Source organism: Arthrobacter gandavensis, from assembly GCF_039528575.1.
Classification (GTDB): domain Bacteria; phylum Actinomycetota; class Actinomycetes; order Actinomycetales; family Micrococcaceae; genus Arthrobacter_B; species Arthrobacter_B citreus_B.
Genome location: NZ_BAAALV010000008.1, coordinates 1 through 55,969 on the forward strand (window position 1 = coordinate 1; position 55,969 = coordinate 55,969).

At 66.8% G+C, this 55,969-nt stretch carries 51 protein-coding genes; 24 read left to right on the forward strand and 27 right to left on the reverse strand.

The window, feature by feature from the left end; all coding sequences use genetic code 11:
* On the forward strand, positions 1 to 1,052 hold a 1,052-nt coding region (locus ABFX29_RS15725; RefSeq protein WP_346038504.1), incomplete at its 5' end, for an HNH endonuclease.
* A gap of 64 nt (positions 1,053 to 1,116) precedes the next feature.
* Here ABFX29_RS15725 and ABFX29_RS15730 read toward each other — a convergent pair.
* From ABFX29_RS15730 to ABFX29_RS15745, 4 genes are all read right to left on the reverse strand, one after another.
* Positions 1,117 to 2,151 (reverse strand): L-idonate 5-dehydrogenase, encoded by a 1,035-nt coding sequence (locus ABFX29_RS15730; protein WP_152229577.1) that lies wholly within the window; start codon positions 2,149 to 2,151, stop codon positions 1,117 to 1,119.
* Between the two features lie 11 nt (positions 2,152 to 2,162).
* Positions 2,163 to 2,924, reverse strand: coding sequence for an SDR family oxidoreductase (locus ABFX29_RS15735; RefSeq protein WP_152229596.1), 762 nt, complete (start codon positions 2,922 to 2,924; stop codon positions 2,163 to 2,165).
* A gap of 96 nt (positions 2,925 to 3,020) precedes the next feature.
* A complete protein-coding gene (locus ABFX29_RS15740; RefSeq protein ID WP_152229576.1) occupies positions 3,021 to 4,424 on the reverse strand; it encodes a GntP family permease in 1,404 nt (467 codons plus the stop codon).
* Positions 4,425 to 4,458: 34 nt separating this feature from the next.
* Complete coding sequence (locus ABFX29_RS15745; RefSeq protein WP_246167765.1) at positions 4,459 to 4,986, reverse strand: gluconokinase; 528 nt, start codon at positions 4,984 to 4,986, stop codon at positions 4,459 to 4,461.
* 243 nt (positions 4,987 to 5,229) lie between these two features.
* On the opposite strand from ABFX29_RS15745, the gene ABFX29_RS15750 reads away from it, so the two are divergent.
* On the forward strand, positions 5,230 to 6,621 hold the full coding sequence (locus ABFX29_RS15750; RefSeq protein ID WP_152229575.1) for an MBL fold metallo-hydrolase: 1,392 nt from the start codon (positions 5,230 to 5,232) through the stop codon (positions 6,619 to 6,621).
* 61 nt (positions 6,622 to 6,682) lie between these two features.
* Here ABFX29_RS15750 and ABFX29_RS15755 read toward each other — a convergent pair whose 3' ends face one another.
* Together ABFX29_RS15755 and ABFX29_RS15760 are read right to left on the reverse strand one after the other, a co-directional pair.
* Positions 6,683 to 7,444 carry a sulfite exporter TauE/SafE family protein gene (locus ABFX29_RS15755; RefSeq protein ID WP_152229574.1) on the reverse strand — a complete coding sequence of 254 codons (762 nt, stop codon included), beginning with the start codon at positions 7,442 to 7,444 and terminating at the stop codon, positions 6,683 to 6,685.
* The gene (locus ABFX29_RS15760; RefSeq protein ID WP_152229573.1) at positions 7,441 to 8,049 is read right to left on the reverse strand and encodes a rhodanese-like domain-containing protein; all 609 of its coding nucleotides are present in this window, start codon (positions 8,047 to 8,049) and stop codon (positions 7,441 to 7,443) included. The genes ABFX29_RS15755 and ABFX29_RS15760 overlap by 4 nt, the downstream gene beginning before the upstream one ends.
* A 128-nt stretch (positions 8,050 to 8,177) precedes the next feature.
* Between ABFX29_RS15760 and ABFX29_RS15765 the strand changes: the two genes are divergently transcribed.
* From ABFX29_RS15765 to ABFX29_RS15790, 6 genes are all read left to right on the forward strand, one after another.
* Positions 8,178 to 9,737 (forward strand): sulfite exporter TauE/SafE family protein, encoded by a 1,560-nt coding sequence (locus tag ABFX29_RS15765; protein WP_152229572.1) that lies wholly within the window; start codon positions 8,178 to 8,180, stop codon positions 9,735 to 9,737.
* A gap of 180 nt (positions 9,738 to 9,917) precedes the next feature.
* Positions 9,918 to 13,208 (forward strand): DEAD/DEAH box helicase, encoded by a 3,291-nt coding sequence (locus ABFX29_RS15770; protein ID WP_152229571.1) that lies wholly within the window; start codon positions 9,918 to 9,920, stop codon positions 13,206 to 13,208.
* Between the two features lie 147 nt (positions 13,209 to 13,355).
* Positions 13,356 to 13,607, forward strand: a complete 252-nt coding sequence (locus tag ABFX29_RS15775; protein ID WP_152229570.1) for a hypothetical protein — start codon at positions 13,356 to 13,358, stop codon at positions 13,605 to 13,607.
* Positions 13,608 to 13,649: 42 nt separating this feature from the next.
* Entirely contained in the window at positions 13,650 to 14,102 is a 453-nt protein-coding gene (locus tag ABFX29_RS15780; protein WP_152229569.1) for a MarR family winged helix-turn-helix transcriptional regulator, read from the forward strand.
* Between the two features lie 47 nt (positions 14,103 to 14,149).
* Positions 14,150 to 14,869: a hypothetical protein gene (locus ABFX29_RS15785; protein WP_152229568.1), complete on the forward strand. Its 720-nt coding sequence runs from the start codon at positions 14,150 to 14,152 to the stop codon at positions 14,867 to 14,869.
* Positions 14,866 to 15,570, forward strand: a complete 705-nt coding sequence (locus ABFX29_RS15790; protein ID WP_152229567.1) for a DUF4166 domain-containing protein — start codon at positions 14,866 to 14,868, stop codon at positions 15,568 to 15,570. Before ABFX29_RS15785 ends, ABFX29_RS15790 begins: the two co-directional genes overlap by 4 nt.
* Here ABFX29_RS15790 and ABFX29_RS15795 read toward each other — a convergent pair.
* Positions 15,567 to 17,240: a thiamine pyrophosphate-binding protein gene (locus ABFX29_RS15795; protein ID WP_246167764.1), complete on the reverse strand. Its 1,674-nt coding sequence runs from the start codon at positions 17,238 to 17,240 to the stop codon at positions 15,567 to 15,569. The two genes, ABFX29_RS15790 and ABFX29_RS15795, sit on opposite strands and share 4 nt — an antisense overlap.
* A 166-nt stretch (positions 17,241 to 17,406) precedes the next feature.
* Here ABFX29_RS15795 and ABFX29_RS15800 point away from each other — a divergent pair, with 166 nt between their 5' ends.
* Positions 17,407 to 18,201 carry a cyclase family protein gene (locus ABFX29_RS15800; RefSeq protein WP_152229566.1) on the forward strand — a complete coding sequence of 265 codons (795 nt, stop codon included), beginning with the start codon at positions 17,407 to 17,409 and terminating at the stop codon, positions 18,199 to 18,201.
* Here ABFX29_RS15800 and ABFX29_RS15805 read toward each other — a convergent pair.
* Positions 18,198 to 19,127, reverse strand: coding sequence for a D-isomer specific 2-hydroxyacid dehydrogenase family protein (locus ABFX29_RS15805; RefSeq protein ID WP_152229565.1), 930 nt, complete (start codon positions 19,125 to 19,127; stop codon positions 18,198 to 18,200). The two genes, ABFX29_RS15800 and ABFX29_RS15805, sit on opposite strands and share 4 nt — an antisense overlap.
* Positions 19,128 to 19,254: 127 nt before the next feature.
* Positions 19,255 to 19,884 carry an FMN reductase gene (locus tag ABFX29_RS15810; RefSeq protein WP_152229564.1) on the reverse strand — a complete coding sequence of 210 codons (630 nt, stop codon included), beginning with the start codon at positions 19,882 to 19,884 and terminating at the stop codon, positions 19,255 to 19,257.
* A 102-nt stretch (positions 19,885 to 19,986) separates the two neighbouring features.
* On the opposite strand from ABFX29_RS15810, the gene ABFX29_RS15815 reads away from it, so the two are divergent.
* Positions 19,987 to 20,586 (forward strand): GNAT family N-acetyltransferase, encoded by a 600-nt coding sequence (locus ABFX29_RS15815; protein WP_152229563.1) that lies wholly within the window; start codon positions 19,987 to 19,989, stop codon positions 20,584 to 20,586.
* Here ABFX29_RS15815 and ABFX29_RS15820 read toward each other — a convergent pair.
* The gene (locus ABFX29_RS15820; RefSeq protein WP_275124652.1) at positions 20,583 to 21,041 is read right to left on the reverse strand and encodes a class F sortase; all 459 of its coding nucleotides are present in this window, start codon (positions 21,039 to 21,041) and stop codon (positions 20,583 to 20,585) included. The genes ABFX29_RS15815 and ABFX29_RS15820 overlap by 4 nt on opposite strands.
* Positions 21,042 to 21,266: 225 nt before the next feature.
* A complete protein-coding gene (locus ABFX29_RS15825; RefSeq protein WP_152229561.1) occupies positions 21,267 to 22,049 on the reverse strand; it encodes a hypothetical protein in 783 nt (260 codons plus the stop codon).
* Positions 22,050 to 22,275: 226 nt separating this feature from the next.
* Between ABFX29_RS15825 and ABFX29_RS15830 the strand changes: the two genes are divergently transcribed.
* The 3 genes from ABFX29_RS15830 to ABFX29_RS15840 all read left to right on the forward strand — a co-directional run bounded on the left by ABFX29_RS15830 (position 22,276) and on the right by ABFX29_RS15840 (position 24,378).
* Positions 22,276 to 22,881 (forward strand): sigma-70 family RNA polymerase sigma factor, encoded by a 606-nt coding sequence (locus ABFX29_RS15830; RefSeq protein ID WP_152229560.1) that lies wholly within the window; start codon positions 22,276 to 22,278, stop codon positions 22,879 to 22,881.
* Entirely contained in the window at positions 22,878 to 23,639 is a 762-nt protein-coding gene (locus ABFX29_RS15835; protein WP_152229559.1) for an anti-sigma factor, read from the forward strand. The genes ABFX29_RS15830 and ABFX29_RS15835 overlap by 4 nt, the downstream gene beginning before the upstream one ends.
* A 181-nt stretch (positions 23,640 to 23,820) precedes the next feature.
* Positions 23,821 to 24,378, forward strand: a complete 558-nt coding sequence (locus tag ABFX29_RS15840; RefSeq protein WP_152229558.1) for a hypothetical protein — start codon at positions 23,821 to 23,823, stop codon at positions 24,376 to 24,378.
* A 64-nt stretch (positions 24,379 to 24,442) separates the two neighbouring features.
* Here ABFX29_RS15840 and ABFX29_RS15845 read toward each other — a convergent pair whose 3' ends face one another.
* Positions 24,443 to 26,110: an FAD-binding dehydrogenase gene (locus ABFX29_RS15845; RefSeq protein WP_152229557.1), complete on the reverse strand. Its 1,668-nt coding sequence runs from the start codon at positions 26,108 to 26,110 to the stop codon at positions 24,443 to 24,445.
* A gap of 128 nt (positions 26,111 to 26,238) precedes the next feature.
* Between ABFX29_RS15845 and ABFX29_RS15850 the strand changes: the two genes are divergently transcribed.
* Positions 26,239 to 26,370, forward strand: coding sequence for a hypothetical protein (locus ABFX29_RS15850; protein ID WP_275124651.1), 132 nt, complete (start codon positions 26,239 to 26,241; stop codon positions 26,368 to 26,370).
* 81 nt (positions 26,371 to 26,451) lie between these two features.
* Here the strand turns inward: ABFX29_RS15850 and ABFX29_RS15855 are convergent, their stop codons facing one another.
* Together ABFX29_RS15855 and ABFX29_RS15860 are read right to left on the reverse strand one after the other, a co-directional pair.
* On the reverse strand, positions 26,452 to 26,688 hold the full coding sequence (locus ABFX29_RS15855) for a YegP family protein (RefSeq protein ID WP_152229556.1): 237 nt from the start codon (positions 26,686 to 26,688) through the stop codon (positions 26,452 to 26,454).
* Between the two features lie 125 nt (positions 26,689 to 26,813).
* Positions 26,814 to 27,791, reverse strand: coding sequence for an asparaginase (locus ABFX29_RS15860; RefSeq protein WP_152229555.1), 978 nt, complete (start codon positions 27,789 to 27,791; stop codon positions 26,814 to 26,816).
* Positions 27,792 to 27,917: 126 nt separating this feature from the next.
* On the opposite strand from ABFX29_RS15860, the gene ABFX29_RS15865 reads away from it, so the two are divergent.
* The 3 genes from ABFX29_RS15865 to ABFX29_RS15875 are packed head-to-tail and all read left to right on the forward strand — an operon-like array spanning position 27,918 to position 29,328.
* Positions 27,918 to 28,409: a very short patch repair endonuclease gene (locus tag ABFX29_RS15865; protein ID WP_152229554.1), complete on the forward strand. Its 492-nt coding sequence runs from the start codon at positions 27,918 to 27,920 to the stop codon at positions 28,407 to 28,409.
* Positions 28,402 to 29,091 carry an HAD family hydrolase gene (locus ABFX29_RS15870; RefSeq protein WP_152229553.1) on the forward strand — a complete coding sequence of 230 codons (690 nt, stop codon included), beginning with the start codon at positions 28,402 to 28,404 and terminating at the stop codon, positions 29,089 to 29,091. Before ABFX29_RS15865 ends, ABFX29_RS15870 begins: the two co-directional genes overlap by 8 nt.
* 39 nt (positions 29,092 to 29,130) lie before the next feature.
* Complete coding sequence (locus ABFX29_RS15875) at positions 29,131 to 29,328, forward strand: hypothetical protein (RefSeq protein WP_152229552.1); 198 nt, start codon at positions 29,131 to 29,133, stop codon at positions 29,326 to 29,328.
* A gap of 33 nt (positions 29,329 to 29,361) precedes the next feature.
* On the opposite strand, the gene ABFX29_RS15880 is transcribed toward ABFX29_RS15875, so the two are convergent.
* Positions 29,362 to 31,896, reverse strand: a complete 2,535-nt coding sequence (locus ABFX29_RS15880) for a Tex family protein (protein ID WP_152229593.1) — start codon at positions 31,894 to 31,896, stop codon at positions 29,362 to 29,364.
* Between the two features lie 97 nt (positions 31,897 to 31,993).
* On the opposite strand from ABFX29_RS15880, the gene ABFX29_RS15885 reads away from it, so the two are divergent.
* Complete coding sequence (locus ABFX29_RS15885; protein ID WP_152229551.1) at positions 31,994 to 33,670, forward strand: thiamine pyrophosphate-dependent enzyme; 1,677 nt, start codon at positions 31,994 to 31,996, stop codon at positions 33,668 to 33,670.
* Between the two features lie 159 nt (positions 33,671 to 33,829).
* Here ABFX29_RS15885 and ABFX29_RS15890 read toward each other — a convergent pair whose 3' ends face one another.
* Positions 33,830 to 34,231 (reverse strand): hypothetical protein, encoded by a 402-nt coding sequence (locus tag ABFX29_RS15890; protein ID WP_152229550.1) that lies wholly within the window; start codon positions 34,229 to 34,231, stop codon positions 33,830 to 33,832.
* Positions 34,232 to 34,262: 31 nt separating this feature from the next.
* Positions 34,263 to 34,559, reverse strand: a complete 297-nt coding sequence (locus ABFX29_RS15895) for a DUF503 domain-containing protein (protein WP_152229549.1) — start codon at positions 34,557 to 34,559, stop codon at positions 34,263 to 34,265.
* A gap of 142 nt (positions 34,560 to 34,701) precedes the next feature.
* On the opposite strand from ABFX29_RS15895, the gene ABFX29_RS15900 reads away from it, so the two are divergent.
* Positions 34,702 to 35,448 carry a cytochrome c oxidase assembly protein gene (locus tag ABFX29_RS15900; RefSeq protein ID WP_152229548.1) on the forward strand — a complete coding sequence of 249 codons (747 nt, stop codon included), beginning with the start codon at positions 34,702 to 34,704 and terminating at the stop codon, positions 35,446 to 35,448.
* 4 nt (positions 35,449 to 35,452) lie between these two features.
* Here ABFX29_RS15900 and ABFX29_RS15905 read toward each other — a convergent pair whose 3' ends face one another.
* Both ABFX29_RS15905 and mmsB read right to left on the reverse strand, forming a co-directional pair.
* A complete protein-coding gene (locus tag ABFX29_RS15905) occupies positions 35,453 to 36,937 on the reverse strand; it encodes a CoA-acylating methylmalonate-semialdehyde dehydrogenase (RefSeq protein WP_152229547.1) in 1,485 nt (494 codons plus the stop codon).
* A 28-nt stretch (positions 36,938 to 36,965) separates the two neighbouring features.
* Entirely contained in the window at positions 36,966 to 38,018 is a 1,053-nt protein-coding gene (gene mmsB, locus ABFX29_RS15910) for a 3-hydroxyisobutyrate dehydrogenase (RefSeq protein WP_152229546.1), read from the reverse strand.
* A gap of 50 nt (positions 38,019 to 38,068) precedes the next feature.
* On the opposite strand from mmsB, the gene ABFX29_RS15915 reads away from it, so the two are divergent.
* Positions 38,069 to 39,013: a LysR family transcriptional regulator gene (locus ABFX29_RS15915; protein ID WP_246167761.1), complete on the forward strand. Its 945-nt coding sequence runs from the start codon at positions 38,069 to 38,071 to the stop codon at positions 39,011 to 39,013.
* A gap of 28 nt (positions 39,014 to 39,041) precedes the next feature.
* On the opposite strand, the gene ABFX29_RS15920 is transcribed toward ABFX29_RS15915, so the two are convergent.
* Complete coding sequence (locus tag ABFX29_RS15920) at positions 39,042 to 40,457, reverse strand: MFS transporter (protein ID WP_152229545.1); 1,416 nt, start codon at positions 40,455 to 40,457, stop codon at positions 39,042 to 39,044.
* A 247-nt stretch (positions 40,458 to 40,704) separates the two neighbouring features.
* Here ABFX29_RS15920 and ABFX29_RS15925 point away from each other — a divergent pair, with 247 nt between their 5' ends.
* Genes ABFX29_RS15925 through ABFX29_RS15935 form a run of 3 tightly spaced genes read left to right on the forward strand, consistent with a single transcriptional unit; the run spans position 40,705 to position 43,791 of the window.
* Positions 40,705 to 41,895 (forward strand): type III polyketide synthase, encoded by a 1,191-nt coding sequence (locus ABFX29_RS15925; protein WP_152229544.1) that lies wholly within the window; start codon positions 40,705 to 40,707, stop codon positions 41,893 to 41,895.
* Positions 41,896 to 41,899: 4 nt separating this feature from the next.
* Positions 41,900 to 42,649, forward strand: a complete 750-nt coding sequence (locus ABFX29_RS15930; protein ID WP_338079137.1) for a class I SAM-dependent methyltransferase — start codon at positions 41,900 to 41,902, stop codon at positions 42,647 to 42,649.
* The gene (locus ABFX29_RS15935; protein WP_246167759.1) at positions 42,595 to 43,791 is read left to right on the forward strand and encodes an FAD-dependent oxidoreductase; all 1,197 of its coding nucleotides are present in this window, start codon (positions 42,595 to 42,597) and stop codon (positions 43,789 to 43,791) included. The genes ABFX29_RS15930 and ABFX29_RS15935 overlap by 55 nt, the downstream gene beginning before the upstream one ends.
* 3 nt (positions 43,792 to 43,794) lie before the next feature.
* Here ABFX29_RS15935 and ABFX29_RS15940 read toward each other — a convergent pair whose 3' ends face one another.
* From ABFX29_RS15940 to speB, 3 genes are all read right to left on the reverse strand, one after another.
* The gene (locus ABFX29_RS15940; protein ID WP_152229543.1) at positions 43,795 to 45,375 is read right to left on the reverse strand and encodes a Na+/H+ antiporter; all 1,581 of its coding nucleotides are present in this window, start codon (positions 45,373 to 45,375) and stop codon (positions 43,795 to 43,797) included.
* A 113-nt stretch (positions 45,376 to 45,488) separates the two neighbouring features.
* On the reverse strand, positions 45,489 to 47,141 hold the full coding sequence (locus tag ABFX29_RS15945) for a thiamine pyrophosphate-binding protein (RefSeq protein WP_152229542.1): 1,653 nt from the start codon (positions 47,139 to 47,141) through the stop codon (positions 45,489 to 45,491).
* Positions 47,138 to 48,109, reverse strand: a complete 972-nt coding sequence (gene speB / locus ABFX29_RS15950; protein WP_152229541.1) for an agmatinase — start codon at positions 48,107 to 48,109, stop codon at positions 47,138 to 47,140. Before speB ends, ABFX29_RS15945 begins: the two co-directional genes overlap by 4 nt.
* Before the next feature lie 148 nt (positions 48,110 to 48,257).
* Between speB and ABFX29_RS15955 the strand changes: the two genes are divergently transcribed.
* Positions 48,258 to 49,958, forward strand: coding sequence for an FAD-dependent monooxygenase (locus ABFX29_RS15955; RefSeq protein ID WP_211372438.1), 1,701 nt, complete (start codon positions 48,258 to 48,260; stop codon positions 49,956 to 49,958).
* Here ABFX29_RS15955 and ABFX29_RS15960 read toward each other — a convergent pair.
* The 4 genes from ABFX29_RS15960 to ABFX29_RS15975 all read right to left on the reverse strand — a co-directional run.
* Complete coding sequence (locus ABFX29_RS15960; protein ID WP_152229540.1) at positions 49,918 to 52,917, reverse strand: alpha-mannosidase; 3,000 nt, start codon at positions 52,915 to 52,917, stop codon at positions 49,918 to 49,920. The two genes, ABFX29_RS15955 and ABFX29_RS15960, sit on opposite strands and share 41 nt — an antisense overlap.
* A 41-nt stretch (positions 52,918 to 52,958) precedes the next feature.
* Positions 52,959 to 53,537, reverse strand: a complete 579-nt coding sequence (locus ABFX29_RS15965) for a helix-turn-helix domain-containing protein (RefSeq protein ID WP_152229539.1) — start codon at positions 53,535 to 53,537, stop codon at positions 52,959 to 52,961.
* Positions 53,538 to 53,753: 216 nt separating this feature from the next.
* Entirely contained in the window at positions 53,754 to 54,944 is a 1,191-nt protein-coding gene (locus ABFX29_RS15970) for an AI-2E family transporter (RefSeq protein ID WP_152229538.1), read from the reverse strand.
* Positions 54,945 to 54,956: 12 nt separating this feature from the next.
* Positions 54,957 to 55,969, reverse strand: a 1,013-nt coding sequence (locus ABFX29_RS15975; RefSeq protein WP_346038505.1) for an AMP-binding protein, incomplete at its 5' end; no start/stop codon positions are given.

Consider the following 55,969-nt stretch of genomic DNA (forward strand, 5'->3'; position numbering starts at 1 on the left):
CGGATTCGCTGCGTGCGTCAGGGGACGAGCGTGGCCGGGGCCAGATCATGGCCGACACCCTCGTAGAACGCGTCACCGGGCAGGCAACAGCTGACCGGGTTCCGGTTGAGGTGCAGCTGGTCATTACCGATCGGACCCTGCTCACCGGAATCCTGCACCCGGAACCCATAACCGCCTCGGGCGGGTCACCCGAAACGCCCGGAGCGCCCGGAGTACCCGGAACGCCGGGAGTACCGGGAGTGCCAGGAGCGCCCGGAGCGCCCGGAGTGTCGGGAGTGCTCGTAGCGCCGGGCATGTCGGGAGCAACGGGGACACCGGGAGCACCTGGAATACCCGGAGCAACAGGAGCATCGGGAGCTATGGGCTCGTCCCTAGCGACGACAGCACACAGGGACACCCCCGCGTACTTCCCCGGTTACGGCATCGTTCCCGGCGTCTGGGGGCGGGAGCTGGTCCGCTCCGCGCTGGATACCGGTAAATGCCGGGAGGCATCGTCGGACACGGAAAGCTCTAGACGGGACGCTCCAGTACGGCCCGGACCGGAACCGGAACCGGAACCGTCGGTGGGACCAGAACCGGCCCCCGACCCAACCGTGGAGCCAGCGCAGGAGCATGCGTCTTTGGTGAGTCTGCGCCGCCTGTACCTGGACCCGCTGTCCGGGGAACTGACCGCGATGGAATCCAAGGCCCGCGCGTTCCCCGCCGGGCTGGCACGGCTGATCCGCACACGGGACCAAACCTGCCGCACACCGTGGTGCGACGCACCGATCCGGCACATCGACCACATCCAGCCACATGCAGAAGGCGGGCCCACCAGCTACACCAACGGTCAGGGACTCTGCGAAGCCTGCAATCAGGCCAAGGAAGCACCTGGCTGGAGCGCAGCAACCATAAGAGCTCCAGGTTCTTCGGCCCGGATTGACGCAGCAGAGATTGCGGCCGCACCCCGGTCCGCACCACACGGACCGGCAACCCGGCACACCGTCCGAACAACGACGCCCACCGGGCACACCCACATCTCGACGGCACCATCCCTGCCGGGCAACCCGTGAGCTGGACGCGGTCCCCGGCCGATGTAATCCCCGCCAACGGACTACATCGGCCGTCAAGCCAGCCTCAGTCGCCGAAACGCAGCAGAACCTTGCTGCTGACCGATGCATCCCTCGCAACCTCGAACGCTTCCAGCGCATCCTCCACGGCAAATTCGTGGGTGATCACGGGATCCGCCTGCAGGGTTCCGTCAGCAAGAGCCGCGATCACCTCGTCGATCTCGTCGTTGAACCGGAAGGACCCAACCAGCTCGAGTTCCCGTGTAATCGCCAGGGAGATCAGCGCAGGCTGTTCGCCCGAGGGCAACAGACCCACCATGACCACGCGTCCGCCACGCGTCGCACCCTGAACGGCAGACATCAGGCCCCGGTAGCTTCCCGACGACTCAAAGCAGATGTCGGCATCCACTGCAGCGATACCGTCGGCATCAGTCGCCAGGAGGCTGCGCGTGGCACCCACGGCCCGCGCAGTCTGAAGCGGGAACTCGTGCATGTCCGTCGTGATGATTTCGCCGGCGCCCTTCGCCCGGAGCACCGCGGTGATGAGCGCACCAATCGGACCCGAACCGGTCACCAGCACCCGCTTGCCCCGCACGTCACCGGCACGCGAAACCGCATGCCAGGCCACGGCGGCAGGCTCAATCAATGCGGCACGGCGCATCGGAAGCGTCTCCGGCAGCACCCGCAGCATCCTGGTCGGAAGGTTCACGAAGCGCGCAAAGGCACCCTCGGTATGAGGGAACCGGGCTGCGCTGCCCAGATAGGTGCAACCGGGAGAAAGGTTCGGCCGGTCCTCGGGATACCGGGACCCGTCACCGGGACCGGGGGTCGCCGGATGAACCGCCACAGCGGCACCCTCAGCAGGCCCGGATCCGTCAGCTGCAGCACGGACAACCCGCCCCACAACCTCATGGCCCAGCAGCATCGGAGCCTTCAGAATCGACTCACCGGCAGCGCCGTGCTGCCAGTAGTGCAGGTCGGACCCGCACACTCCGCCGTACGCGATCTCCACAACAGCCTCATCGGCGGCCGGGGCATCCATCTCAACGGGTTCAACCCGCAGGTCACCGGCTCCGTGCGCTACTACTCCAAGAATCTCCATGGTCCTGCCTTTCACACCACTGTGGTCATGCCGCCGTCAATGAAGACGATCTGACCGTTGACGAAGTTCGACGCATCCGATGCCAGCCAGATCGCCGGACCGACGATGTCCTCCACGCTCCCCCACCGCCGGGCCGGAGTGCGGCCCAGGATCCAGGAGTTGAAGGCCTCGTCATCGACCAGGTTCTGGGTCATCTCGGTGTGGATGTATCCCGGAGCGATCGCGTTGATCTGCAATCCCTCTGCCGCCCATTCGGCGGTCATGGCACGCGTCAGGTTCCGGATTCCGCCCTTGGATGCCGTGTACGGAGCGATGGTAGGCCGTGCCAGATCCGCCTGCACCGAGGCGATGTTGATGATCTTGCCCCGTCCACGCGGAATCATGTGCCGGGCAGCTTCACGCCCCACCAGGAAGGCGCTGGTCAGGTTGGTACGCATCACGCGTTCCCAGTCCTCGACGTCGAGCTCCAGCATCGGCACGCGGTGCTGCACACCGGCGTTGTTGACCAGGATCTCAAGCGGGCCGATCTCCCGCTCAACCCAGGCCACGCCGTCGGCCGCTGCAGCAGCGTCGGTGACATCGAACCGACGTGCGAAGATGCGGTCCTCCCCGAACTCCGCGGCCAGCGCAGCCCGCGCTCCTTCCAGCCGGTCAGCGTCCAGCCCGTTCAGGACGACGACGGCGCCGGCACCGGCGAGCCCGCGGGCAATCGCGTTGCCGATGCCCCGGCTGGACCCGGTGACCAGGGCAATCCGCCCGGAAATATCAAACATGTTGGCAGTCAAAACAACAGCTCCTCTCAGGCACCCGGGAAAAATCCGGGTACCAAAACGGCCGGGAGCAATACTGCTCCCGGCCGGATGGATGTACTAGAACCCCGAGGCGACCAGGTAGATCGCCAGGGCCAGGATGAAGCCGACGACGCCGATCAGCGCCTGGCCAACGGTCCAGGTCTTCAGCGTGGTCTTGGTGTCCATCTGGAAGAACCGGCTGACCAGCCAGAAGCCTGAGTCGTTGACGTGGCCGGCGAAGACGGAACCGGCAGCGAGTGCCAGCACGATCGCCACGGTCTGTACCGCGTTGAAGTCGGGGTTGTCCAGGACCACGGGCTGCACCAGGGCAGCCGCCGTGGTCAGGGCAACGGTGGCCGAACCCTGCGCCACACGGACGATCGCAGCGATCACGAAGCCGGCCACGATGACCGGCAGGCCGACAGCGTCCAGCGAATCAGCGATCGCGTTGCCGATGCCGCTGGCGCGCAGGACGCCGCCGAACATTCCACCGGCACCGGTGATGAGGATGATGGAGCAGACAGGGCCGAGTGCGGAGTCAACCACGGTCTCGATCAGGGTGCCCTTCTTGCCCTGGCGGCGCCCGAGCAGCCACATGGCCAGGAAGACGGTGATCAGCAGGGCGACCGGGGTTTCACCGAGCATGCGCAGGATCTGCACCCAGGTGTCGTCAAGGGAAACGAGGTCGGCGGCGGCAGCCATGTTCAGGCCGGTGTTGAGGAAGATCAGCACGAACGGGAGCAGCAGCAGTGTGATGATGGTGCCCAGGCTGGGCGAGGAGCGGAACTCGGACTCGACCGAACCCTTGGGCGCATCCAGGATGGACGGCACGGGGATGTTGAACTTGCGGCCCAGGAAGTGGCCGAACAGGTAACCGGCGAGGTACCAGGTGGGAATTGCAACGATCAGGCCGAAGATCAGGACCAGTCCGACGTCGGCGCCCAGCAGGCCGGTAGCGGCCACGGGACCGGGATGCGGCGGCACGAAGATGTGCATCGCGGAGAAAGCCGCAGCAGCCGGGAAGGCGTAGGTCAGCAGCGAGCCGCCCATGCGGCGGGCAACGGTAAAGATGATCGGCAGCATGACCACAAGGCCGGCGTCGAAGAAGATCGGGAAACCGAACAGCAGCGAGGCCACCGAAAGGGCCAGCGAAGCACGCTTCTGGCCGAACTTGTTGATCAGGGCATTGGTCAGCACTTCGGCGCCGCCGGAAACCTCCAGCATGCGGCCCAGCATGGCGCCGAGGCCCACCAATAGCGCCACGGTTCCGAGGGTGGAACTGAAGCCGCTGAGCATGGTGGGGACAATGTCCCCGGCCTGCACGCCCGTCGCGACGGCGGTCAGCAGGCTGACCAGGATCAGCGCCAGGAAGGCGTGGATACGGAATTTCATGATCATCACGAGCAGCAGGGCAATTGCTGCGACGGCGATCAGCAGGAGGCCGGGAGTACCCAGCGTCCAGTTGAGCTCAAGATCGGTCATCGTTGTCCTATCAGGATGGGATTCAGTGCCGGGATCAGGATCCGGCAGGGGTGAACGCAGCTGCAGCGGCGGCGGCGATTTCATCTAGGCTCAGCGTGATGCTCAGCCGGATTCCGGCCTCATCCTCGCCGAGGGGTTCAAGGGTGGCAAACTGCGAGTCCAGCAGGGTCGGCGGCATGTACTCGTGGTCGCGCCGGCTGAGCCTTTCGGCAATCAGCTCGCGGGAGCCTTCCAGGTGGATGAATTGTGTGTCCGGCGCGTAGGAGCGGATCAGGTCACGGTACTGGCGCTTCAGCGCCGAGCATGCCACCACGGTGGCGGTTCCGTTCTCCAGCCCGGAGGCCAATTCACGGCCGATGGCGCGCAGCCACGGCTCGCGGTCCTCATCCGTCAGGGGGTGCCCGGAGGCCATCTTCGCCTTGTTGCTGGCCGGGTGCAGATCATCCCCGTCCAGGAACGGCAAGCCCAGGCGAGCAGCCACGGCCTGTCCGGCGGTGGACTTGCCGCAGCCCTGTACTCCCATCACCACAAGCGGGGGATATTGCTCGTTCGCCAACGACATGGCAAAACTCCTCAGACGCGCCATTACATCTGATTTGGTTGTGGCTAGGCCAGTAATAAATCAGATTTATCAGGACCAAGATAGCACCAACCGCGACGGCGGCAAACACACGACGGCAGCACGCGCCCGGCAGTACGGTTCGCCCAGGACTCAAACCTGAACGGCGGATACCCCCGTAGGTATTTGGATTTATACCCCTGGGGGTATTACCGTGGGACTATCCCGACCCCCAAAGGAGTACCCATGCTTATCGAACGCATCTACGACGAGGACCTGGCACAGGCCAGCTACTTCATCGGCTGCCAGCGCCTGGGCGAGGCGATCGTCGTCGACGCCCGCCGCGACGTCGCCCCTTACCTTGAGCTCGCCGCTGCGAACGGCATGAGAATCACCGCGGTGACCGAGACCCACATCCACGCCGACTACCTCTCCGGTACACGTGAACTGGCCGCCGCCACGGGCGCGCAGATCTATGTCTCCGGCGAAGGCGGAGCGGACTGGCAGTACGGTTTCGAGGGCACCCGGATGTACGACGGCGATGCCATCACCATCGGCAACCTCACCATCAAGGCCCTCCACACCCCGGGCCACACCCCCGAGCACCTGTCCTACCTGGTCACGGACGGTGCGTTCACCGACCAGGCCGGCTACCTGCTCTCCGGAGACTTTGTCTTCGCCGGCGACCTCGGCCGCCCCGACCTGCTCGATGAAGCAGCCGGCGGCGTCGACACCCGCTTCGAAGGCGCCAAGCAGATGTTCGCCAGCCTGCGGGACAAGTTCCTCACCCTCCCCGACTACGTTCAGGTGCACCCCGGCCACGGCGCAGGCAGCGCCTGCGGCAAGGCGCTGGGCGCCATCCCCTCCTCCACCGTGGGCTACGAGCGCCTCTACGCCTGGTGGGGGCCCTACCTCGCCGCCAACGATGAGCAGGGCTTCATCAACGAACTCCTCGACGGACAGCCCGAAGCACACGCCTACTTCGCCCGGATGAAGAAGCAGAACAAGCAGGGCCCGGCCATACTGGGCACCCGCGAGCCGCTGGCCGAGCTCCCGGCCGCCGACGTCGTATCCCGGCTCGAGACCCGCGAGGCCACCTTCGTGGACACCCGCAGCGTCCCCGAGCTGCACAAGGGAACCGTCCCCGGTGCCCTGCACATCCCGGCCGGCGGCAAGACCGCCAGCTTCGGCGCCTGGGCCGTGGACCCCGAGTCCGAGCGCACCCGCCCGCTGATCCTGCTCACCGCAGGCCAGGACCAGGCCCACGCCGTGCGGGATTCCCTGGCACGCGTTGGCATTGACGACGTCGCCGGCTTCGTCACCAGCCTGGAAGGACTCCCCCAGGCCGCGCCGGCAACCATCACCGCCGCGGGCCTGGATTCCTTCGACGCAGCAATGGTGCTGGACGTCCGCGCCCGCACCGAGCACGCCGCCGGCAATATCCCCGGCTCGCACCAGCTGCACGGTGGACGCGCGCTGTGGAACCTGGACGAACTGCCGGCCGAAGGCACGATCGTGGCCTACTGCGCCAGCGGCATGCGCAGCTCGATCGTCGGCAACGCCCTGCGCAACGCCGGGTACGACGTCGTTGAGCTCGAAGGCGCCTACCCCGCCTGGGCTGCCGCGCACGCGTCGTAGCACCAGCGAAAGAACCCCGGTCCGCATCTCGCGGGCCGGGGTTTTTCGCTGTCCACTTCGGCTACAGTCCGATGATCTCCTGCACCAGGACAAACGCGCCCATGGCCAGCACGAACCAGCCGAAGGCCTTCCGCAGGGCGGCCTCGGGAATCCGGCCAACCAGTTTGGCTCCGATGAGTGAGCCGACAATCGCCATGGCCGTCACGGCCAGGGTCATGCTCCAGTCGATCTGCACGGTGGTCAGGTATCCGGCCAGTCCGGCGAAGGACTTCATGGCAATGACCACCAGCGAGGTACCCACCGCGATCGCCATCGGCATGCCGCCGAGCAGGGCCAGGGCGGGAACCACCAGGAACCCGCCGCCGGCGCCAACGAGGCCGGTGACCAGGCCAACCACTGCACCGTCAGCGAGGATGCGAAGGATCGGCAGGTCGGAGTAGGCCTTGTCCGGGTCGGCCTTGCGGCGGCCCCGGAGCATGGCGATCGAGGTCGCGATCATCATGAACGAGAACGCGACCATCAGCACCACGGACGGGATGCGGCTGCCCAGCAGGCCTCCCACGAACGCTCCGGCCATGCCTGCGGCACCGAAGATCAGTCCGGTCCGCCAGCGCACCCGGCCGTTGCGGGCATGGCCGATCACGCTGACCGCGGAGGTCACGCCCACCACGAACAGGGAGGACGCGATGGCTTCCTTGGCGCCGAACCCGGCGACGTAGACCAGGATCGGCACCGTCAGAATGGAGCCGCCGCCGCCCAGCAGGCCAAGCGACAGCCCGATCAGCAGGGACAAGCCAAGAACCAGCACCAGCGTGGAGGTCATGACGCCGCCGGTCCGCCCTGCTTGGGGAGCGACTGGATGGCGGACTCACGGGTTGGCTCGGAAGCAGTGCGGTTCCACGGCATCTTGGCCAGCGCCGCGCCCATGGCGCAGGAGTTGGTGGCAGCGGAGTAGGTCAGGCCAGCGCCGATGCCGCCGGCGAGCATCCGCAGCTTCGGGGAAACAAAGCGTCCGCCGGCCAGGCCCAGGACGACGGCGGAACCGGCCACCATACGGACCTGGCGTTCCAGGTCCCAGCGCTTCTGGCCGCGGACCACATCGCCGCCGGCTGCTGCGAAGGCAGGGACTCCGCCGGTGAGCACGTGGGCCGAACCGATGCCGGCACCGCCGAGGCGGGTGCGGGCCTGCTCGGCGCGGGTGCCGGACTGGCAGACGAGCACAACGCGCTTGCCCAGGCGCTCGGCCAGTTCGTCGGTGTGCTCGGAGAGCAGTGGAAGCGGCACGTTGTAGGAGCCGCGGATGTGCATGGCTTCGAACTCGGCGGCGAAACGGACGTCGATGACGATCAGGTCGTCCGGGTCCTTCATCCAGGTGCGGAGGGTCTGCGCATCAACGGAGGTTACGGCCGCGGGGGTGTTCGCAGTCATGGGGATCCTTTCGAAGGAAGTGGGGGAACCTCCACAATCCCATATACCCATGGGGGTATGCAAAACACCCCCGGGGGTATCTAACGCCGCCCCTATCCCTCGCCGCCGCTATCTGGGAATGTTGCTCCATGGAGACGGTGCTGCTCGGATTGGCAGTGGGACTGGCCGTCGGCGCCGTCGTGGGACTGGTCGGTGCCGGCGGCGCCATCATTGCCGTCCCTGCACTGGTTTATGTGGTGGGGCTGGAACCGGAGGAGGCCGTACCCACCTCCTTGATCGTCGTCGGGCTGGCATCGCTGGCCGGCGCAGTGCCGCGGCTTCAGCGGGACGTGAGCTGGCCGCTGGTGCTGATGATCGCCGTGCCGGGCATCCCGGCCTCCTGGGCCGGGGCTGCAGTGGGAGAACTGCTGGACCCTGACTGGCTGATGCTGTGCTTTGCCCTGATCATGATCGTCGCCGGGGTACGGATGCTGGCCAGCGCCCGGAACACCGCTTCCGCAATGCGGTCCGCGGAGCACGGCGGCTGGGGCGGACTGGCGCTGCGCGGCATTCCCGTGGGACTGGTGGTCGGGTTCCTCACGGGGATGCTCGGGGTAGGAGGCGGCTTCCTGATCATTCCGGCCCTGACCCTGCTCCTGGGCGTGCCGATGACCCGCGCCATCGGCACCTCGCTGGTAATCATCGCCGTCAATTCGGCGTCGGGATTCGCAGCGCACCTGGATGGCCTGACCATCGACTGGGCTTTGGCCCTGAGCTTCGCCGCCATGGCGATGGCCGCCTCACTCGCGGCGGCACGGCTGGCGCACCGGCTCAACCAAGCGGTCGTCAGCCGTATTTTCGCGGCGGTCATTTTCACTGTCGCCGCAGGCGTCCTGGTGCAAACCATCCCCAGGTTGCTGCCCACACAAGCTGCCGAGGCGCCGGAAGAACCACCTGCAGCCAGCGCCAGCCTGGCCGCGAGCAGGCTGAGTTTCGGCGAACGGAGCCTGAACGTGCTGGTGGAGAACCTGACCGAGGAGGACCTGGTGATCAGCGCCGCCCAGCTGGAAAGCGCCGCCTACTCCGAACCCGCGCCGTGGACTCCCGCCGACGGCGATGCCACCACCCTGCGTCCCGGCGGCAGGGTGGCGCTTCCCGTGGAACTGCCGGAGGCGGCATGCGGGAATCACGGCCCCGGTTTTGAGTCCTCCGTGCGCCTGGAACTTGGTGCGGCGGGGGAACTCATTATTCCAGCAACAGACCCCTACCGGACGGTGGCTCAGGCACACGGGCAGGACTGTCTGCAGCAGGAGGTCGACGCCGTCGCCTCCTTTGCCCTGGCACCGGAACTGGAGGTTGCAGCGGACGGCCGCACCGCCGTCGTCCGCATTCTGGTGACTCCCAGCGGCGGCTCCGGCATGGTCAATGTGCGGATAGGCCCGACGACGCTGCTCAGCGAGGCACCGGGCGACCCCTGGCCGCGTGAAATCGAAGTGGACGCTGACGATGAGCCATCCGTGCTGAAGCTGGCCGCAGTTCCGGCTCGCTGCGACTCGCATGCGCTGGCCGAAGACAAGGCTGGAACGCGGTTTCCGCTGGAGGTGGGGATCGCCGCCACGCGCAACGGGCAGCTGCGGCTTGAACCGCCGGCAGAATTCACGGCTGCGGTGTACGGTTTTGTTCGCTCGGCCTGTGCCGGCGGAGGGTGATCCCGGGGTTTTCCGGCGGTGATCTAAGCGTTGCACGCAGATCACGCCTTTGTGATCTGCGTTACAGGTGATGCTACCCGTTTAGGGAACCAAAAGGCCAAACGGCAACGCCTCCCCCGCTGCGACCTGCAGGGACGCTCCCGCGTGGGGAGTGTCGGGGGTGCGTGAGACGATAAAACCATGCCTGCAACCATGCCCCTGATCGATGTCACCGACATCATCCGAGTGGTCGGCGGCTCCGCATTCCAGCGGGGGCAGGGCTATGCCAAGGGCGGGGCGGTCGACTCCCTGGACTGGGACGCTGCAGGCGGCGTCCTGCGCGCCCGCGTGCACGGCCATTCCAGCACCCCGTACAACACGATGCTGGTCCTGGAAGCCAAGCGGCAGGGCGACTACCGCTTGGTGGACAACCACTGCAGCTGCCCGGTTGGCTACGACTGCAAGCATGTTGCCGCCGTGGCACTGCACAGCAACACAGAACATCTCATCGGCCGGCAGGAACTGCGCAGCGCGTCCGCGAAACCGGCCGTGCCCGCCTGGCAGGCATCGCTCCAGGGCCTGCTGGAGGGCTCGGCAGGCAGCGAACCCGCCAAGGTCACGCCGCTCGGCCTGCAGTTTGAGCTGCGCCGGCGCGACGGCGGCTCCTCCGGAGTGTGGGGGCCACCCGCCTCCCGCCGAAGTGTCCGCGCACCTGCCTGGCGGCTCGGCGTCCGCCCCGTGGTCCGCAACGCCCGCGGCGCCTGGGTCAAGAATAACCTCGCCTGGACCAACCTTGCCTACCAGACCTACGGCTTGAAACTGGACCCCGAACAACACCGCTGGTTCTCCCAGTTCCCCGCCCTGCACCGGTCCAACGGCGTCAGCTATTTTGGCCAGAACGACTCCTGGCTCTACCTGGACGACTTCGCCAACCCCCTGCTGTGGCAGCTGCTGTCCGAAGCACGGCGGCTGGGCGTTGAATTCGTCGGGACCAAAAAGGACATCAGCGTCCAGGTGGGCTCCGAGGCCGTCCTGGCCCTGGACGTGCGCTCAGCCCAGACCGAGGCTGCGGCCCCGCTGCAGCTGCTGCCCAGCCTGGAAATCGACGGGCACCCCTACCCCCTGGATTCCGCCGGCATTATTGGCAGCCACGGGCTGTATGTGCAGGCGGCCAGCGGCCTGATCCTGCTGGCTCCCAGCCCGCGGACACTCACCGAACAGGACCGTACGCTCCTGGCAGGAAACGCGCCCGTGACCATCCCGGAATCGGACACCGCACTCTTCCTGGAGAAGTTCTATCCCAAGCTCCGGCAGGTCATTCCGGTGACCAGCAGCGACGAGTCGGTCCAGTTCCCCGAGGTTGAGCCGCCCGTCCTGGTGCTCACCGCGGGGTTCCAGCCGGAAGACGAGCTGGCACTGGAATGGGAGTTCGAATACCGGCAGGGCACTTCTTCCACCCGTATGCCGCTGGACAGCAGGCCCTCCCCCGCGGACCCTGCGGCACGGGACATCGGAGCCGAGACGGAACTGCTGGAATCGGCCCGGCAGGTGCTTGGCCGGGCGCCGCACAACACCGTGCTGCACGAGATTGAGACCGCAGAGTTCAGTGAATACACCCTGCCGAAACTGCAGAAGGCAGACGGCATCCGCGTGGATATCCTCGGTGAGCGTCCGGATTACCGCGAGCTCACCTCCGCCCCGCAGCTGAAGATCACCACCGTGGAAACCGAACGCCGGGACTGGTTCGACCTCGCGGTGATGATCACCGTGGAAGGCCGGCAGGTGGCTTTTGCCGACGTCTTCAAGGCCATTGCCAAAGGCAAGACCAAGATCAAGCTGGTGGACAACACCTACCTCTCCCTGGACCGGCCCGAATTTGAGCGGCTGCATGCGCTCATCGAGGAAGCCCAGGCACTGCAGGAGTGGGACACCGGCCAGCTGGGGATCAGCCGGTACCAGGCCGGGCTCTGGGCAGAGCTGGAAGAACTGGCTGAGGAGACCGAACAGGCAGCAGCCTGGCGCAGCGCGGTCAGCGGCCTGCTGGAACTCGAATCCGTGGAAACCGTCCCGCTGCCGGCCGGGCTGCAGGCTGATCTGCGCCCCTACCAGGTGCAGGGCTACAACTGGCTGGCTTTCCTCTGGGAGCACGGGCTTGGCGGCGTCCTGGCTGACGACATGGGCCTGGGCAAGACCCTGCAGACCCTCGCCCTGATCGCCCGTGCCCGCGAACAGCAGGCTGCCGGCAGCGCGGCGGGCCGCCCGTTCCTGGTGGTGGCCCCGACGTCGGTGGTCCCCAACTGGATTTCTGAAGCCGCCCGTTTCACGCCGGACCTGCGGACAGTCTCCATTCCGGACACCAGCAGCAAATCCCGGCGCAAGCTGGGCGATCTGATCGCCGGAGCGGACATCGTGGTGACGTCCTATGCCGTGTTCCGCCTGGATTTCGCGGCCTACCGGGTCCAGGACTGGGACGGGCTGATCCTGGATGAGGCACAGTTCGTGAAGAACCGAACCACGCGCGCCAACCAGTGCGCCCGGGACCTCCCGGCACCATTCAAGCTGGCCATCACCGGCACTCCCATGGAAAACAACCTGATGGAGCTCTGGTCCATGTTCGCGATTGTGGCTCCGGGGCTCTTCCCCTCCGCCCGGAGGTTTGCCGAGGAGTACCAGCGGCGGATCGAAAAGTCCCAGGACATGGCCCAGCTGGGCAAGCTGCGCCGCCGCATTAAGCCCCTCATGCTGCGCCGCACCAAGGAGGCCGTGGCCTCGGACCTGCCTGCCAAGCAGGAGCAGGTTCTGGAAGTGGACCTCACCCCCAAGCACCGCAAGATCTACGAGACCCATCTGCAGCGCGAACGGCAGAAGCTGATGGGCCTGATCGAGGACATGGACCGGAACCGGATGATCGTTTTCCGGTCGCTGACCCTGCTGCGCATGCTGAGCCTGGACGCGTCCCTGGTGGATCCGGAGAACACCGGGGTGCCGTCGGCGAAACTCGACGCTTTGCTGGAGCAGCTTGAGGACGTGACGGCCGAGGGGCACCGCGCCCTGGTCTTCAGCCAGTTCACGTCCTTCCTGAAACTTGCAGCGCAGCGGCTGGATGACGCCGGCATCGCCTACACCTATCTGGACGGTTCCACCCGCAACCGTTCGGACGTCATTTCCGCGTTCAAGGACGGCCAGGCACCGGTCTTCCTGATTAGCCTGAAGGCCGGCGGGTTCGGCCTGAACCTGACCGAGGCAGACTACGTTTTCCTGCTGGACCCCTGGTGGAATCCGGCTACGGAAGCCCAGGCCGTGGACCGCACCCACCGGATCGGACAGAAACGTTCCGTGATGGTCTACCGGATGGTGGCCCGGGGCACGATCGAGGAAAAGGTCATGGCACTCAAGGAGCAGAAAGCTGCCCTGTTTTCCTCGGTGATGGACGACGACGCCGTATTCAGTTCCGCACTCACCGCAGAGGACATCCGCGAACTGCTGCAGTAGGGTCCGGGATCTGCCGCCGGCGCCACAGCTTCCGGTGAATTCGTGCACAGCTTGCGGCCCGGAATCCGCCCCGATCCGCGCGTTTGCAGGCTTTCCCGCCCATACCCCAAAATTCTACATACCGTAGAAGTCGCTAACTTGGGAATCATGAGCGTCAAGGAAGCCGTCCGCCCCGTCCAAGCACCACCGGCGGACAGCGATGAACTGGTGCATGTCTTCTGCACCCCCTGCAAGCGCCGGGCCATGCAGCACGCCCGGCGGCCCAAGCCGTACTGCGGCAAGACCATGCCCAACCGGCCGCTCCGCAGCGACAACGAACACCTGCCGATCTGCGTGGTGTGCGTTGAGCTGGCGCGCTCCGGACCCTGCCCTTCCTGTGGAACGCAGGCCCGCTTCTAGGCTGCCATTCCCAGCACCGGCCACGGTTTGTACAGTGGGTGGATGGCTACCCAGGAACGTCCCATAGGCTTTTGGCTCAAACTGCTGGACCAGCTGGTCGATGAGCAGTTCGGCGCGAGTTTCGAAGAACACGGCGTCACCCGGCGGCAGTGGCAGATGATGAACCTGCTCACCAACGGGCCTGCCAGCGAGAAGGAACTCTCCGACCAGCTCAAACCCTTCTTTCCAGCGGTGGAAGCCGGCACATCCGCAGAGCTCATCGAGGAACTCGCCGAAAGCGGCTGGGTTGCGGTGAGCGACGGCCAGTACTCGCTGACGGACCTCGGGACGCGCAGCCTGGAGAACCTCCGCGGCGCCGTCGAGCGCATCCGGGACCAGCTGACCATTGATGTTTCCGAGGAAGAGTACACCGCACTGGTTTCCGTCATGCAGCGGATGGCCGCCAACCTGGGCTGGAAGGACGGCCCGGACACCCAGGACACGCCCGGCATGTGATCGCATGCCCCGGGGGACGGCACCGCCAGGACGGGTAGTCTCCTGACATGGGGAAACAGGTCTACGTGGAAATACCGGTCCGGGCACCGCTGGAGCGGTTGTGGACGCTGACCCAGGACCCGTCCTGCCATCCCCGATGGGACCTGAGGTTTACCGCGATCATTCCCGGACCGGGCACCGTGCCGCAGGCATTCCGCTACGAGTTCAAGCTCCCGCTGCACACCATCCATGGAACCGGGACTTCCCTCGGAACCCGGACCGGCAAACAGGGCCAGGCCACCTCCATCCTGAAATTCACCACCCGGGACGTGCTCTCTCCGATTGGGCCGGGCGCCGGATACTGGCGGTACATCCCCGACCCGGACGGCATCAGGTTCATCACCGGCTACGACTACGCGCCCGGCTGGGGTCGGCTGGGCCGCTGGGTGGACGAGCCGCTGATCCGCCCGGCGCTCGGCTGGGCCACAGCGTGGAGCTTCGACCGGCTGCGGCTCTGGGCGGAAGACGGAATCCCGCCCGAACGTGCCCGCCGTGCCTGGCTGCTGGACACCGGCCTCCGTGCCGCAGCGCTGGCGGGATCGCTGTGCCTGCTCTTTCGGCGTCCCAGTGCCGGGACCGCGTTTGCGGCAGCCGCTGCCGCAGCCGCCGCCTTTCTGCTGCCGCCCGGCCGGAACGTTCCCCGCGCGGCACGCTGCCTCAGGAGCGCACCGGACAGGCATGCCTCCCGCCCACCCGCGTCCCTCGCTGCGCTGCCGGAGCCGGCATGAACCCGCCCCTGGAAGCCGGCCAGTCCGTCTTCGCCCGTGCCCTGGGGGAGAATTTCGGCCGGCTGCACCCCATGCTCCAGCGGCGCTTTGGCGTGGATCCGGACGCGGGCTATGCCTGCGTGGGCCGCGGCGTTTTCTCCGAAGTCCGCCGCGGTGCTTGGTGGACGGTGCCGTTCCTGAAGTTCGGGGCCTTCCGCAACATCCTCTTTCCCGAGCGCGGCCGCAACGTGCCGTTCACCATCGAAAACTACCCCTACGTGGATGGATTCGGCCGCACCACGGTCACATTCACCCGCACCCTGGAGATGCGGCCCGGGCGGCCGCGGCGGTTCGACGCCAGCATGGTCTACAGCGGCAGGCGGGGAACAGTGGTGGACTACCTTGGCACCCATCAGCATCTGGCAACGGACCTGGACCTGGCTGTGCGCGAAGACGGCTCGCTTCACCTGCGCTCGGAGGCACTGCGGTTCCATGAGGGCCCGGTGAGCTTCACCGTTCCCCGCTGGCTGACCGGCACCGCAGATCTTTACGAGGCGTACGACGACGAGCGGCAGGTCTACACCATCCAGCTGCAGGTGCGAAACCCTGTTTTCGGCTTCCTGTTCGGGTACCGCGGCGAGTTCACCTGCACCTTTCCGGCGGTTACGGGCACCGAGGTTCCGGACCGGCTTCGACCGGTGCGGGAGGAAATCCGGGACTAGTGTCCCTTGAACGCCTCGGCCAGCCACCAGGCACCGCCGTCGGAGGCAATCTTGGCGTCGATGACCAGCGGTGCAGTTCGCGCACCTTCGAGCCAGCGGGTCACTGCGGCCAGGTCAGACGGAGTGCGGACGGTGATGCCATCAGCCCCGTAGCCGCGGGCGATCGCTGCGATGTCGGTGTCCGGGAAGGTGACCGTTTCCATGTCCGCCCCGGCGGCGTCGTCCCCGGCACCAAAGTGGTGCACCTCGGCGCCGTAGGCGGCGTCGTTGTAGACGATCACCACCAGCGGAAGGCCCAGCCGCACGGCGGTCTCAAGCTCCGAAATGCCCATGAGGAATCCGCCGTCCCCAGTGCCCAGCACCGGAAGCCGGTCCGGACGGGCCAGGGCCGCACCAATCGCGGTGCCCAGGCCCAGGCCGATCGACTGGAAGGCCTGGGTAAAGCAGAAACCAAACTCGTCCGGTACGGAGAGGTGGGTGGAGGGGTAGCCCATAAAGTTGCCCGAATCCACGGAGACCAGCCGATCGGCGGGCAGCAGGGCGTCCAGTTCCAGCGTGAGTACCCGCGGGTCGATCCGATGGGACGTGGACAGATCCTCCACCGGCACGTCCTGCCAGCGTGAACCTGCGGCGATGCGGGCTGCGGTTTCGGGGGTACGGTACTTCGCAGCCGGCTCCGGCTCGGCTGCCTGCAGCTCGGCCAGGACGTCGGCGGCCGTGGCAGCACACTCACCGATCACGCCGAGGTGGATCTCCCGGTTGGCGCCCAGTGCCGAATCGTCCAGGTCCACCTGAACCACCACGGCGTCGGGGTTGATCAGGGCGCCGTGCCGCATGGTCCACATGTTCAGCGTGCAGCCCCAGCCGATGACCGCATCGGCCTCGCGGATCAGCGCGGCCGTCTCCGGGGTGGAGAATCCGCCGGAGATGCCCAGGTTGAACTCTTCGCCCTCGAACAATCCGCGCGCCACTGCCGAGGTAGCCAGCAGCGCGCCGGACTGTGCAGCCAGCGCCTTAAGCTCTTCGCCGGCATACCGCGCGCCACGGCCCGCGATGAACACCGGCCGTTTCGCGGTGCTAAGCAGGTCCGCCAGCCCGCGCACCAGGACGGGGCTGGGCCGGACGAATCCAGTGGGCGCCACCGGCGGCACCCGGTCAGGGGTCTCCGCGGGAGCGGGCTGCGCCTGGACGTCGAGCGGAACGCTCAGCACCACGGTGCGGCGTTCATTCTGCGCGGTGCGGAACGCCCGAACGGTGTCGGCGACGGCGCTCTGCGCTGAATGCACCCGTTCCGGCACGGCCCCCAGGCTGCGGGCCAGCCCGTCCTGGTCGATCCGGAAGTTTGACCGCACGGCTGCACCGGCGGCGTCGGCGGTCAGGACAATCATCGGGGTCCGGGACTTGGCGGCTTCACCGATGCCGGTGGCGGCGTTGGTCAGGCCGCAGCCCTGGTGGGTGGTCAGGATCGAAACCAGGCCTGACATGCGGGAATAGGCGTCGGCCATGGTTGCCGCGCCGCCTTCATGCCGTGCGGCGGTAAAAGGCACCCCGTTTTCCCGCAGCGCGTTGGTGAGATGGAAGTTGCCGCTGCCCACCACGCCAAAGGCGTGGGCAGCGCCCAGCTGCGCCAGCGTGCGGCCCACGAGCCCGGCAACTGTCATCTGGTTCATGGTGGGACTCCTGTGCTTGCTCGGGCGCGGTCTACCAGAATCCTAGGACCGCGCGGCTGCCGGGGCACAAACGCCCCTGCGTCATGTTGCGACCCAGTCGGGCCGCCCGGCATGGTTCCCCGGTATTCTCAGGCAAACGTTTTTCGACCTTGGACAGGAAACGAACATGTCTCTTCCCAGCACTGAACCCGGGTTGATCCAGAACCTGATCGGGGCCCTCGACGTCGGCGCCCTGGAGGTCGTGGACCTCACCGCTCCGCTCTCCGCGGGCATTCCCACGCTGAAACTGCCCGATCCCTTCGTGAACCTGATCGACTTCAGCCTGGAGCAGGTCAGCGCCTTCGATGAGCCGGGGCCGTTCTGGAAGCACAACAACATTCACACCGGCGAGCATATTGGCACGCACGTTGACGCGCCGTCGCACTGGATTACCGGCCGCGACGGCGACGACGTCTCCCAGATCCCGGTCCGCCGCCTGGTGGGACCCGCCGTCGTCATGGATTTCAGTGCCGAAGCGGCGACGGACCCGGATTTCCTGGTGGAACCGGAGCACATCCAGGCCTGGGAAGCCGAGCACGGCGCACTGCCCGAGGGCGCCTGGCTGCTGCTGCGCACCGGCTGGGACAAGTTCATTGACGACGCCGATGCGTTCCTGAACTTCGACGACACCGGGTCACATACCCCCGGCATCTCCGCGGCGTGCGCCAAGTGGCTGGCGGAAGAGACACCGATCGCCGGCCTTGGCGTTGAGACCGTGGGGATCGACGCCGGCAACGCCGGTGCGTTCGATCCGCCGTTCCCGGCGCACTACTACCTGCTGGGCAACAACAAGTACGGGGTCACACTGCTGCAGAACCTCGCGCAGCTCCCGGCCACCGGCGCCATGGTGGTGGTGTCTCCGCTGAAGATCGTGGGCGGCACGGCCAGCCCGGCCCGGGTCCTGGCGTTCGTGGAGCGCTAGTACCCCAACGCCGGGTCCACGAGGCCTTCGGGCGGCTCGCCGTTGCGGAATCGGCGGACATTCTCGCGGACGCGGTTGGCCAGGTGCGGACGAATCATTGCCTCGGTTTCGGCGGTGTGCGGCGTGATGAGGGCGTGCGGCTCGGACCAGAGCGGATGTCCGTCCGGCAACGGCTGCGGATCGGTGACGTCCAGCGCTGCTCCGGCCAGCCGCCCCTCGGCGAGCGCTGCCGTCAGCGCATCGGTGTCCACCAGCGGCCCGCGGGCAATGTTGACCAGCACCGCATGCGGCGGCAGCTGCGCCAGGCGCCGTTCGTCGATGAGGTGGCGGGTGGAGGCGGTCATCGCTGCGGCGAGGATAACGACGTCGGTGCCGCCCAGGGCGTCGTCGAGCCCTTCATTGGTGACGGTGCGCTCAGCTCCGGGCACCGGCTCGTTCCGGCTGCGCACAACGGTGGTGTGCCGGGTAAAGGCGCTTACCAGGCGAAGGATCTCCCGCCCCACTCCGCCGGCACCCACGATGACCACCCGTTTGCCGTGCAGGGAGGTGCCCTGCGGCGGTCCCCAGGTCTTCGCCCGGGCGAACGCGGGCACGGCGCGGAGCATTGCCAGCGTCAGGGTCAGCCCGTACTCCCCCACCGGCTGGCTGTACGCCCCCTTGGCGCTGCTCCAGCGGATCTGCGGATACTGGTGCATCAACGGCACCCACTGATCCGCGCCGGCCAGGTAGAGCTGGATCCACCGGATACCGGAGTGTTCCCGCAGGACCTGCTCCAGCTGCTCCAACGGTTCTCCCGCCAGCACCACCAGCCCTGAGGTAGTGGCCGAAAGCGGTGCTGTGACACCTCCGCCGTCGCGCACGGCGTCAGCCAGGTAGGTAGGCGGTTCGGGAAGGATGGTTATGACCGGTGCGGCATCATCAGGCATGGCATCAGCCCCTGCTCGTTTGCGGTGTTGGCCTCCCAGCAGTGTAGGTCTGTCCCTCGCACCGTGTCAGGGGCACGGATGGTCCAGGCGGCCTGCCGGGTGAATTCACCCCACCCGGGGCTGGCGCCTACCCGCGGGGCTGGATCTGGGCCAGCAGCTGCTCGAAGGGCAGCGACTCGCCAGTTTCACGCCGGGGCCGGTCCGACGGAGCGTCACCGAGCAGGGTTGCCAGTTCCGCCGCCGCACGCCGCACGCGCTCGTCGAGTGCGGAAACGCCATCGCCGCCGGCGCCCCAGTCGTCCGGAGCGGCATAGACGGCAGTGGGCGTCACCCGCGCCCGCAGGTAGGCAAAGAGTGGACGCAGCGCGAAGTCCAGCACCATCGAATGCCGGGCACTTCCGCCCGTGGCACCAGCCAGCACAGGCTTTGCGTCCAGGGCGTCCTTGTCCATGACGTCGAAGAAGGACTTGAAGAGGCCGCTCATGGAGGCGCTGAACACTGGGGAAACCGCAATCAGCGCGTCGGCGTCGGCCACTTCATTCAGCAGGGATTCGAGCTTGGGGGCCGCATAGCCCGAAACCATCGCATTGGCGATATCCACGGCATACTCACGGAGTTCATAGGTGGTGAGCACTGCGTGGTGCCCCAGCTCCTGGAGCCGGGCCTGGGCGGCCGCACCGAGCTGGTCTGCCAGCATGCGGCTGGAAGACGGCACGCCCAGTCCGGCGGTTACTGCAACAATCCTGCGTTCGGCCACGACGGCACCTTTCCTCACATCCGGATAGATACATGTTATTGCATCTACCTTGCCAACGGAGGGCACGCCGTAATAATTCCCTCCCCTACCTAGGATGAACTTATGACTGCGAATCCGTTCTCTACGCCAGTGGTGCTTGAGGGCAGCACCGTCCGGCTTGAACCCCTGTCCAGCTCGCACGTTCCGGAACTCGCGGCAGCAGTGAAAGACGGCGAGCTCTGGAACCTCTGGTACACCCGCATCCCCACGCCGGACGGCATGGAGGCGGAAGTGGAGTCCCGGCTGCAGCAGCAGGCCGCAGGCAGCATGGCACCTTGGGCAATCCGCCGCCTGGACACCGGGGCACTGTGCGGCATGACTACGTACATGAACATCAAGGCCGAGCACCGCAGGGTGGAGATTGGGTCGACGTGGCTGGCAGCCAGTGCCCAGCGGACATCGATCAACGCCGAGGCAAAGTACCTCCTGCTGTCCCGCGCCTTCGAAGACCTTGACTGCATCGCCGTCGAGTTCCGCACCCACTGGCATAACCACGCGTCCCGGGCCGCGATTGCCCGTCTTGGCGCGAAGCAGGACGGGGTGCTGCGCTCCAATGAACTCTGGCTGGACGGGTCCCGCCGTGACGTGGTGGTGTTCTCGATCCTTGACAGCGAATGGTCATCGGTTCGGCTGGCGCTCAGGCACCGGCTTGGCCGGAACTAATCCACCAGCTCCGCGTACACGACGTAGTTGTCGTTGAAGGTTCCGGTCGCGGGGTCGAAGCCGTCACAGGTGATCAGCCGCAGCTGGGCGTTGTCAGTGTTCCCGTAGACCTCAAGAGTGGGAAAGTTGTCCTTTCCGTACTGTTCAGCCCGTTCGACCGAGAACTGGACGGTACTTCCGTCTTCCCTGCCCACCTCGACCAGGTCCCCGGGCTGCAGGGACCGCAGATCCGCGAATACCCCGGGGCCGCCGCCCGTCGCGTTTACATGTCCCAGCAGGACTGCGGGACCGGCCTGTCCGGGGGCAGGTGAACCGGAATACCAGCTGGCAGGAGAACCGGGGCCCTCCGGTGGAACCTCCAGCGAACCGTCCGGGCGCAGTCCCAGGTGCAAAAGGGAACTCTGAGTCCCGGTGGACGGGATCGTGAGGCTGCGCGGCAGTGCCTGCGCAGCCAACGGGCTAGCCGGAACCGGGCTCGTTGCAACCGGAGCCGGCTCCGACGCCGCAGCAGGGTCCGGGCCGGACGGAACCGGCCCGGACCCTGCCGGCGCGGACGCCGAACATCCGCCCAGGACCAGGAGAAGGGACGCCGCGCAGGGGAGAAATCCTGCGCGGCGTCCACGGCTGCTCCCCGTCACTGTAGGCTCACCGGAAAACAGCCGGTCTTCATTGCCGGGTCCTTAGCCACGGGCACGGCGGCGGGCCAGCATGGCACCGGCCAAGGCCAGCACTCCGGCCCCCACGCCGGCGGCGGCGAGGGTGGAACCGTCCACCCCAGTGCCTGCGGCTGCTGCCTCGGCTCCGGTGTCGGCACCGCCCTCAGGCATGGCGCCCATCTGTGAAACAGCAAGGGTGCCGCAGGCTGCCGGAAGAGTCGCAGCGGCAGGGAGAGACGGGTCCAGGTCTGACATCTTGGCCGCGGCCGCCTCCGGCATCAGCGTCGGATCCACGCCGTGGACCACAACTACCGCCGTTCCGTTCTCCAGCGACTGGGCGGTCTCCGGATTCACTTCGAAGGTCCGCTCATAGCTGTACGCTGATCCGCCCGGGAAGCGTTCCACGGCCAGTCCGGAGTCGGCGCTGGTGTCCCCTTCGGTAGTGAGGGAGGTGCCAATATGTCCGTAGAAGGGGTGCCCCTCGGTGGTATTGACCACGCCGTCGCCGTCGGTGTCCGCATCCGGACCGGGGCAGACGCCCTGCGCGGCGATGTGGATGTGCTGGGCATGCGGGAAGGGCCCGTCCATGAAGGTCTCGGCGGCACCGGTGACGTTGACCGTCACTTTGGCTTCGGTCCCGTGCACCTCCACCATGGCCTGGCCGGTGGTGCCCGAATTGTTCAGGGTATTCAGTGTTGCCTGGCCGGACCATGAATCCGGTCCGTGTGCCAGCGCCGGCGTTGCGGAGAGGGCGAGGGCGCCAAGCGCGAGGGTGGGAACGGCAAGCAGCCGCAGCTTCGTATTCATGATCGGTTTCCTTCGTCGTTATGAGTCTGCAAATCGGTGTGAATGCATAGGGAGTTCGAAGCCGATGGCCATCCGGATGGGTCACCTGCCGGAAAACTTTTCCCGGCGCCGGGCGTTGCGGATCCGGCTGGCATACCCCGGCACGGATATGGCAGAGTTCACGTCCAGAGCGTCCGTGGACATTCAGCCCCGACGCCGCCGCCGAAGGGATGAGCAGTGCAAGCCGATGACTGAACCTGGTGCAGCCCCGGGTGAGCAGCACGGTGTTCCCACGCTTGGCCGGACGGTGCCGGACCTTGCAGACCTGGTGCGCCGCAGCGCCGGTGGAGATGAAGCCGCGTTCGCGGCGCTCTACGACGCCACCTCCTCCAGGGTTTACGGTTTAGCCATACGGGTAACCCGTTCGCCCGAGCTGGCGGCCGAGGTGGTGCAGGAGGTTTACCTCATGGCCTGGGAACAGTCGGAGCGTTTCGTTCCGTCCCGCGGGTCGGTGCTGGGCTGGCTCTGCACACTGGCTCACCGCCGGGCCGTCGACCGGGTCCGCCAGGTGGTCAGCGAACGGGACCGGGAACAGACGTACGAAGACCAGCGGCCCACATCGGCAGCTGACCAGACATGGGAGGAGGTGGAGCAGTCCATGGCGGTCCAGGAAGTACGCGACGGACTGGGAACCCTTACACCCCTCCAGCGCGAGGCTGTGGCCCTTGCGTACTACGACGGCTGCACCCACCAGGAAGTGGCCAGGGCACTGGACATTCCCCTCGGCACGGCCAAAGCCCGGATCAGGGACGGCCTGAACAGCCTTCGGTCGGCCTTGGGGGGACGGCGATGAACGCACAGTATTCCGGCAGCGGGCTCCACGAGCTGGCTCCGCTTTTCGCCATTGATGCCCTTGAGCCGGCCGAGCGTGCCGCCTTTGAAGAGCACCTTGCCGGCTGTCCCCAGTGCCAGGCCGAGGTAGCGGATTTCGCTGAAGTGTCGGCGCATCTGGCCGCGGGATCAGAGCAGGAGCCTCCCGCCGCACTGCGCTCTTCGGTGCTCGCGGCCATTCACGGCACCCGCCCGGCTCCCGGCCCCCGCACCCGCGCCGGCCTTGCAGATGATGCCGCACCGGTGGACACCCCCATACCCCTGAACCGCAGGCGGCGCCGGGTACTGCTGGCAGCGGCGGCGGCAGCCCTGCTGCTCCCCGGCGCGGCCCTGGCCGGCTGGGCGCTGGGCGTGCAGTCGGAGCAGCGCCAGCAGGCGGCCGGCCAGCAGGCGCGTGAGGAGCGCCTCCTCGCCGCCGCGGATCTTTCCGTTCAGCGCCTGGAAGTGCAGGGGCAGCCCACAACACTCCTGTTCTCGGAACAGGAGGACGCGGCCCTGTTCCTGGCCGGTGACCTGCCCGATCCCGGTGCGGACCGCGAGTACCAGCTGTGGCTGCTGGAAGACGGGACCCCAATCCCCGATGCGCACTTTGGCGGAGGCGAAGTCCGGGTGTGGCTGAGCGGTGACGTCTCACGGGCTGGAACCATTGCACTGACGATTGAACCCTCCGGAGGATCCACAACACCCACCTTCCCCCTTGTTGCGGCCGCGGACATTTGAGTTCCGTCCGAACGCCGTTTAGTCCTTCCGGTGCAGGCAGCGCGGCAAACAGATTCTGTAAATTCCGCCTTATTGGGGAGGCCAGGAACGGATTCTCTGGTTAGGCTGGCTTGGTCATGCGCCGGCGGAACCTGCAGCCGCCGGCTCCTACACCGCATTGCAGACACCTATGAGGGGAACTATGTCCGAGCAGCAGCCTCCGGCAAACAACTACAGCTACAACGCCTACGCCGGCAATCAGCCCGCGGCAGCGCCGCCGGCACCGGTGCGACCCAAGCAGGTTGACCTGGGCTTCTGGCTGCTGATGGCAGCGGCCGTCGTCTCAGCAATCAGCATCCCGGTAACGATTTCCTGGATGAACTCTGACGGGTTCAAGGACATGCTCGCCGAGACGAGCACCGTCGCCATCAGCGCCTCGGAAATGGACGCAATCGTTGCAATTTCCGCCGCTACGACGGTGTTCTTCTCCGTGGTCAGCCTGGCGGTCGCACTGCTGGTGGCCCTGTTCATCCGCAAGGGCTACAACTGGGCACGCATCGTCGCCACCATCTTCGCCGCGCTGGGCCTGTTCGGACTGGCCAACCTCACAACGGCCGGAGCCCTGATGGCTGTCCTGACGGTCCTGACCGTCCTGCTCCCCGTGGCCGCCGTCGTCATGCTGTGGATGAAGCCCTCCACTGAATACTTCAACGGAGCCAAGGCCTACCGCCAGTTCAAGAAGTACAACCCGGGAGCCTAGTCTTCCCGGACGCACAAAGGCCGGTACCGCAGCTGCGGTGCCGGCCTTTTTGCTCTGTGACAGGTCAGCGGGCAGCGGCCCGCCCGGCCGCACGGCCACTGAAGAGGCAACCGCCCAGGAAAGTTCCCTCAAGGGAGCGGTACCCGTGCATCCCGCCGCCGCCAAACCCGGCGGCTTCCCCGGCTGCGAACAGCCCGGGCACCGGTGTCCCGTCCGCGCCGAGCACCCGGGAGTCCAGATCCGTTTCCAGCCCTCCCAGGGTTTTGCGGGTCAGCACCGCGAGCCGCACCGCGATCAGCGGTCCGTCCTTTGGATCCAGGATGGGCCGCGGCGCCGCAGTGCGGATCAGCCGGTCCCCCAGATAAGACCGCGCTCCACGAATGGCCGTGACCTGCGCATCCTTGCTGAAAGGGTTGGCGATCTCCCTGTCCCGGGCCTGGAGCTCAGCCAGTATTGACTCTGCGGACAGCACGGGCGCGGCACCGTCCGTCGAGGACTTGGCCAGCTCATTCATGGCCGCCACCAGTTCCGGAACGCTGCCGGCGGTGAGGAAGTCCTCCCCGTGCTCCAGGAACTTCTGCACCGGTCCGGGCACATCTGCCGTGGCACGGCGAAGAACCCCGCGGAGGGATTTGCCGGTCAGGTCGGGGTTTTGTTCTGAGCCCGAAAGCGCAAATTCCTTCCGGATGATCGCCTTGTTCAGCACAAACCAGCTGTAGTCGTAGCCGGTGCCTCGCAGGTGCTCAAGCGTTCCGAGCGTGTCGAATCCGGGAAACAGCGGACCGGGCAGTCGCTTGCCCGTGGCGTCGAGCCACAGCGACGACGGGCCGGGCAGTATCCGGATGCCGTGGTTCGGCCACACCGGATTCCAGTTCTTGATCCCCTCCACGTAATGCCACATCCGGTCCGGGTTGATCACGCGGCCGCCGGCGCTTTGCGCGGCCTTGATGCCGCGCCCGTCCACATGTCCCGGAACCCCGCTCAGCATTGTCTTCGGAGGTGAGCCAAGCCGCTGCGGCCAGGCAGCCCGCACCAGGTCGTGGTCACCGCCAATGCCGCCCGTCGTCACGACGACGGCGCCGGCAGAGAATTCGAACTCACCTAATGCGGTGCGCTCCGCGGCCCGGCCGCGCGGCGTCGTCGTCCGCTCAAGGATTGTCCCGCGCACCCCGGTGACGGCCCCTCCGGTACTGACCAGTGAGTCCATCCGGTGATCGCATGCCAGCCGCACCAGCCCGCTTTCGACGCCGGCACGCACCTTGGCTAGGAAGGGTGCGGTGATGCCGGGCCCGGTACCCCAGGTGATGTGGAAGCGCGGAACCGAATTGCCGGGGCCCGTGGCACCATAGCCGCCGCGTTCTGCCCAGCCAACGACGGGGAAGACCCGGTGTCCCAGCTGATGCAGCCAGGCCCGCTTCTCCCCGGCTGCGAAATTCACGTAGGCCTCGGCCCAGCGGCGCGGCCAGTAGTCTTCCTTCCGGTCGAACCCGGCAGTCCCCTGCCAGTCCTGCCAGGCAAGTTCCACTGAATCCTTGACCCGCAGGCGGCGCTGCTCGGGGGAATCCACAAAGAAGAGACCGCCGAAGGACCACCAGGCCTGGCCTCCCAGCCCCTGTTCACTTTCCTGCTCCAGCAGGATCACCGAACGTCCGGCGTCCACCAGCTCGGCTGCGGCTGCCAGGCCGGCAAGCCCGCCACCCACCACAATGACATCCGCGTCTCTTGGCTGCATCCGGCAAACGCTACCGGCAGATGCATCCCCTGCCTAGGGATGCGCGAGCTGCCGCAGACCCTGTTGGGAGCGCATGCAGGTTCCTAGACTGAAAAGGCAGATGCCGTATACCAGCCATGGAGGCACTCATGAGCACTACCCCGAATGACGAAGACCGGACACACAACGAGGAACCGTCGGAAGGTGCTGAATCGTCCCAGGCCGACTCTACGAGGGACCATTCGCAGAACGCCGCGGAAGGCGACGAGGGCCAGTCATAGAAAAGGCCTTTCGTTCCCGGTGCCCTGAGCGGTGTCGGGAACGAAGGGCCTTTTCAAAGAGACCTTCGGGGCAGTGCTGCGTCAGGATGCTCTGGCCCTGCCGGTATTGCGTTTGGCGTCTGCCACGACATCGGCATCCTTGCTGTGGTCCACGACCGGCCCGGTCCCGGCGATTTCCCTCATCTGTTCAATGCCCGCAGCCGCCGCTTCCTTCGTGGGGAACATCGCGGACACTGCCATGAGTGCTCCGTCGCCGGAAATGAGCTTGATCCGGAATGCGCCGTCGTGGGCGTCAACCAGCTTGAAGTAGCCCGACATCTCTTACCTCCTTGTAAGGGGTACCTTCAGTGCCCTCAATACTAAGCCGACTTATTGATTTTGGGACCCCTTCCCCGGCAACTGTGGACCGGTGATGCAGGATCGAGACCTTGGCGGGTTCGGGGCTAGCGGTTCCGCGACGTTCCGGTAGTCAGCGCCTGGAGGAGTTCCTCCTGGGTGGCGGGCAGGGAGGTCAGCAAGGCAGCCAGCATCCTGGCCTGGGCCGGAGCGAGATCCCCGCCGGGGATGGCACCGGCGCGGACCAGGTCCAGCCCGCCGCCGGCACCGTACGCGGGAACCACCGGGCCGGCAGGGACCCGGCTGCACAGGATCACGGGACAGCCGCCGCGCACCGCGTCCTGCACGGCTTGCGCAAACCCTTCCCCTGCGTTCCCCGCACCGGTTCCGGCCAGGACAACGGCGTTGGCGCCGGTATGGACGGCATGACTGAATAGCTCCGGACCGGATCCGAGGGCGCACACGATGATTTCCACGCGGGCGTTATCGAAGTCCTCACCCGGCATTGGCAGGGGCGCCGGGCGAACAGGAATCGCCGTGACGTGCAAGGTTCCCGCAACAAAGTGCGCCACCTCCACTCCCCCGGCAAACGGGTTGGCAGCCATCGTGTGGACCTTCCTGGCTCCACGCGCCGACTGGACGTGGCCGGCGAAGGAAATCAGCACGCCGGCGCCGCGCAGGGCTGCCGCCGCAGCGGCCGTTACGGCTTCCTCCACATTGGCCGGGCCGTCGGCTACAGGGCTGTCCGCAGGGCGCTGCGCTCCGGTAAAGACCACCGGTTTGGGCGAGTCGTGCACCAGGTCCAGGGCGAACGCCGTCTCCTCCATGGTGTCGGTGCCGTGGGTAACTACGACGCCGTCAACACCCTCGTCCGCCACGGCGGCGCGAACCGCCTCCGCGAGGATCCGGACGTCCGCCAGGCGCAGCCGGAAACTGTTGGTATTCGTTATGTCCTGGACGGAGTAGCTGTGCCGCCCGGACAGCGAAGCCGTGATGTCTTCGGCGCGTCCAGCCGAAGCTGCCCCGTCCTTGCCGGTACGCGACGCAATGGTCCCTCCGGTCGCCAAGATTCTGATGTGGGCCATGGAACAGCAGTCCTCTCACCGGCATCACCACAGCCAACATATGCCTGCCGCACACCGCTTGGCTAGGAGGTCCCCGCATCCGGCGGCGACGGTCGGCAAACCAGTCCAGGGACCTAGACTGGCGGCATGGCAGATACGGTTTCCGCGGAACAGCGCAGCCGCAATATGTCCCGCATCCGGTCCAAGAACACCAAGCCGGAGCTGAAGGTCCGCCGCCTCCTGCACCGTTCCGGCTACCGCTTCCGCCTGCACGGCGCAGCAGCCGGAGGCTCCCTTCCGGGCAAGCCGGACCTGGTATTCGCGGGACGGGGGAAGGTCATCTTCGTCAATGGCTGCTTCTGGCACTCGCACACCTGCTCCGCGGGCTCCCGCGCACCGGCCACGAATCCCGAGTTCTGGGCAGCCAAGCGTGCCCGGACGGTTGCACGGGACACAGCAGCGCTCCAGGCGTTGGAGGCATCCGGCTGGGAGGCGCTGGTGGTGTGGGAGTGCGAGCTCCGCGATTCCTCAGCCCTGGAAGCGGAGCTGACCGCTTTTCTTGGCCCGCCCGGCCAAGCAGTCTCGTTAGACTCATCAGACACACTGCACCCAACCCGAGGGAATTATTCTGATGACTAAGACCTCCCGGCCGCTGCGCGGCGTGCTCTTTGATGTGGACGGCACCCTGGTGGACTCCAATTACCTGCATACCGTGGCATGGTGGCAGGCCTTCCGCCGCCTGGACTATGACATTCCCATGGCCAACATCCACCGGGCCATCGGCATGGGCGGAGACAAGCTCATTGGCCATGTGCTCGGCAGCGACCCCGAACCCGAGGTGGAGGAGAAACTCGATTCAAGCCACGGGGCGATCTTCTCCACCTCCTGGCCTGCGCTGCGGGCGTTCGACGGTGCCGCTGAACTGCTGCGTGCCTGCGCATCCCGGGATCTCGCCGTCGTACTGGCCTCTTCTGCCTCGGAACCGGAACTGCAGGCACTGCGCCGGGCGATCGACGCCGACGATGCGATTACCAGCGCAACCAGCTCCTCCGATGCCCAGGAGAGCAAACCCGCTCCGGACATCCTCCAGGCAGCACTGGATTCCGCGGAGCTGGAGGCCGGCGCCACCGTCTTCGTGGGCGACTCGGTGTGGGACGTGTTGTCCGCCGCCGCCCTGGGTATCCCCACCATTGGCCTGACCTTCGGCGGTACCAGCGAAGCCGAACTCCGCGACGCCGGAGCTGAAGAGGTCTATGAATCACCGCGCCACCTGCTGGAGAACCTGCAGGAGAGCCTGCTCGGCCCTGCGCACGCGGCCTAGCACCCAGACGGCACCACCCACGGACGAAAGGACCCCGCTATGACTACCGAACCCACCGGACCGGCCAACGACGCCGAGGACCCCCTAGGTCCAAGCGCCCCGCAGCCGCAGCCCGCCGGCCCGCCCCGGACTCCGGGCGCCGCCGATGAATCCGCTGGAAACATTCGCGAGGAACAGGGCACCCACGCCGCCGGCACAGTGCCCCCGGCCGGCGGAGAAGACGCTGCGGAGGACTGAAGCGCCGCGCAGGCCTGGGGACAGCCAGCTGGACTAAACCAGGCCGGCCCGGCGCAGTGCCTCTGCCATGGCGCTGTCCGGTGCTGCCGGCGGCCGCCGCGGCGCAGTGCCGGCCGTGCCGCCCCTGGGCTTCGCCGTGCCCTGCGCTGTCCGCCCGCCGCCCTGGCTGTTTGGCTGCGGACGCTTCCCCTGGGGCCGGGAAGCACGCGGGCTGCCCTTTCCCGTGGTGTCGCCCGGTGCCGGGGCGTCGTCGTCCAGGCGGAGGCTAAGCGAAATCCGCTTCCGTTCCGGGTCGGCTTCCATCACCTTGACCTTGACCACCTGGCCCGACTTCACGACGTCGTGCGGGTCGGAGACGAAGGATGAGGACATCGCGGAGATGTGGACCAGACCATCCTGGTGTACTCCGATGTCCACGAACGCCCCGAACGCCGCTACGTTGGTGACCACGCCGTCAAGCACCATGCCCGGCCGCAGGTCCGCGATCTTCTCGATGCCTTCGGAGAACGCAGCTGTCTTGAACTCCGGGCGCGGATCCCTGCCGGGCTTGCGCAGCTCGGACATGATGTCCAGGACGGTGGGCAGGCCGGTGGACTCATCCACGAACGCGGCGGGATCCAGTCCCGTGAGCTCCGCACCGGCCGGTGTCATCTCGGCTTTGGCGGCAGCAAGGATCCTGCGGGCGATTCCGTAGGATTCCGGATGCACGCTGGACGCGTCCAGCGGCTCGGTTCCCCCGCTGATCCGCAGGAAGCCGGCGCACTGCTCAAAAGCCTTTTCCCCCAGCCGCGGCACCTTCAGGAGGTCTTTGCGGCGGGCGAAGGGCCCGTTGGCGTTGCGGTGGGCCACTATGTTTTCACTCAGCAGGGGCCCGACGCCGGCAACGCGGCTCAGCAGCGCCGGCGAGGCAGTGTTCACATCCACGCCCACGGCGTTGACGCAATCCTCCACCACAGCGTCCAGGGACCGGTCCAGCTTCGCCGCCGTCACATCATGCTGGTACTGCCCCACCCCGATGGACTTCGGATCAATCTTCACCAGTTCCGCGAGCGGATCCTGCAGCCTGCGGGCAATCGACACGGCCCCGCGCAGGGACACGTCCATGCCCGGCAGCTCAGCAGCTGCCAGTGCCGACGCGGAGTAGACCGAGGCACCGGCTTCGGAAACCACCAGCTTCTCCAGCTTGGCGTCCGGTACCAGGCGCATCAGTTCAGTGGCCAGCTTGTCTGTCTCCCGGGAGGCCGTGCCGTTGCCGATGGCCACCAGCTGGACGTGGTGCTTCTTCACCAAATCAGCCAGGCGCACCAAGGCGTCATCCCACTTGCGCGCCGGTGCATGCGGATAGACCGTGTCCGTGGCAGTGACCTTTCCGGTGCCGTCCACCACTGCCACTTTGACGCCGGTGCGCAGGCCAGGGTCCAGTCCAAGAGTGGCTCGGTTGCCGGCCGGTGCGGCCAGCAGCACGTCGCGGAGGTTCGCGGCGAAAACTCGGACGGCCTCAGCTTCCGCGTCCTGGAACAGGCGCACCCGCAGGTCAACGGAGAGCTTGGCGAGGATCCGCCGCCATGCCAGCTGGACGGTCTGCTGCAGCCAGGCTCCGGCAGCTCCCCCGGCAGACGCGGCACCCAGCCGGAAGGCAACGGAGTTTTCGAAGCGCTGCCGGGCAGCTGCCAGGGCATCGGCGTCGGCAGGATCAGCCTCGGCCAGTCCGAGTTCCAGGATGCCTTCCTTTTCGGCCCGAAGCAGGGCCAGCACCCGGTGGGACGGCATCCCGGAAGGAGCCTGGGCGAAGTCGAAGTAGTCTGAGTACTTCTGCCCTTCTGCTTCCTTTCCGGCCCTCACCTGCGAGCGCAGCCGGCCCTGCTTCCAGAGCTTCTCGCGGGCTTCGGTCAGAAGGTCGGCGTCCTGGCCGGCACGTTCAACGAGGATGGCGCGGGCACCGGCCAGCGCCTGGGCCGCATCGGGAACCGCTTCGTTCACATACCGGGAGGCTTCTGCCTCGGGGACCAGCGCGGGGTTGGCCAGCAGGGCATCGGCGAGGGGTTCCAGGCCGGCTTCGCGGGCAATCTGCGCCTTGGTGCGCCGCTTGGTCTTGTACGGAAGGTAGATGTCCTCCAGCCGGGACTTGGTCTCCGCGGCTTCTACCGCGGCACGCAGCTCATCGGTGAGTTTCCCCTGTCCCTCAATGGCTTCAAGGACAGCCCGACGGCGTTCATGGAGTTCACGCAGATAGCGGAGCCGTTCATCGAGTTCGCGCAGCTGGGTGTCGTCCAGGGTTCCGGTTACTTCCTTGCGGTACCGGGCAATGAACGGAACCGTGGAGCCGCTGTCCAGGAGTTCGACGGCGGCGCGGACCTGCCAGGGCGCCACCCCCAGTTCGGCGGCGATCTGGGCGTAGATCCGGCCGGCGGTGTCGGTGCCGGCGGGCTGGGCATTGGACTGGCGGAGGGGCTGCAGGGCGTTGGCGGGACTCACCCGCCCAATTGTTCCCCATGAGCGGACAATGCGGCCAACCCCGGATGCAGCCGCCGGCCAATACACGGTTGCCTTATTGACACATTGGCTCATGATCTGCGGAACGAACGCGTCCGTGGGGTAGAACATAGGGATGCCGGACGCCGCAGGGCGGATGGCAGTTCAACGTTTCAATGACGAAAGGTCGAAGATGACTCAGCTTGCTCCGGATTCTCCTCCCGCTGCCGCAGGGGCGGAGGTGAAGAGCGCCGGCCATGTCATTGTTGATTCCCTCATTGCCCACGGCGTGAAGCGCACCTATGTGGTGCCCGGGGAGAGCTTCCTCGACGTCCTGGACGGCCTGCATGAGAGCCCGGTCGAGACCGTGGTCTGCCGCCACGAAGGCGGTGCCGCCTACATGGCGGAAGCCGACGGAAAGATGAACCAGCTTCCCGGCGTCGCCATGGTTACCCGCGGCCCGGGTGCGGCCAACGCACACGTGGGACTGCACACAGCCTGGCAGGACTCCACTCCCATGGTGCTCTTCGTCGGGTTGATCCCCTTTGAGCATCGGGACCGCGAAGCGTTCCAGGAGTTCGACATCAAGGCCTGGTTCAACACCGGCGCCAAGCGGGTGATGGTCCTGGACCACCCGGAGCGTGCGTCCGAAATCGTGGCCGAAGCCTTCTTCGCCGCCATGAGCGGGCGCCCCGGCCCCGTCGTCGTCGGCCTGCCCGAAGACATCATCCGCAGGGAAGTCTCCCCAGCTCTGCACCCGCCCATTCCAGTAGCACCCGGCGGCATGACCGTCACCGACTGGAAGGCACTGCAGGCTGCCCTGAAGGATGCGGACAAGCCGTTGTTCGTCACCGGCGGCAACGACTGGACGCAGGAGGGCGCCGATACGCTCACCCGCTGGCTCGAAGAACACCATCTGCCCGCCGCGGCGGAGTGGCGCTGCGAGGGGACAATCTCCTTCGACTCGCCGTCCTATGTGGGTCCGATCGGCTACGGGCGGCCCAAGCCCACCTATGACCTGCTGGAGGAAACCGACCTGCTGGTCTTTGTGGGCACCGTGCCGGGCGACGTGATTACTGACGGATTTGTGGTTCGCCAGGACTGGGAGAAGAAAAACTTCCTGGTCACCATCGATCCTTCGCTGCGCGGGCGTTCCGGCCCGGTGTCCTACCAGATCGTGGCGAAGCCGGACGTGTTTGTGCGGGACCTGGTGATGATGGACCTGCCTGTGAAGGAAGAGTGGAAGGCGTGGACATCCCGCATGCGCGGGGAACAGGAGAAGTTCGCCGCCCTTCCTGCCGCACGCCCGTCTGCCGGCCCGGCGCGGATGGATACCCTGATGGCCAATCTGGTGCCAACCCTGCCTGAGGACGCCATGATCACCCTCGGCGCCGGTGAACACACCAACTGGGCGCACCGCTACTTCCCCACCCGCCGCTATGCCTCCATGCTCAGCGCCCGGAACGGGTCTATGGGCTACTCGGTGCCCTCGGCCATTGCAGCGTCGCTGGCGCACCCCGGACGACGCGTGGTCACGATCGCCGGAGACGGCGAGTTCATGATGAACGGCCAGGAGCTCGCCACCGCGGCGCAGTACGGTGCCACCCCGCTGGTGGTGGTGATGGACAACCAGGAATACGGCACCATCCGCACCCACCAGGAACGGCACTACCCGGACCGGATCTCCGGCACCCAGCTGAAGAACCCGGACTTCGCGCTGATGGCGCAGGCGTTCGGCGGTTTCGGTGTGCGGGTGGAGAACGACGCCGATGTGCCCGCCGCCGTCGAGGCCGCCCTGAAGGCCATCGATGAAGAGGGCAAGTTCGCCCTGATCCACCTCATCGTGGAACAGCGAGTCAAGGCGTACTAGGCACGCACTGGTTCCATGGCTGGGCCGGGCTGGGATGAATCCGACCCGGCCCAGCCGCGTTCTCCCGCGTTTCCCACGCTCTGTGCCACGTGTTCACTGGTGGGGCCCCAAAAGCCCACACCCGTACCACGGTGTGGGAATGCCGGTCCGCCAATCACGTCACACCCGGGTTCGGGTCCGCGGCGGCGGGCGCAGAATAACGAAAAGCGGAAGGGCCAGTCCCACGGCAAACAGGAGGTCGCCTCCTCCCCAGGTATCCGTGAACGCTGAACGGGCTAGGGTGAGGCCGAGCATCAGCAGGACCGAAAGGGCTGCGTAGAACCCCGTGCGCCGGCGCCGGTTCCACCAGCGGGCCACTCCGCTCCGGCTGCGGGGATCGCCGGCTGGAACCGCTGCTGCCGGCCCTCCCAGACCCCGCTGCGCGGCTACGGACAGCATCACCAATATTCCGGTCATGATGCTTACGGGAAGCAGCGCTCCGGTGAAAAGGACCAGAAGCCCGGCCGCCAGCGGCAGCACAGCGAAGGTCACCACCTGTCCACGCCGGGTCCTCAGGTCCATGCTTCTTCTCCCGCGTCCGGTCCAGATCCGTTTATTCGTCTTCGCTGCTCAGCACCCGCCTGCGGGTGCTGAGCAGCTGCACTTCGGGCCGGTAGGCAACCAGCCGCTCGGCACTGTCCAGGACCTCAACCACGTGCGCGCGGTCCGCAGCCACAATGCCAATGCCTACCTCCGCCCGCCGGTGAAGATCCAGCTGGCCCGTCTCGGCGGCGGAGACGGCGAACTTGCGCTGCAGCTCAGCCACCAGCGGCCGTACCAGCGAGCGCTTCTGCTTGAGCGAATGGACATCGTCAAGCAGCAGGTCGAATTCAAGGGTCCCCGTCCACATGCCTCCCATCCTTGCCGCGGAATGAGATCTGTCAACGTACGGCTTAGCTGCTGAGGGTTCAACCCGGACCGGTGCGGTGTTACGTTCGAAAACATGACGCCGTCCCAGACAGTGCGTTCCATTGCCCGTCCGGAAGTACCTCATGCATAACCACGGCGACTTCCCGGCGGAGTCCCTTTTCCTGATTCCTGCCGTTGCCGCCGTCGCCGCGTACTGGGCAGGAACAAGGAAGCCCGGCGCCTGGCCCTCCTGGCGGCTCGTGTCCTTCCTGGCCGGGGTGCTGATCGTGCTGCTGACTGTGCTGGAGCCCCTGGCGGGCTGGGCGCACTATGATTTCGGCGCACTGGCCCTCTCCCACGTTATGGCCGGGATGGCCGGACCGGCGCTGCTGGTGCTCTCCCGTCCAGTGGATCTGGCATTGAAAACCCTCGACGACGTTCCGGCGGCCCGGCTGCGCCGAAGCGTCTATTCCCCGGCCGCCCGGCTCCTGACCCATCCCGTCACCGCCACGCTTCTGGTGGCAACCGGGATGTGGGCCATGTTCCATACCCCGCTGCTCACGGCGATGCAGCAGTCCATGCCTGTGCACTGGCTGGTCACCGCGTATCTGACGGTCACCGGGTGCCTGTTCACCGCGGCTGTCCTAAACTGCGGTCCCGTGAAGCACGGCTTCGGGATACGGGCAGGGGCGCTGGCCACAGCCGCCGTCGCGCATGCCGGCTCCGCGGCCTGGCTGCTCGTCGCTCCTCCCGCAGGTTCCGGGAGCACCGCCGCCGGAGCGCTGGTGCTGCTTGGCTCCGGGCTGGCGGTGCAGGCCGTCCTGGCGCTGATCCTGCTGGGGCAGCAGCGGGGCACGGCCCGGCTGGTGCCCCAGGCGCGCAGGGCCTAAGGCGCTAGAGGACCTGCGGGAATCCCAGATCGATTTCCGACGTCGCAGGGTCCGGCCAGCGGGTGGTGACCACCTTGCCGCGTGTGTAGAAGCGGATCGAGTCCGGACCGTACATGTGCGTGTCGCCGAACAGCGAGTCCTTCCAGCCGCCGAAGGAGAAGGAGCCCACCGGCACGGGAATGGGCACGTTCACGCCCACCATGCCGGCTTCGACGTCGAACTCGAACGCCCTGGCGGCGCCGCCGTCGCGCGTGAAGATCGCCGTGCCGTTGCCGTACTGGTTCTCGTTGACCAGCTGCACCGCATCCGCGTACGTCTCAACCCGGACCACGGAGAGGACGGGACCGAAGATCTCGTCGTCGTAGGCCTTCATGCCCGGCTTCACGTGGTCCAGCAGGCTCACGCCCAGGAAGAACCCGTCGCCGTCGAACACTGTTTCCCGGCCGTCCACCACCACGGTGGCGCCTTCATCGGCAGCGCCGGCTACGTAGGAGGCCACTTTGTCCCGGTGCTCGGCAGTGATCAGCGGACCCATCTGGGAGGACGGATCAGTGCCCGGACCGATCTTGAGGTCCGCCATCCGCGAGCGCACGGCTTCCACCAGGTCATCGGCAATGCTTCCCACGGCCACCAGCACGCTGACGGCCATACAGCGCTCCCCCGCGGACCCGTAGGCTGCAGAAACTGCGGCGTCAGCGGCCATGTCCAGGTCAGCGTCCGGCAGCACCACCATGTGGTTCTTGGCACCCCCCAACGCCTGGACGCGTTTCCCGTGCTCCGCGGCCCGCCGGTAGATCGTGCGGGCAATCGGCGTGGACCCCACAAAGCTGACGGCCTTCACTCCGGGGTGCTCCAGCAGCACGTCCACGGCTTCCTTGTCTCCATGCACCACGTTCAGCACGCCGTCGGGCAGGCCGGCTTCGGCGAACAGCTCCGCGATGAACACCGACGCGGACGGGTCCTTTTCGCTGGGCTTGAGCAGTACGGTGTTCCCGCAGGCCAGCGCACTGCCGATCATCCACAGCGGCACCATGGCCGGGAAGTTGAACGGGGTGATACAGGCCACTACGCCTACCGGCTGGCGGATTGAATGGACGTCGACGCCGGAGGCCACCTGTTCCGACCGCTCGCCTTTCAAGGCCAGGGCAAGCGCGGAGGCGAACTCAATGTTCTCCAGCCCGCGGGTGATCTCCCCCTCGGCGTCGGAGAGGACTTTGCCGTGCTCACTCGTGAGGATCGCGGCCAGCTCGGCCTTGCGTTCGGTCAGCAGCTCGCGGACCTTGAAGAAGATGGCCGTGCGCCGCGCCAGCGACGTGGCGCGCCAGGCCGGAAGGGCTGCCTGGGCGGCTTGGATTGCTTCCTCGACGCGGGCTGTGGACGCCAGCGCGACTTCCTTTTCCTGTGCCCCCGTTGCCGGGTTGAAGACCGGGCCGTACCGCTCCGCTTCGGGAACCTGCCTGCCGTTGATGATGTGCGGGATGCGCTGCATGAAATCTCGATTCCTCTTCGGGGCGCCGCTACGGCGCGGGGACCTGGTCGGGTGTGCCGGCGAGTGAACCGTCCACAAGTTTCACGATCATGGAGCAGTCCTTCCCGGACTGCCCGGCGTCGATCAGGCGGGCGAAGAGCTGCTGGACGTGCTCGCCTATTTCCAGCGGCGTACCCGTGTCCCGTGCCGCGGCGATCGCCAGGTTGATGTCCTTGTTCGCCAGCTCGGTGGTGAAGGTGGGCTCAAAGCCATTGTTCGACGCCGCTGTCTCCACCACGCCCGGGACCGGGTACCAGGTGCGCAGCGCCCAGCTGTCCCCGGAGGAGACGGAGGCAATATCCCAGAACACCTGCTTGTCCAGCCCAAGCCTGTCGGCCAGGACCGCACCTTCCGCCGTCGCTGCGAGGTTGATGAAGAGCATGAGGTTGTTGCAGATCTTTGCTGCCTGTCCGGTGGTGGGTCCGCCGGTGGGAATCACGTTCCCGGCCATGGGCTCGATGAATCCTGCGGCGTCGGACACCGCGTCCTCGGCGCCGCCCACCATGAAGGTGAGCGTCCCGGCCTGCGCCCCGCTCATCCCTCCCGAGACCGGGGCGTCCACGAACCGGAACCCTGCGGCAGCAGCGGCGTCGTGCAGTGCCTGGGCCGATTCGACGTCGATCGTGGAGGAATCAATGAGCAGCGTGTCCGCGGACGCGCTCGCCAGGACACCGTCCGGTTCAAGGTAGACCGCACGTGAATGTTCTCCCTTGGGGAGCATGGTGAAGACGACGTCTGCTCCCGCCACCGCTTCGGCGATGCTGCCCACTGCCTGCACTCCGGCTGCCTCTGCCGTGGCCACGGCCCGCGGGCTGAGGTCAAAGCCGCGTACGTTGTGACCGGCCTTCACCAGGTTCCCGGCCATGGGTGCCCCCATGTTTCCCAGTCCGATCCATCCCACTTCCGCCATCGCTAAGCTCCTTTGCCTAGTTGTACTGCCTGTTGTGCCGCCTGAGTTCTGCTGGGTCTGTGCTGAGTCTGTGCTGAGTCTGTGCTGGCCGGCTTGGGCTGCGCAGCTGCCGCGCGTCCGCCGCGGAACCAGCGTGGCACCTGCGCTAGAGTGCGTTCAAGACCAGAATCCACAGACCCCATGTGCACCCGTGCACAGCGGGGAGAGGAGGAACGGCCCTGGACACCGCCAGCCGCCTGCCCAGCCCGGACGACCTGCTGATCCTGCTCACCGTGGCCCGGCTGGGACGTTTCACTGCCGTCGCGGAAACCCTGGGCACCACGCACACCACCATTTCGCGGCGGATCATCGCACTGGAGAAACAGCTGGGCGGCCGCACCCTGTCCCGGACACCGCGCGGCTGGGAACTGACTGCCCTCGGGGCCCAGGCGGTCCGTGCGGCTGAATCCATTGAAGAGAGCCTCGGTGCGCTGCGCTGCGCGCTTGCGGACGACGCCGATCCGCTGGCCGGCGTGGTGCGGATCAGCACCGTGGACGGATTCGGCGCAGAATTTGTTACCCCTGCCCTGGTCACGCTGCAGGGTTCCCACCCGAACATCAGCGTTGAAATGTTCTCCGCCACCCGCAAGGTCAGCCAGAATCGTTCCGGCGTCGACCTGGAGGTAGTGGTGGGCCACACCGATGTCCGCACCGCCCACGCCATCCTGCTGGGCCACTATGTGCTGCGGCTTTACGCGGCCGACGGGTATTTGCGCCGCCACGGCACCCCGCAGGTTCCGGCCGACCTGGCCAGGCACTGCTTCGTCTCCTACGTCGAATCCGCGCTGCTGGTCGAGGAATTGGGACACCGCTCCACCGGGCTCCCGGATCCGCGGTCCAGTTTCCAGGCCACCAGCATCTTCGCCCAGGTGGAGGCTGTCCGCCGGGAGGCGGGCGTGGGTCTGCTGCCCAACTTCATGGTGGCCGGACGGGCCGGTTTTGTGCCGGTGCTCCCCGAGTCATTTGAACGCCGGCTGCCCATCTGGGCTGTGGCCCGCCCCGAAGCGCTGCGGTCCGCACGGGTGCAGGCCGTCATCGAGGCTATCCATGCCGAAGCCGCTGCCCGCCAGGATGTCCTGGATTTCTGACGGGCAGCGGCTTCGGTTACGTGCGGTTTCAGTTATCGACAGCCGAGGAGCTGCGCTGTTCCTCCTTCGCCTTCGACGCCGCGAGCAGGTCCGCAGTCCCCTGGGCGTCAGCGGCATCGACGTCGTGCAGTGAAATGCCGTTGGTTTCCTTCAGCAGCAGCACCGAAATCGCCGTGACGACGCAGGCCCCGAGCAGGTACAGGGCCACCGGCGTCGAAGAATCAAATTCGGCCAGCAGCGACGTGGCGATGATCGGTGCCAGTGAGCCGGCCACGATCGAGGTCACCTGATAGCCCAGGGACACACCTGAGTACCGCATCCGGGTGGGGAACATCTCCGCCATGATGGAGGGCTGGCCGGCGTACATCAGTGCGTGGAACAGCAGGCCGATCGTTACCGCCGCCAGGATCATCAGGTCATCCGCGGTGTCCATCATCGGGAAGGCGAAGAAGCCCCAGGTGGCGCCCAGCACCGCCCCTGCCATGTACACCGGACGGCGGCCCAGCGCATCGGAAAGTTTTCCGGCAACCGGCACCGCGCAGAAATGGATGAAGTGCGCAATGAGCAGCAGGAGCAGAATCCGGGAGGTATCGGTTTCCACCACGATGCGCAGGTAGGTGATGGAGAACGTGACTACCAGGTAGTACAGGATGTTCTCCGCGAAGCGCAGGCCCATGGCGGTGAAGACGCCGCGTGGGTAGCGGCGGAACACCTCGAGCACGCCGTAGCCTTTGGCCTCTTCCTCGACTTCCTTTTGGGCTTCCAGGAAGATCGGGGCGTCTGAGACCTTGGTGCGGATGTAGTAGCCCACCAGCACGATCACTGCCGAGAGCCAGAAGGCCACGCGCCAGCCCCAGCCAAGGAAGGCGTCCTCGCTCAGCGTCGAGGAGAGAACGAACAGGACGCCGGTGGCCAGCAGGTTGCCCATCGGAACGGCGGACTGAGGCCAGCTGGACCAGAATCCGCGCGACTTGTTCGGGCTGTGCTCGGCGACCAGCAGCACCGCACCGCCCCATTCCCCGCCCACGGCGAAGCCCTGGATGAAGCGCAGCGCCACCAGCATGGCCGGAGCCCAGTACCCAATTGAGTCGAAGCCGGGCAGGCAGCCCATCAGGAAGGTGGAGACACCCACCAGGATGATGCTCAGCTGCAGCAGCTTCTTGCGGCCGAATTTGTCCCCGAAGTGCCCAAAGACAATTCCGCCCACCGGCCGGGCCACGAAGCCGACGGCGTAGGTCACGAAGGCGGCAATGATGCCGTCCAGTTCGGTTTCCGCATCGGGAAAGAACAGGCGGCTGAAGACCAGGGTCGACGCCGCGGCATAGAGGAAGAATTCGTACCATTCCACGACCGTCCCGGCCATGGACGCCACAACCACCTTGCGCAGGCCCTCCGGAACCGGCGGCTTCTGGCGCCTGGTCCGCTTGGGAATATCAGTGCTCATCCAGTCTCTCCTTTGGTGTCCTCGTTGACACTGCAGCACTCCGGGCGGGCGCGGGGCACCTGAGCGGAGTAAGCATGAGTATGGTGCGGACCTGCCTGCCGGCTCAACGGCCAAAACCGCATGGCGTATCTGCACAAATGCACAGCCGCTTCAGGTCCACGGGCGCCGCAGGTCGCTCCCGCGGCCGGGGACGCGCCGGGTCCGCCGCGCCATTGTGCCCCGAAGGTAGTTCACCTAACAATGGAGGATGACAGTTACGCTCAGATCACTGGAAACTGCTGTCCCTTCTACCGTCCTGGTGCAGGACCAGGTCCGCGACGTCTTCGCCGCCCAGCCCGGGCTCACCCGCCTGGGCACCCGCCTTGTGAACACCTGCTTCAATTCCGCAGCCATCGACACCCGGCGCACCGCGCTGGAGGAGCTCACGCTCTCGTCCACGGCCGAGAATCCCCAATTCTTCGACCCGCAGACCGGGCTGCTCCTGATGCCCTCCACCAAGACCCGCAATGACATCTTTGCCACCGAGGCCACCAAGCTCTTCATCGAAGCCGGCCGGAAAGCAGTGGAAAACTGCCCCGGAATCAGCCCGGAAGACATTACCCACGTCATCACTGTCTCCTGCACCGGGTTCTTCAACCCCGGACCCGACTACAAGCTGGTGCGTGCACTGGGCCTGAACCCGTCGGTGCAGCGCTACCACCTGGGCTTCATGGGCTGCTACGCGGCCTTCCCCGCCATGCGCGCAGCCAAATCCTTCTGCGACGCAGACCCCAACGCCGTCGTCCTGGTGGTGAGTGCCGAGCTCTGCTCGCTGCACGTGCGCTCCTCCAACGACCCGGACATCATCATGGGTTCCTCGCTGTTCGCAGACGGTGCCGCAGCTGCTGTGATCACCGCGCGGGACCTCCCGGGGGACAGCCCCGCAATCGTGCTGGACCACTTCGAGACCACGCTCACGCCGGTGGGCGAGGAGTCCATGGCCTGGAATATCGGGGACCACGGTTTCGAGATGGTGCTGGGCACCTATGTTCCCCACATCATTGACGACCACATTGTCGGCGCCCTGGAGCCGCTGCTGGCACGGGATCCCTCCCTGGCCCCGCTGGCGTACAACGACATTGAGCACTGGGCCATCCATCCCGGCGGCCGCAGCATCCTGGACAAGGTGGAAGCGAAGCTGGAGCTTTCGGAGGAGCAGCTGGTTCCGGCCCGGGAGACCCTGCGCAACTTCGGCAACATGAGCTCCGCCACTGTGATGTTCGTGCTGAAGAACATCCTGGAGCAGCCCTTCACCGGGGGCAACGAACGGATCTGCTCCATGGCGTTCGGCCCCGGACTGACCGTTGAGACCGGGCTGTTCACCCGGGTGCCGGGAACGGGTGCCGCAGCGGCCGCAGACGCACTGGCAGCGGAGCCGGTTCCTGCCGCCGTCGGATAGCCCGGTGAGCCTCCTGGACGCTGACACTCCTCCGTTCCTGCCACCGGACCTGAGCCGGCGTGCCGTGGACGCTGTGGAGCAGATGGACCGCCCGGACTGTGATCCGGTGCAACTCGAGCGGACCTATGCGCAGTTTCCCCTGATCAACTCCGTGGTCTCCGGATGGCGGCGGAACTACCGCCGGTATGTGCGGCCCGTCCTGGCCGCACAGGGCGGCGGCACGGTGCTGGACATCGGTGCCGGCGGCGGGGACCTGGCCCGCGCACTGGCACGCTGGGCCCGCCGGGACGGACTGGCCGTGCAGGTCACCGGCATCGACCCCGATCCACGGGCCCACGCCTACGCCTCCACCCGCCCGGCTCCCGAGGGCTGCAGTTTCCGCGCCGCGCTGAGCTCGGATCTGGTGGCTGAGGGTGCGGTGTTCGACGTCGTGGTCTCCAACCATGTGCTGCACCATCTGGACGACGCCGCATTCCAGGGCATCCTTGCCGACTCGGAGAAACTGGCCGGATCACTTGCCCTGCACAGCGACATTGAACGCAGCCCGTGGGCCTACGGCCTCTTCTCCGCCGGCACGCTGCCCTTCTTCCACGGATCCTTCATCCGGCAGGACGGACTGACGTCGATCCGGCGCAGCTACACCGCCGAGGAGTTCAGTGCCGCTGCCCCGGCGGGGTGGGAGGCGCTGCAGGCGCGCCCGTGGCAGAACCTGCTGCTGTACCGGAGAAGCGGCAGCGCCGGGGGCGGGCAGTGAACCGTCCGGAAGTCGACGTCGCCGTTGTGGGCGGAGGCCCGGTGGGCCTGGCACTGGCGATCCTGGCCCTGCAGGACGGCCTGCGGGTACGGGTCTTCGAGGCGCGGACCTCGCGCAGCTCCCATTCACGGGCCATCGGCATCCACCCGCCGGGCATGGCCGCCCTGGAGGCCACCGGAGTCAGTGCGCAGCTCGCGGCCGAGGGCGTGCAGATCCGCACCGGGTCAGCCCGGACCCGGGATACCGAATTGATCTCCATCAGCTTTGCCAAGACCTCCACCGCTTACCCGTATGTGCTGGCGCTTCCGCAGGAACGAACCGAAACGGTGCTGCAGGCGCGCCTTGAGGAACTTGATCCGGACGCACTCCAGCGCGGGCACCGGATTACCTCGCTGCACGACGACGGCCGCGGCGTATCCCTGGCAGGTACCACCACTGCCGGTGATTTTGCCGTGCGTGCCTCCTGGGTAGTGGCGGCCGACGGCGCCCGGTCAGCCGTGCGCGGCCTGCTCGGTGTCCGGGCCGCCGGTAAGCTGCTGCGCGATTCCTACCTAATGGGCGATTTCCCCGACAACACGGCGGACGGGCCCGTGGGTGTGCTCTACCTGGAACCGGAGGGCATCGTTGAGTCCTTTCCGCTGCCCGGCGGCAAACGCCGCTGGGTGGCGCATACCCGGACCCTGCAGTCCGACGCCGATGCCAAGGACCTGGCACGGATCGTGGCGGCACGCACCGGGCGGGTCCCGGAGGCAGCGGCCAGCACCATGCTCAGTGCGTTCTCCGTGCGCACTACTGCACTCAAGCAGCTGGCTCACGGACGCACGGTGCTGATTGGCGACGCCGCCCACGAAGTCAGTCCGATCGGCGGACAGGGAATGACCCTGGGCTGGATTGACGCCGCGGAGCTGGCTCCGCTGCTCGCTGCTGCCGTTCGGGGAGCCGACGTCGGCGCCCGGCTGGCTGCCTTCGACAGCCGCCGACGCCGGGCCGCCGTCGTTGCCTCCGCCCAGGCACGGCTGAACATGGCCCTGGGGCGTCCGCTGCCGGCGCCGCTGATGCAAGCCCGGAACACAGTGCTGGCCCGGCTTTTCCGCTCCCGCATGCTCAGCGACGGCGTAGCCCGCCGATTCACCATGCAGTAAGCCCTAGTGCCCGCCGCGGTCCAGGGTCACGGTGCGCAGGTCCAAACGCCGCAGCACCCGGTCCACGGCTTCCGGATCCATGCCGGACTGCCGGCGTGCTGCCAGGACTTCTTTCCGCGCCGCGGCCAGGGCCTCACGCTGGACCGCGTCCATCACTTCCAGCGTGGCCTTCATCTGCAGCATCTTCTGCGGATCCGCATCCGAATCACGCTCAAGGATTGAGTGCAGGGAGGACATACGGCGGGCCAGGGCCGTACGACGCTCCGGCGGGAGTTTATCTGCCGCGCGGGACCGTTTCATGGTTTCCAGCGCTACCCGTTCGGCACGCCGCGCCAGCTCCCGTTCCTGTTTGGCGACGGCGCCGTGGTCACTGGGCAGCTTCAGCCGGCGCATCAGCCACGGCAGGGTCAGGCCGGGCAGCACCAGGGTCACCAGCAGGACTGCTCCTGCACACACGATCATGAAGTTCCGGCCAGGAAGCTGTTCCCCAGCGAGCGTGGTGGCAGGCAGGGCGAGGGCCAGCGCCAGGGTGGCCAGGCCGCGCATGCCGCACCATGTCAGGACCAGGACTTCCTTCATGGATCCGGGTACCCGGTTGAGCCGTTCGGTGCCGCCGAACCGGTACAGCCCGTACATCCACGCGAAACGCACCAGGACCACGGCGGCGCAGACCGCCGCAACACCTGGAATGAATCCGAAAATTTCACGGCCCTCGTCTTCAATGACGTACCGCATTTCGATTCCCACCAGGCCAAAGGCGACGCCGGTGGTCAGAAGCTCTACGACTTCCCAGAACGCGGTGCGGGTCAGGCGTTCCTCGGAGTCCTGCGGCCGTGCCCGGCGGCCAAGCTCCAGGGCGGTCACCACGACGGCGACAACACCGGAGAAGTGCACCTCTTCGGCGAGGATGTACACGGCATAGGGCGCCACGAGGGTAACCGCAGAGCGGGCCACGAGGTTTGGGACGAAGCGGTTCAAGGTGCCCACCAGCCAACCCATGGCCAGGCCCAGCACCACGGCGCCGGCGGCACCGATCAGGAACCTCGGGATGATGGACCAGCCGACTTCCCCGCCGCTGACGGCGGCGGTCACGGCGGCCTGGAAAATCACGATCGCGATCGCGTCGTTGAAAAGTCCCTCGGTCTGCAGGACGGTAATCAGCCGGCGGGGCATGTTGACCTTGCCGGCCACCGCTTCCACGGCCACCGGGTCAGGCGGAGCGACGATCGCGCCCAGGGCAATCGCTGCGGGCAGGGCCAGCGCCGGAACGATCACCCAGGCCACGGACGCCACTACGCCAACGGTGACCGCGACCAGCGCCACCGCCAGCAGCACCAGGGAGCGCCAGCGGAGCCGGAAGACAGACCAGGAGCTGCGCTGGGCAGCAGCGTAGAGCAGCGGCGGCAGGAACAGCGGAAGGATGAGCTCCGGATCAATGTGGATTTCCGGGATCATGGGCAGGAAGGCGAAAAGTGCGGAGAAGATGAGCATCAGCACCGGATACGGCAGCCGTACCCGCTCGCCGATGCCAACTACAAGCACCGTCCCGAACAGCAGGCCGATCAGCAGGATCAGGAAATCCATCAGGCCCGTCCTGTTTCCGCGGCACCGCTGCGTTTACTTGCCTTGACCACCGTCAGCCTCCTCTAGTTGCCTGAGGTAACTTTACCGCCGGCAACTGAAAGGTTTCCGGATGTTTAGCCGTCCAGGTGGGTGGGGGCGAAAAGCCTCAGCAGCGTTTGAACCACCACCACGTTGGGCCCTTCCTGCGCAAAGGATTCCTCCAGTGCCTGCCGGACGCCGGCAGGATCAGTGCGTCGCGCCGGAACACCGAAGGATTCAGCGAGCTTCACGAAGTCCGGTCCGGCCAGTTCCGTGGCCGTGGCCTTGCCGAACGCGTCCACCATGTACTCCCGCAGTACGCCGTAGCCGCCATCGTCCACGATCAGCCAGGTGACGGGAAGATCATGCTGCCGGGCGGTTGCCAGTTCCGCGATGGAGTACATCGCCGACCCGTCGCCTGAGACAGCCAGCACACGTTCCCGGGTTCCCACCGCTCCGCCGAGGGCACCCGGGTAGCCGTAGCCCAGCCCGCCGGCGCCCTGCGCGGAGTGGAACTGGCCGGACTTGGCATCCCAGCAGCTCCACGCCCAGTAGGCGGCGATGGTCATATCCCAATAGGTCTGCATGCCGGACGGCACCGCGGCCCGGATGTCCGCCATGAACTTCCGTTCAAGGCCCAGGTCCTGGGCATCCAGCCGGGCGCTGATCTTGGCGAGGGTTTCTGCGGTGACTTCCTCCGCAGTCCTGCCGTGCCAGTCCGGGGCCGCATCCGGAACCTGCAGCGCGGCATCCAGCGCAGCCATGGCCTGCCCGGCGTCGGCACGGATACCCAGCGCGGGCCCGTTGGACTCCAGGACCCGCGGTTCGGCGTCGATCTGGATGATCCGGCCGCGCGGCGCGAAGGTGAAGTAGTTGGACGTGACTTCGCCCAGCGAGGAACCGATAACCAGCAGTACGTCCGCGTCTTCCAGCAGGTCCGTCGCATGGCGGTCCTCCACCCACGACTGCAGGGACAGCGGGTGGTTCCAGGGGAAAGCGCCGTTGCCTCCGGGCGTGCAGATCACCGGCGCATGGAGCTTCTCCGCCACCGAGAGGAGCGCTTCTTCGGCCCGGCCGCGGCGGGTGCCACCGCCAGCGATGACTGCCGGGCGCTTCGCGGCGGACAGCCACTTCACGGCTTCGGTGACCAATTCGCTGCGGGGCGGGTTGTCGAACGGCTCTGCCAGGGCGTCTTCGACGGCCGGGACCATCACGGGGGCCAGCAGCACGTTCTGCGGCACTTCGACCCAGACCGGACCCATGGGCGCCGAGATCGCTTCGGTCCAGGCGTCCTGGATGGCCGAGGGAATGCCGGAGGCGTGCTGGATCAGGCGCTGGCTCTTGGTGACATTGGCTGCGGACGCCTTTTGGTCATCGAGCTGGTGCAGCATGCCGCGCCGGCGGGCGCCCAGTCCCTCGATGGGGATCTGGCTGGCTACCACCACCATGGGCACGCCGGTGGCGTACGCCTCCTGGAGTCCGGCCAGGGAGGTGAGGGCGCCGGGCCCGGTGGAGAGGAACAGGACACCCACCTTGCCGGTGGCACGGCTGAAGCCGTCAGCGGCGAACGCGGCATTGTTCTCCACCCGGGAGGACACGAACTCCAGCGTGGAGCGGGAGAGCGCGTCGAACAGGCCAAGGGCATGCTGTCCGGGGATACCGAAAACCGTGGTTGCTCCGAGCGCTTCCAGGGTTTCGACCACCAGGTCCCCGCCGTTGCGCACTACGGTTCCCGGCTCGGTGCTCATGATTCGAGTCCCATGAGCGTGATGAGGTCGTAGGCAACGTGTGAGGCAGCCACGGCGGTGATGTCCGCGTGGTCATAGGCCGGGGCCACTTCCACCACGTCGGCGCCGATGAGGTTCATGCCCCGCATGCCGCGCAGGATCTCCAGCAGCTCGCGGCTGGTGATGCCCCCGGCTTCCGGGGTGCCCGTGCCCGGGGCGTGGGCCGGATCCAGCACATCAATGTCCACGGAAATGTACAGTGGCCGGTTTCCGATCCGGTCACGCAGCTTCGCGACGACTTCGTCGACGCCCTGCCGGAACACATCCGAGCTGGTCACGATGCCAAACCCGAAGCGGCGGTCCTCCTCCAGGTCCTTCTTGCCGTACAGCGGTCCGCGGGTACCCACATGGGAGATCGCTTCGGTATCCAGGATCCCTTCCTCCACCGCCCGGCGGAACGGGGTGCCGTGGGTGTACTCGGCACCGAAGTACGTGTCCCAGGTATCGAGGTGCGCATCGAAGTGCAGCATGGCCACCGGCTGCCCGGCACGCTCAGCTGCCGCCCGCAGCAGCGGCAGGGCAATGGTGTGGTCCCCGCCCAGGGTCAGCAGCCGGGTTCCGCCCTCGGTCAGGTCCAGGGCGCCGGCTTGGATGGTTTCGATGGCCTCGTTGATGTTGAACGGGTTCACTGCCAGGTCGCCGGCATCGGCGACCTGCAGGTTCGCGAACGGGGAAGTGTCCTGCGCCGGATTGTAGGGGCGCAGCAGGCGTGAGGCCTCGCGGATGTGGTTTCCGCCAAACCGGGCACCGGGCCGGTAGGAGACACCGGTGTCGAACGGAACACCCACAACAGCGACGTCGGCGCGTGCCACCTCATCCAGCCGCGGAAGGCGGGCATATGTGGCGGCCCCTGCATAACGCGGAACCTGCGCGGCGTCGATCGGCCCTACTTTGCCGTTGGTGTTGATGCGCGGCTGGTTCTGGGACATATCCACTGTCTGGTTCTCCGGTTTCGCTAGGGTCTGGCGCCTGTTTCCGAGCCTACCTGCAGGAGGGCGAAAGTTATCCAATAGGCATCAAATGTTTATCGGAAGGCTAAAGTGGAACAGCCATCGGCGTCAAGACTAGGCTGTGACTATGGCGGACCGGGTTTCCTATGCGAACAATGATGGAATGAACTACGACGTCGATGTCCTGATCGTGGGTGCCGGACCCACCGGGCTGGCCCTTGCGGCCCAGCTCGCCGGTTATGGAACGAGCTTTAGGATCATCGACCGCAGGCAGGGTCCCTCGACCCAGTCCCGGGCGCTGGCTGTGCAGCCGCGCACCCTGGAGGCGCTGCGGCCCTTCGGGATCAGTGCGGAGATGGCACGGCGTGGAAACCCCGCACACCAGCTGCATCTGCACCTGCCTGAGGAGACCGTCCAGATCGGCCTCTTCGACATCGGGATCGAAGACTGCGCCCACCAGCAGCTGCTCTTCCTGCCGCAGTCCGAAACCGAGCGGATCCTCCTGACTTACCTGGGCGCCCGCGGAATCCGCGTTGAGCGCGGCGCAGAGCTCCTGGAACTCGAGCGCCTGGACCCGGAGGACCCCTTCGCGGGCATGGAAGCCCGCGTCCAGCGGCAGGACCGCGGCATCGACCGGATCCGGGCCCGCTACGTCGTGGGTGCCGACGGCGCCGAAAGCACCGTGCGCCGCCGGGCCGGCATGGACTTCCGCGGTTCCGGCTACGCAGACACCTTCGTTCTGGCAGACCTGGAAGTCGACGGCGTGGCCCCCGGAGCTGTGCACGCCTACCCCACCGACGACGGTTTCATGGTGCTTTTCCCGCTGGGGAACCCAGCATCCTGGCGGATGATCAGCCTCAAGGAACACGGAGACAACAGCGCCGCCACCCTTGAATACCTGCAGGGTATCGCGGACAAGTTCTCCGGCGGCGGCCTGAAGCTGCACGACCCGAAGTGGATCAGCAGCTTCCGGCTTTCCCACCAGATGGCAGAGTTCTTCCAGTCCGGTTCAGTCTTCCTCGCCGGCGACGCAGCACACGTCCACTCCCCCGTGGGCGGACAGGGCATGAACACCGGAATCCAGGACGCGTTGAACCTGGGCTGGAAACTTGCCCTGGGCGCACGCGGCCTGGCCGCCGACGAACTGATCGACAGCTATGACGCCGAACGCCGGCCCGTGGCTCGCGGCATCGTCAGCTTTACCGACCGGCTGTTCAAGCTTGCCACCAGCCGCAGTGCCCTGGCGAAGCTCCCCCGCACCAAGCTGTTGCCCGCACTGGCCCCTTCCCTGGCTGCCAGCGAGCGGCTGCGCAGCCGTGCGTTCCGCACCATGTCCCAGCTGGGCATCCACTACCGCGGCAGCACCATGACGGCTGCCGGGGCCAACCGCCTTCCGGCTGTGCTGGCCTCGGGACCGCGTCCGGGAGACCGGCTGCCGGACGCCGTCGTGCACTACCAGCAGCAGGAGCGCCGGCTGCAGGACCTGGTGTCCGCGCCCGGCTTCCATATTCTGCTCTCCGGCCCGGGCTGGCCGGAGGACACGCCCCAGCAGCTGCACGCCGCCCTTTCCGGCATGGGCCGCCTGCTCAGTGTGCAGCGCCTGGTGGTGGCCAGCACCCTCACTGCGTCGGGCCCGGGCGTCATCGAGGACGTCAGCGGGCTGGCGTTTGAGCGCCTTGGCCTTTCCGCCCGGCGGCCTGAGGTGCTGGTGATCCGCCCCGACGGGTACATCGGGTACCGGTCCAACGGAACGGACATCAACGGTGCAGTGGCCTACCTGGAACGGCTCACCGGGCCAGGCGCACGGTCTTCACTTCAAAGGGCCTGAACCCCAGTTCCCACCGGCCGTCATCCCGCCTGGGCAGCTGCGCCCCCGTCCCCTCCGGCCGTTCCAGCAGATCCGTCAGGAGGGCCGTGCGGGCCTGGAAGCCGGCGGTCAGCACGGCATTAGTGTGCCCGCCCAGCGCCTCGTAGAGACGCAGCACCACGTCTCCGGAGCGGTCGTCCGCGAGCTTGACAGTCTCCACCAGCACGCTTCCGGGCGCCAGGACCGCCAACGGGGCTACGCTTCCGGCGCCGCCGGCGCGGACCGTGCGCAGGGGCAGGTTCAGACGGTATCCCTCCTGCACCGCCTCAGCCACGGTCGCGTCCGGACGCAGCGAAAACCGGAACCGGTGCCGGCCTTGGTCCGCTCCGGGATCCGGGAAGAGCGGGGCCCGCAGCAGCGAGGCCCGCAGCAGGGTTCCGGTGCCCGCGTCCCGCGACCCGGTGCGGGAAATGTCGTAGCCGTAGGTTGAGTCATTGGCCAGGGCCACTCCCCTGCCATGTTCCCCGGCATGTACCCAGCGGTGGGCCGGAACTTCGAAGCGCGCGTGGTCCCAGGACGTGTTTGCGTGAGTGGGCCGCTGGATGTGCCCAAACTGGATTTCAGCCGCGGCCCGGTCCGCCAGCACGGCCACCGGAAAGCCAAGCTTCAGCAGCTTCTGCCGCTCGCGCCAGTCCACCTCGATTTCCAGGTCCAGGGCACGCCCGTCGGGGCTCAGCGAGATCCGCTGCCGCAGCGTCGACGCGCCAAACGAGCAGTCTAGGACCAGGCTTTCCGGCTCATGGGTGAGGTCCCCGCTGAGCGTGAGCGCACCGGCGCGGTCCGCGGCGTCAAGGTCCCAGGCATCCCACTGGTTCGGGGTATCGCGGAAAAGTTCGAACCGGTTCGCTTCCTCCCCGGGAGCCACCAGTTCGCGGCCGCTCTCGCCGCGCAGCGAGAGAAGGGCACCTGTTGGCCCAAAGCGGGCGGTGAGGTGGCCGGAGGCGAGTTCCCAGCCGCCGTCGTACTCCTGGATCCGAACCGCGGCAGGCGCCGCCGGCCCGGCAGCGGCACCCATGGCCGGAATGCCCCGCAGCGCCACCGGTGCCGCATTGAAGACCAGGGAACCGTCCCCTTCCCCGGCGAGCGCCCGCTGGGAGCGTCCGATGATTCGCTCCAGATGCTCGGCGGTTTCTGCGTAGGCACGCTCGGCATCCTGGTACACCCAGGCGATGGAGGAGCCGGGGAGGATGTCATGGAACTGGCCCAGCAGCACGGTTTTCCACGCCGCTTCGAGTTCCTGATAGGGGTAGTCCGTTCCGCACCGGACGGCGGCAGCGGCCGCCCAGAGCTCAGCTTCCTTCAGCAGTGCCTCACTGCGCCGGTTGCCGCGTTTGGTCCGGGCCTGGGAGGTGTAGGTCCCGCGATGGAACTGCAGATACATTTCCCCGGACCACACGGGCGGGTCGGCGTAGTCCGCCTCTGCCGCGGTGAAGAACGCCTGCGGGCTGGAGAGCTCCACCCGGGGCGAACCCTCCAGCGAAGCGGTGCGGTGCGCGGCGGCGAGCATTTCCCGCGTGGGACCCCCGCCGCCGTCGCCCCAGCCAAAGGGAACCAGGGACAGGTTCGTGGCTCCCTTTTCGCGGAACTGCCGCTGGGCCCGGGCCAGTTCCTGGCCGGTCAGGGCGGAGTTGTAGGTGTCCACCGGCGGGAAATGGGTGAAGACCCTGGTTCCGTCGATTCCTTCCCACAGGAAGGTGTGGTGAGGCATCACGTCGGATTCGTTCCAGCTCAGTTTCTGGGTCAGGAACCAGCGCGAGCCGGCCGCTCGAATGAGCTGCGGGAGGGCGCCGGAGTAGCCGAAGGAATCCGGCAGCCACACATCCAGCGGCTCGACTCCAAACGCTTCCAGGAAGAAGCGTTTGCCGAAGGTGAACTGCCGCACCAGGGATTCCCCGGAGGGCAGGTTGGTGTCCGCCTCGACCCACATCCCGCCCGCCGGAACGAACCGCCCTTCCGCGACCCGGGCTGCTACCCGGGCGAACAGTGCCGGATGGTCTTCCTGGAGCCAGGCGTACTGCTGGGCAGAGGAGGCCGTGAAGACGAACCCAGGGTCCTTGTCCATCAGTGCCAGCACGTTGGCGAAGGTACGCGCCACCTTCCGGCGGGTCTCGCGCACCGGCCACAGCCAGGCACTGTCAATGTGTGCGTGCCCGACGGCGTGGATCCGGTGGGCGCTGGCAGCGGCGGGTGCGCTGAGCGCAGGTTCCAGCAGCTTCCGGGCAGTTCCAGCCGAACCGGAGACGTCCTGCGGGTCCACCGCGGCGGCGGCGCGTTCCATGGCCCGCAGCAGCTCGTGCCGGCGCGGGGAATCCATGGGAAGTTCATGCATGAGGCCCCAGAGCACGTCAAAGTCCTGGGCAAGGTTCCAGGCCTGCTCATCCAGCAGCGCGGTATCCGCGCGGCGGAAAACGTACAGGGGTTCGCTGCCCGCAGTATCGGGGTCGCCCAGCGGTGTCGGCAGGAAGCTGAAGTTGCCAATGACGTTCGGGGTGGCTGCGGCCTCCACCCAGAGCAGCAGGCTGCTGCCGGGTTCCTGCTCCAGCGGCACCGCCATGTTCGTTGATTCCAGGGCCTTGAGGACGTTTCCTGCGGCGTCGTAGACCAGCCCCTCGGCTTGGAAGCCGGGCATGTCAGTGCTGAACCCCAGGTCGATCAGTGCTTCGGGAATGAAGCCTGGAGCACCCTCAGGCACCGTGCCGGTGAGGCGGAACCAGGTGGTTCCCCAGGGCCTGCCCCAGCGGGTGCCGGGGGCAACCGGCTGGTAATCCTGCCCGGCGGCTTCGGCGAAGGACACCGGCTCTGAAGGGGCATCCCAGGCTGCTGCCTGAAGCGGCTGCGCAGCGGTCCAGAGATGCGGCGGCAACCGCTGGGCGAGGAAACGGGCAAGGCGGCGTTCGGTCAGCTCACGGTCCGGATGCATGCGCCCACTCTGCTCGCCGCACCGCCCGGTTGGGAAGGGAACTAGGCAGAGCCGGGGCTGACCAGCGTCCAGATCACCACGGCGGAAGCGTCGGGGTCCGGGTTGCGCCAGGAGTGCGGTTCCTTGCCGGGAAAGGTCACAGTGTCCCCTGCGGTGAGGTTCATGGTCTCCGCAGTGAAAACAAGCTCCAGCCGGCCCTCGGCGACGTGCAGCACCTCCACGTCGCAGTCCACGGAGTACAGGTCCGCCTCGCCGGCTCCGCCGGGAACAATCTCGGAGCGGATCACCTGGACGCGGCGTTCAGTGCGCGGAGTAACCAGCCGCTCGTTGATGCCGTCGCCGCCCAAATTGATTCCCGGTGCCTCGGGCCAGCGCACCAGGGTGGTCTGCGGCGGCAGGAACAGGTCGCCGATGGAGATTGAAAGCACCTGGCACAGGGTCACCAGTGAAGCCACCGATGGTGACGTGAGGTCCCGTTCCACCCGGCTGAGGAAACCCTTGGTCAGCCCGGTCGAGTCCGCTACCTGCTCAATGGTCAGGTGGCGCGCCTGCCGTGCAGTGCGGATCCGGGAGCCAATGGCAATCGGGGCGTTGCTCGGTTCAACCGACAGGGCCTTCATCAGGGCAGCCGTCCTTTCGTTCCCTTATCTGTGTTCCTGCCGGCAGAGTCCGGAAGGCATTGCCTGCTCCGCGGCCGCAAAAGGCAGCGGACCGGTGCTGCAGTTTCACACTAATTGACCCGCGCCTCAGGCGCCCACTAGCGTGGGTAAACAATAGTTTCGTGACTTACAACGCCGAGTAGCGCCGGCCCCCAGTACCGCACCGGGTCCGGACGGTTAATCCCCTGCCCGTCCGGCCCCGGTGCTTCCAAGATCCGCTGAGCCTTCGGCTGAATCCGCGTCCTGCTCCGGTGAAGCAACCTCCGCCACTTCCCCCGGATCGCCGGTGTCCTCACCGGTCCAGACCTTGATGACGGCCCAGCCGACGGCGGCAATCGGGACCGAGAGGATCGCGCCGATAATTCCGGCAAGGATCGTTCCGGCGGTCAGTGCAAGCAGGATCACCAGTGCGTGGATGCTCAGTGTCCTGCCCATCACCACCGGCTGCAGGAAGTTGCCCTCAAGCTGGTTGACGGCAATGATCACGATCACCACGACCAGGGCCACCACGGGGCCGTTCGCCACGAGTGCGATCAGGGCAGCCAGGATTCCGGCCGCGGTGGCACCCACCAGCGGAATGAAGGATCCAACGAACACGATCACGGACAGCGGCAGTGCCAGAGGTACGCCAAGGATAAACAGCGCGGCGCCAATACAGACGGCGTCGACGGCGGCCACGATTGCGGTGCCGCGGACATACCCGCCCAGCACCTCCATGGTGCGGGCACCGGCCAGGGCTGCCTTCTCCCGCCGTTCACCGCGGAACCAGCGCAGGATGAAGGCCCAGATCTTGTCTCCGTCCTTCAGGAAGAAGAACAGCACCACCGCCATCAGGGCGAACCCGGTGGCGAAAGACCCCGCGGCTGAGATTCCGGCCAGCGCCCCGTTGCCCACGGCTGAGGAGGTCGCGAAATCTAGGACTGAGTCCCGGGCGTCGGATATCGCCGAGTCGTCGAAGGCGAAGGGGCCGTCCTGGACCATGGCGTAGAGCTGGTCGAATCCGGCAACCGCCTGGTCTACCAGGGAGGACCACTCACTGCGCACAGCGAAGACGATTCCGGTGACCAGTCCGCCGAAGACCGCCAGCAGCAGCAGGAAGGACGTGCCGGTGGCAAGCGCCCCCGGCCAGCCCTTGCGGCGCAGCCAGTTGACGAACGGGGCGATGGCCGCTGCCAGGATCAGCGCGAGCAGGAGCGGAATCACCACCAGCGTCACCCTTGTCAGCGCATACACACCCACGCCCACCAGCAGCAGGACAAGCAGGAGCTGGGCAGAGCGCAGGGCGGCATGGCCGAGGCCGTCGTTCCAATACCCCTGGAGCCGCTTCGACTCGCTTACGTTCGGACTCGAGCCGGGCTGGCTGTCCATGGTTTCCCCCGTCTAGGTTGTAGGTCCGGCCTCGTGGCCGGTTCCCTTGTGCAGCAGCGACTCTTTGACGTGCCTCCGGAGCACCTTGCCAATCAGGGACCTAGGAAGGTCCGGAATCTGCACGATGCGGCGCGGCACCTTGTAGGCCGCCAGTTCCGTCCGCACATAGGAGCGCAGTTCATCGGCGTCGAACTTCATGTCAGGCCGGGCGACGACGGCAGCTACCACGTCTTCTCCGCCGCCGGTCCGGGTCAGGCCAACGACTGCGGCCTCGGCAACGGCCGGATGGCGTTTGAGGGCTTCCTCAACCTCGGAGGGCGAGACGTTGAAGCCTCCCGTGATGATCAGTTCCTTGATCCGGTCCCGAATGGTGACGAAGTCGTCGTCGTCCACTGACACGATGTCTCCGGTGCGGAACCAGCCCCCGTCGAGCAGCGCTGCCCGGGTTTCGGCCGGCTTGTTCCAATAGCCCTGGAAGACCTGCGGTCCGCGGATCAGCAGCTCCCCGGCTTCGCCGCGGCGGCGCTCCTTGGCGGGATCTTCCGGATCCACCACCTTAATGTCCGTCAGCGGGAACGGAACGCCCACGGTGCCGGCCTTGCGGGTGGGCCCCATGGGGTTGCCCAGGGCCACCGGCGAGGTTTCCGTCAGGCCGTACCCTTCGATCAGGTAGCCTCCGGTTGCCTTCTCCCAAGCATCCACCGTGGCGGCAGGAAGGTTCATGGCACCGGAGATGGCGAAACGCACACCCTTGAGGGAGATACCCTGCTTTTCGGCACCGGCCACAATACGGTCGTAGATCGGCGGCACCGCCGGCAGGAAGGTCGGCGGAGTCTTCTTGGCCGCTTTCAGGACCAGGTCGACGTCGAACTTCGGAAACAGCACCAGCTTGGCCCCGATGCTCATGGCGAAGGTGAGGCTCAGGGTCAGGCCGTAGGCATGGAACATGGGCAACACACCGTAGACGGTTTCCTTGCCCATCCGGAGTCCCGGGATCCACGCCCGGCCCTGCGCGGCGTTGGCCA

Bases quoted from the DNA above. Each gene is read 5' to 3' on its own strand.
- ABFX29_RS15730 (WP_152229577.1), bottom strand. From the start codon at position 2,151: ATGGAGATTCTTGGAGTAGTAGCGCACGGAGCCGGTGACCTGCGGGTT.
- ABFX29_RS15735 (WP_152229596.1), bottom strand. From the start codon at position 2,924: ATGTTTGATATTTCCGGGCGGATTGCCCTGGTCACCGGGTCCAGCCGG.
- ABFX29_RS15740 (WP_152229576.1), bottom strand. From the start codon at position 4,424: ATGACCGATCTTGAGCTCAACTGGACGCTGGGTACTCCCGGCCTCCTG.
- ABFX29_RS15745 (WP_246167765.1), bottom strand. From the start codon at position 4,986: ATGTCGTTGGCGAACGAGCAATATCCCCCGCTTGTGGTGATGGGAGTA.
- ABFX29_RS15750 (WP_152229575.1), top strand. From the start codon at position 5,230: ATGCTTATCGAACGCATCTACGACGAGGACCTGGCACAGGCCAGCTAC.
- ABFX29_RS15755 (WP_152229574.1), bottom strand. From the start codon at position 7,444: ATGACCTCCACGCTGGTGCTGGTTCTTGGCTTGTCCCTGCTGATCGGG.
- ABFX29_RS15760 (WP_152229573.1), bottom strand. From the start codon at position 8,049: ATGACTGCGAACACCCCCGCGGCCGTAACCTCCGTTGATGCGCAGACC.
- ABFX29_RS15765 (WP_152229572.1), top strand. From the start codon at position 8,178: ATGGAGACGGTGCTGCTCGGATTGGCAGTGGGACTGGCCGTCGGCGCC.
- ABFX29_RS15770 (WP_152229571.1), top strand. From the start codon at position 9,918: ATGCCTGCAACCATGCCCCTGATCGATGTCACCGACATCATCCGAGTG.
- ABFX29_RS15775 (WP_152229570.1), top strand. From the start codon at position 13,356: ATGAGCGTCAAGGAAGCCGTCCGCCCCGTCCAAGCACCACCGGCGGAC.
- ABFX29_RS15780 (WP_152229569.1), top strand. From the start codon at position 13,650: ATGGCTACCCAGGAACGTCCCATAGGCTTTTGGCTCAAACTGCTGGAC.
- ABFX29_RS15785 (WP_152229568.1), top strand. From the start codon at position 14,150: ATGGGGAAACAGGTCTACGTGGAAATACCGGTCCGGGCACCGCTGGAG.
- ABFX29_RS15790 (WP_152229567.1), top strand. From the start codon at position 14,866: ATGAACCCGCCCCTGGAAGCCGGCCAGTCCGTCTTCGCCCGTGCCCTG.
- ABFX29_RS15795 (WP_246167764.1), bottom strand. From the start codon at position 17,240: ATGAACCAGATGACAGTTGCCGGGCTCGTGGGCCGCACGCTGGCGCAG.
- ABFX29_RS15800 (WP_152229566.1), top strand. From the start codon at position 17,407: ATGTCTCTTCCCAGCACTGAACCCGGGTTGATCCAGAACCTGATCGGG.
- ABFX29_RS15805 (WP_152229565.1), bottom strand. From the start codon at position 19,127: ATGCCTGATGATGCCGCACCGGTCATAACCATCCTTCCCGAACCGCCT.
- ABFX29_RS15815 (WP_152229563.1), top strand. From the start codon at position 19,987: ATGACTGCGAATCCGTTCTCTACGCCAGTGGTGCTTGAGGGCAGCACC.
- ABFX29_RS15825 (WP_152229561.1), bottom strand. From the start codon at position 22,049: ATGAATACGAAGCTGCGGCTGCTTGCCGTTCCCACCCTCGCGCTTGGC.
- ABFX29_RS15830 (WP_152229560.1), top strand. From the start codon at position 22,276: ATGACTGAACCTGGTGCAGCCCCGGGTGAGCAGCACGGTGTTCCCACG.
- ABFX29_RS15835 (WP_152229559.1), top strand. From the start codon at position 22,878: ATGAACGCACAGTATTCCGGCAGCGGGCTCCACGAGCTGGCTCCGCTT.
- ABFX29_RS15840 (WP_152229558.1), top strand. From the start codon at position 23,821: ATGTCCGAGCAGCAGCCTCCGGCAAACAACTACAGCTACAACGCCTAC.
- ABFX29_RS15845 (WP_152229557.1), bottom strand. From the start codon at position 26,110: ATGCAGCCAAGAGACGCGGATGTCATTGTGGTGGGTGGCGGGCTTGCC.
- ABFX29_RS15850 (WP_275124651.1), top strand. From the start codon at position 26,239: ATGAGCACTACCCCGAATGACGAAGACCGGACACACAACGAGGAACCG.
- ABFX29_RS15855 (WP_152229556.1), bottom strand. From the start codon at position 26,688: ATGTCGGGCTACTTCAAGCTGGTTGACGCCCACGACGGCGCATTCCGG.
- ABFX29_RS15860 (WP_152229555.1), bottom strand. From the start codon at position 27,791: ATGGCCCACATCAGAATCTTGGCGACCGGAGGGACCATTGCGTCGCGT.
- ABFX29_RS15865 (WP_152229554.1), top strand. From the start codon at position 27,918: ATGGCAGATACGGTTTCCGCGGAACAGCGCAGCCGCAATATGTCCCGC.
- ABFX29_RS15870 (WP_152229553.1), top strand. From the start codon at position 28,402: ATGACTAAGACCTCCCGGCCGCTGCGCGGCGTGCTCTTTGATGTGGAC.
- ABFX29_RS15875 (WP_152229552.1), top strand. From the start codon at position 29,131: ATGACTACCGAACCCACCGGACCGGCCAACGACGCCGAGGACCCCCTA.
- ABFX29_RS15880 (WP_152229593.1), bottom strand. From the start codon at position 31,896: ATGAGCCAATGTGTCAATAAGGCAACCGTGTATTGGCCGGCGGCTGCA.
- ABFX29_RS15885 (WP_152229551.1), top strand. From the start codon at position 31,994: ATGACTCAGCTTGCTCCGGATTCTCCTCCCGCTGCCGCAGGGGCGGAG.
- ABFX29_RS15890 (WP_152229550.1), bottom strand. From the start codon at position 34,231: ATGGACCTGAGGACCCGGCGTGGACAGGTGGTGACCTTCGCTGTGCTG.
- ABFX29_RS15895 (WP_152229549.1), bottom strand. From the start codon at position 34,559: ATGTGGACGGGGACCCTTGAATTCGACCTGCTGCTTGACGATGTCCAT.
- ABFX29_RS15900 (WP_152229548.1), top strand. From the start codon at position 34,702: ATGCATAACCACGGCGACTTCCCGGCGGAGTCCCTTTTCCTGATTCCT.
- ABFX29_RS15905 (WP_152229547.1), bottom strand. From the start codon at position 36,937: ATGCAGCGCATCCCGCACATCATCAACGGCAGGCAGGTTCCCGAAGCG.
- ABFX29_RS15920 (WP_152229545.1), bottom strand. From the start codon at position 40,457: ATGAGCACTGATATTCCCAAGCGGACCAGGCGCCAGAAGCCGCCGGTT.
- ABFX29_RS15925 (WP_152229544.1), top strand. From the start codon at position 40,705: ATGACAGTTACGCTCAGATCACTGGAAACTGCTGTCCCTTCTACCGTC.
- ABFX29_RS15940 (WP_152229543.1), bottom strand. From the start codon at position 45,375: ATGGATTTCCTGATCCTGCTGATCGGCCTGCTGTTCGGGACGGTGCTT.
- ABFX29_RS15945 (WP_152229542.1), bottom strand. From the start codon at position 47,141: ATGAGCACCGAGCCGGGAACCGTAGTGCGCAACGGCGGGGACCTGGTG.
- speB (WP_152229541.1), bottom strand. From the start codon at position 48,109: ATGTCCCAGAACCAGCCGCGCATCAACACCAACGGCAAAGTAGGGCCG.
- ABFX29_RS15955 (WP_211372438.1), top strand. From the start codon at position 48,258: ATGGCGGACCGGGTTTCCTATGCGAACAATGATGGAATGAACTACGAC.
- ABFX29_RS15960 (WP_152229540.1), bottom strand. From the start codon at position 52,917: ATGCATCCGGACCGTGAGCTGACCGAACGCCGCCTTGCCCGTTTCCTC.
- ABFX29_RS15965 (WP_152229539.1), bottom strand. From the start codon at position 53,537: ATGAAGGCCCTGTCGGTTGAACCGAGCAACGCCCCGATTGCCATTGGC.
- ABFX29_RS15970 (WP_152229538.1), bottom strand. From the start codon at position 54,944: ATGGACAGCCAGCCCGGCTCGAGTCCGAACGTAAGCGAGTCGAAGCGG.